The sequence below is a fragment of the Streptomyces sp. NBC_01669 genome (genome assembly GCF_026339735.1).
Lineage (GTDB): Bacteria > Actinomycetota > Actinomycetes > Streptomycetales > Streptomycetaceae > Streptomyces > Streptomyces yanii.
The window spans coordinates 744,034-801,704 of sequence record NZ_JAPEQG010000002.1; the positions used below are offsets into that span (position 1 = coordinate 744,034).

Annotated in this window: 44 protein-coding genes and 10 pseudogenes (1 of these 54 running past the window's edge); 28 read left to right on the top strand and 26 right to left on the bottom strand. The window is 67.7% G+C overall.

What is annotated here, in order from left to right; genetic code table 11:
- The 4 genes from OG972_RS44360 to OG972_RS44375 form a co-directional block, all read right to left on the bottom strand.
- Positions 1-269, bottom strand: partial view of an isocitrate lyase/phosphoenolpyruvate mutase family protein gene (locus OG972_RS44360; protein ID WP_266992214.1) — the 5' end (the start) only. 556 nt of this gene lie to the left of the window's left edge; 269 of the gene's 825 nt are visible here — the first part of the coding sequence; the start codon lies at positions 267-269; its stop codon lies off the left edge, out of view.
- A gap of 81 nt (positions 270-350) precedes the next feature.
- Positions 351-515, bottom strand: coding sequence for a hypothetical protein (locus tag OG972_RS44365; protein ID WP_266992215.1), 165 nt, complete (start codon positions 513-515; stop codon positions 351-353).
- A gap of 33 nt (positions 516-548) precedes the next feature.
- A complete protein-coding gene (locus OG972_RS44370; RefSeq protein WP_266992216.1) occupies positions 549-800 on the bottom strand; it encodes a hypothetical protein in 252 nt (83 codons plus the stop codon).
- A complete protein-coding gene (locus OG972_RS44375) occupies positions 797-1,351 on the bottom strand; it encodes a carboxymuconolactone decarboxylase family protein (RefSeq protein WP_266992217.1) in 555 nt (184 codons plus the stop codon). The genes OG972_RS44370 and OG972_RS44375 overlap by 4 nt, the downstream gene beginning before the upstream one ends.
- A 595-nt stretch (positions 1,352-1,946) precedes the next feature.
- Here OG972_RS44375 and OG972_RS44380 point away from each other — a divergent pair.
- The 3 genes from OG972_RS44380 (at position 1,947) to OG972_RS44390 (ending at position 3,245) form a co-directional block, all read left to right on the top strand.
- A complete protein-coding gene (locus OG972_RS44380) occupies positions 1,947-2,300 on the top strand; it encodes a Rid family hydrolase (protein ID WP_266992218.1) in 354 nt (117 codons plus the stop codon).
- Between the two features lie 23 nt (positions 2,301-2,323).
- Positions 2,324-2,941, top strand: a complete 618-nt coding sequence (locus OG972_RS44385; RefSeq protein ID WP_266992219.1) for a TetR/AcrR family transcriptional regulator — start codon at positions 2,324-2,326, stop codon at positions 2,939-2,941.
- 112 nt (positions 2,942-3,053) lie between these two features.
- Positions 3,054-3,245: an Ada metal-binding domain-containing protein gene (locus tag OG972_RS44390; protein ID WP_323135986.1), complete on the top strand. Its 192-nt coding sequence runs from the start codon at positions 3,054-3,056 to the stop codon at positions 3,243-3,245.
- Positions 3,246-3,718: 473 nt separating this feature from the next.
- Here the strand turns inward: OG972_RS44390 and OG972_RS44395 are convergent, their stop codons facing one another.
- Positions 3,719-4,303, bottom strand: a complete 585-nt coding sequence (locus OG972_RS44395; protein ID WP_266992220.1) for a sigma-70 family RNA polymerase sigma factor — start codon at positions 4,301-4,303, stop codon at positions 3,719-3,721.
- A 492-nt stretch (positions 4,304-4,795) separates the two neighbouring features.
- Between OG972_RS44395 and OG972_RS44400 the strand changes: the two are divergent.
- A pseudogene (locus tag OG972_RS44400) lies at positions 4,796-5,368 on the top strand (IS6 family transposase); the annotation flags it as partial.
- Here the strand turns inward: OG972_RS44400 and OG972_RS44405 are convergent.
- Positions 5,360-7,468 (bottom strand): annotated as a pseudogene (locus OG972_RS44405) (ISAzo13 family transposase). The pseudogenes OG972_RS44400 and OG972_RS44405 overlap by 9 nt on opposite strands.
- A gap of 8 nt (positions 7,469-7,476) precedes the next feature.
- Between OG972_RS44405 and OG972_RS44410 the strand changes: the two are divergent.
- A pseudogene (locus tag OG972_RS44410) lies at positions 7,477-7,683 on the top strand (IS6 family transposase); the annotation flags it as partial.
- A gap of 270 nt (positions 7,684-7,953) precedes the next feature.
- Here the strand turns inward: OG972_RS44410 and OG972_RS44415 are convergent.
- The 5 genes from OG972_RS44415 to OG972_RS44435 form a co-directional block, all read right to left on the bottom strand.
- Positions 7,954-8,358: a hypothetical protein gene (locus OG972_RS44415; RefSeq protein WP_266992221.1), complete on the bottom strand. Its 405-nt coding sequence runs from the start codon at positions 8,356-8,358 to the stop codon at positions 7,954-7,956.
- Between the two features lie 230 nt (positions 8,359-8,588).
- Positions 8,589-12,620 (bottom strand): carboxypeptidase regulatory-like domain-containing protein, encoded by a 4,032-nt coding sequence (locus OG972_RS44420; protein ID WP_266992222.1) that lies wholly within the window; start codon positions 12,618-12,620, stop codon positions 8,589-8,591.
- Between the two features lie 66 nt (positions 12,621-12,686).
- Positions 12,687-12,833 (bottom strand): hypothetical protein, encoded by a 147-nt coding sequence (locus OG972_RS44425; protein WP_266992223.1) that lies wholly within the window; start codon positions 12,831-12,833, stop codon positions 12,687-12,689.
- Positions 12,834-12,990: 157 nt separating this feature from the next.
- Positions 12,991-15,933: an AAA family ATPase gene (locus OG972_RS44430; RefSeq protein ID WP_266992224.1), complete on the bottom strand. Its 2,943-nt coding sequence runs from the start codon at positions 15,931-15,933 to the stop codon at positions 12,991-12,993.
- Between the two features lie 1,290 nt (positions 15,934-17,223).
- Complete coding sequence (locus tag OG972_RS44435; protein WP_266992225.1) at positions 17,224-17,529, bottom strand: DUF427 domain-containing protein; 306 nt, start codon at positions 17,527-17,529, stop codon at positions 17,224-17,226.
- 262 nt (positions 17,530-17,791) lie between these two features.
- Between OG972_RS44435 and OG972_RS44440 the strand changes: the two genes are divergently transcribed.
- Positions 17,792-18,697 (top strand): alpha/beta hydrolase, encoded by a 906-nt coding sequence (locus OG972_RS44440; protein WP_266992226.1) that lies wholly within the window; start codon positions 17,792-17,794, stop codon positions 18,695-18,697.
- A gap of 249 nt (positions 18,698-18,946) precedes the next feature.
- Here the strand turns inward: OG972_RS44440 and OG972_RS44445 are convergent, their stop codons facing one another.
- Both OG972_RS44445 and OG972_RS44450 read right to left on the bottom strand, forming a co-directional pair.
- The gene (locus OG972_RS44445; protein ID WP_266992228.1) at positions 18,947-20,212 is read right to left on the bottom strand and encodes an ISL3 family transposase; all 1,266 of its coding nucleotides are present in this window, start codon (positions 20,210-20,212) and stop codon (positions 18,947-18,949) included.
- A gap of 357 nt (positions 20,213-20,569) precedes the next feature.
- On the bottom strand, positions 20,570-20,752 hold the full coding sequence (locus tag OG972_RS44450; RefSeq protein ID WP_266992230.1) for an ATP-binding protein: 183 nt from the start codon (positions 20,750-20,752) through the stop codon (positions 20,570-20,572).
- A 113-nt stretch (positions 20,753-20,865) separates the two neighbouring features.
- Between OG972_RS44450 and OG972_RS44455 the strand changes: the two genes are divergently transcribed.
- Genes OG972_RS44455 through OG972_RS44470 form a run of 4 tightly spaced genes read left to right on the top strand, consistent with a single transcriptional unit; the run spans position 20,866 to position 24,421 of the window.
- On the top strand, positions 20,866-21,930 hold the full coding sequence (locus OG972_RS44455; protein ID WP_266992232.1) for a tyrosine-type recombinase/integrase: 1,065 nt from the start codon (positions 20,866-20,868) through the stop codon (positions 21,928-21,930).
- Positions 21,927-22,241 carry a helix-turn-helix transcriptional regulator gene (locus OG972_RS44460; RefSeq protein ID WP_266992234.1) on the top strand — a complete coding sequence of 105 codons (315 nt, stop codon included), beginning with the start codon at positions 21,927-21,929 and terminating at the stop codon, positions 22,239-22,241. Before OG972_RS44455 ends, OG972_RS44460 begins: the two co-directional genes overlap by 4 nt.
- Before the next feature lie 22 nt (positions 22,242-22,263).
- Positions 22,264-23,895, top strand: coding sequence for an integrase (locus tag OG972_RS44465; protein WP_266992236.1), 1,632 nt, complete (start codon positions 22,264-22,266; stop codon positions 23,893-23,895).
- A 13-nt stretch (positions 23,896-23,908) separates the two neighbouring features.
- Complete coding sequence (locus OG972_RS44470; RefSeq protein ID WP_266992238.1) at positions 23,909-24,421, top strand: hypothetical protein; 513 nt, start codon at positions 23,909-23,911, stop codon at positions 24,419-24,421.
- Here OG972_RS44470 and istB read toward each other — a convergent pair.
- Positions 24,375-25,088, bottom strand: coding sequence for an IS21-like element helper ATPase IstB (istB, locus tag OG972_RS44475; RefSeq protein ID WP_266992240.1), 714 nt, complete (start codon positions 25,086-25,088; stop codon positions 24,375-24,377). The two genes, OG972_RS44470 and istB, sit on opposite strands and share 47 nt — an antisense overlap.
- Positions 25,085-26,515 (bottom strand): IS21 family transposase, encoded by a 1,431-nt coding sequence (gene istA, locus OG972_RS44480; RefSeq protein WP_266992242.1) that lies wholly within the window; start codon positions 26,513-26,515, stop codon positions 25,085-25,087. Before istA ends, istB begins: the two co-directional genes overlap by 4 nt.
- Positions 26,516-26,692: 177 nt before the next feature.
- Between istA and OG972_RS44485 the strand changes: the two genes are divergently transcribed.
- Entirely contained in the window at positions 26,693-28,000 is a 1,308-nt protein-coding gene (locus OG972_RS44485) for an IS701 family transposase (RefSeq protein WP_266993002.1), read from the top strand.
- 55 nt (positions 28,001-28,055) lie between these two features.
- Here OG972_RS44485 and OG972_RS44490 read toward each other — a convergent pair whose 3' ends face one another.
- Genes OG972_RS44490 through OG972_RS44500 form a run of 3 tightly spaced genes read right to left on the bottom strand, consistent with a single transcriptional unit; the run spans position 28,056 to position 29,681 of the window.
- Positions 28,056-28,394, bottom strand: a complete 339-nt coding sequence (locus OG972_RS44490; protein WP_323135987.1) for a DUF6510 family protein — start codon at positions 28,392-28,394, stop codon at positions 28,056-28,058.
- Positions 28,366-29,112: a ferredoxin reductase gene (locus tag OG972_RS44495; RefSeq protein ID WP_266992246.1), complete on the bottom strand. Its 747-nt coding sequence runs from the start codon at positions 29,110-29,112 to the stop codon at positions 28,366-28,368. The genes OG972_RS44490 and OG972_RS44495 overlap by 29 nt, the downstream gene beginning before the upstream one ends.
- Positions 29,082-29,681: a sulfite oxidase-like oxidoreductase gene (locus OG972_RS44500; protein ID WP_266992248.1), complete on the bottom strand. Its 600-nt coding sequence runs from the start codon at positions 29,679-29,681 to the stop codon at positions 29,082-29,084. The genes OG972_RS44495 and OG972_RS44500 overlap by 31 nt, the downstream gene beginning before the upstream one ends.
- Positions 29,682-30,409: 728 nt before the next feature.
- Here OG972_RS44500 and OG972_RS44505 point away from each other — a divergent pair.
- Positions 30,410-31,141, top strand: a pseudogene (locus tag OG972_RS44505) (IS4 family transposase); the annotation flags it as partial.
- A 23-nt stretch (positions 31,142-31,164) separates the two neighbouring features.
- Here OG972_RS44505 and OG972_RS44510 read toward each other — a convergent pair.
- Positions 31,165-32,442 carry an ISL3 family transposase gene (locus tag OG972_RS44510; protein ID WP_266992250.1) on the bottom strand — a complete coding sequence of 426 codons (1,278 nt, stop codon included), beginning with the start codon at positions 32,440-32,442 and terminating at the stop codon, positions 31,165-31,167.
- Between the two features lie 129 nt (positions 32,443-32,571).
- Here OG972_RS44510 and OG972_RS44515 point away from each other — a divergent pair.
- Positions 32,572-33,045: pseudogene (locus tag OG972_RS44515) on the top strand (transposase); the annotation flags it as partial.
- 223 nt (positions 33,046-33,268) lie between these two features.
- Here the strand turns inward: OG972_RS44515 and OG972_RS44520 are convergent.
- Positions 33,269-34,924 (bottom strand): IS1182 family transposase, encoded by a 1,656-nt coding sequence (locus tag OG972_RS44520; protein WP_266978027.1) that lies wholly within the window; start codon positions 34,922-34,924, stop codon positions 33,269-33,271.
- Positions 34,925-35,066: 142 nt separating this feature from the next.
- Here OG972_RS44520 and OG972_RS44525 point away from each other — a divergent pair, with 142 nt between their 5' ends.
- The 4 genes from OG972_RS44525 (at position 35,067) to OG972_RS44540 (ending at position 38,324) form a co-directional block, all read left to right on the top strand.
- Entirely contained in the window at positions 35,067-35,348 is a 282-nt protein-coding gene (locus tag OG972_RS44525; protein ID WP_266992252.1) for a hypothetical protein, read from the top strand.
- Positions 35,349-35,525: 177 nt separating this feature from the next.
- The gene (locus tag OG972_RS44530; protein ID WP_266992254.1) at positions 35,526-37,223 is read left to right on the top strand and encodes an IS1182 family transposase; all 1,698 of its coding nucleotides are present in this window, start codon (positions 35,526-35,528) and stop codon (positions 37,221-37,223) included.
- Positions 37,224-37,329: 106 nt separating this feature from the next.
- On the top strand, positions 37,330-37,647 hold the full coding sequence (locus tag OG972_RS44535; protein ID WP_266992256.1) for a transposase: 318 nt from the start codon (positions 37,330-37,332) through the stop codon (positions 37,645-37,647).
- A gap of 5 nt (positions 37,648-37,652) precedes the next feature.
- Positions 37,653-38,324: an IS3 family transposase gene (locus tag OG972_RS44540; RefSeq protein WP_266993004.1), complete on the top strand. Its 672-nt coding sequence runs from the start codon at positions 37,653-37,655 to the stop codon at positions 38,322-38,324.
- On the opposite strand, the pseudogene OG972_RS44545 reads toward OG972_RS44540, so the two are convergent.
- Positions 38,272-39,665 (bottom strand): annotated as a pseudogene (locus tag OG972_RS44545) (IS30 family transposase). The gene OG972_RS44540 and the pseudogene OG972_RS44545 sit on opposite strands and share 53 nt — an antisense overlap.
- Before the next feature lie 92 nt (positions 39,666-39,757).
- On the opposite strand from OG972_RS44545, the pseudogene OG972_RS44550 reads away from it, so the two are divergent.
- Positions 39,758-40,018, top strand: a pseudogene (locus OG972_RS44550) (integrase core domain-containing protein); the annotation flags it as partial.
- Positions 40,019-40,042: 24 nt separating this feature from the next.
- Here the strand turns inward: OG972_RS44550 and OG972_RS44555 are convergent.
- Positions 40,043-40,336: pseudogene (locus tag OG972_RS44555) on the bottom strand (transposase); the annotation flags it as partial.
- A gap of 272 nt (positions 40,337-40,608) precedes the next feature.
- A complete protein-coding gene (locus tag OG972_RS44560; protein WP_266992258.1) occupies positions 40,609-41,172 on the bottom strand; it encodes a carboxymuconolactone decarboxylase in 564 nt (187 codons plus the stop codon).
- Between the two features lie 554 nt (positions 41,173-41,726).
- Here OG972_RS44560 and OG972_RS44565 point away from each other — a divergent pair.
- Together OG972_RS44565 and OG972_RS44570 are read left to right on the top strand one after the other, a co-directional pair.
- Positions 41,727-42,074 (top strand): GNAT family N-acetyltransferase, encoded by a 348-nt coding sequence (locus OG972_RS44565; protein ID WP_266992260.1) that lies wholly within the window; start codon positions 41,727-41,729, stop codon positions 42,072-42,074.
- 128 nt (positions 42,075-42,202) lie between these two features.
- Positions 42,203-44,089 (top strand): Na+/H+ antiporter NhaA, encoded by a 1,887-nt coding sequence (locus OG972_RS44570; protein WP_266992262.1) that lies wholly within the window; start codon positions 42,203-42,205, stop codon positions 44,087-44,089.
- Positions 44,090-44,098: 9 nt separating this feature from the next.
- Here the strand turns inward: OG972_RS44570 and OG972_RS44575 are convergent, their stop codons facing one another.
- A complete protein-coding gene (locus OG972_RS44575; protein WP_266992264.1) occupies positions 44,099-44,728 on the bottom strand; it encodes a TetR/AcrR family transcriptional regulator in 630 nt (209 codons plus the stop codon).
- Between the two features lie 1,610 nt (positions 44,729-46,338).
- Here OG972_RS44575 and OG972_RS44580 point away from each other — a divergent pair.
- Positions 46,339-46,908 (top strand): GNAT family N-acetyltransferase, encoded by a 570-nt coding sequence (locus OG972_RS44580; protein ID WP_266992266.1) that lies wholly within the window; start codon positions 46,339-46,341, stop codon positions 46,906-46,908.
- A 137-nt stretch (positions 46,909-47,045) separates the two neighbouring features.
- On the top strand, positions 47,046-47,585 hold the full coding sequence (locus tag OG972_RS44585; protein ID WP_266992268.1) for a glutamate-cysteine ligase family protein: 540 nt from the start codon (positions 47,046-47,048) through the stop codon (positions 47,583-47,585).
- 48 nt (positions 47,586-47,633) lie between these two features.
- On the opposite strand, the gene OG972_RS44590 is transcribed toward OG972_RS44585, so the two are convergent.
- Positions 47,634-49,214 carry an IS1182 family transposase gene (locus tag OG972_RS44590; RefSeq protein ID WP_266992270.1) on the bottom strand — a complete coding sequence of 527 codons (1,581 nt, stop codon included), beginning with the start codon at positions 49,212-49,214 and terminating at the stop codon, positions 47,634-47,636.
- 146 nt (positions 49,215-49,360) lie between these two features.
- Here OG972_RS44590 and OG972_RS44595 point away from each other — a divergent pair.
- From OG972_RS44595 to OG972_RS44620, 6 genes and pseudogenes are all read left to right on the top strand, one after another.
- Positions 49,361-50,355 (top strand): annotated as a pseudogene (locus OG972_RS44595) (IS5 family transposase).
- A 7-nt stretch (positions 50,356-50,362) separates the two neighbouring features.
- Positions 50,363-51,109, top strand: coding sequence for a glutamate-cysteine ligase family protein (locus OG972_RS44600; RefSeq protein WP_266993006.1), 747 nt, complete (start codon positions 50,363-50,365; stop codon positions 51,107-51,109).
- 122 nt (positions 51,110-51,231) lie between these two features.
- Positions 51,232-52,525, top strand: a pseudogene (gene egtB, locus OG972_RS44605) (ergothioneine biosynthesis protein EgtB).
- On the top strand, positions 52,525-53,286 hold the full coding sequence (gene egtC / locus OG972_RS44610; RefSeq protein WP_266992272.1) for an ergothioneine biosynthesis protein EgtC: 762 nt from the start codon (positions 52,525-52,527) through the stop codon (positions 53,284-53,286). Before egtB ends, egtC begins: the two are co-directional and overlap by 1 nt.
- A 628-nt stretch (positions 53,287-53,914) precedes the next feature.
- On the top strand, positions 53,915-54,460 hold the full coding sequence (locus OG972_RS44615; protein ID WP_266992274.1) for a carboxymuconolactone decarboxylase family protein: 546 nt from the start codon (positions 53,915-53,917) through the stop codon (positions 54,458-54,460).
- Between the two features lie 1,273 nt (positions 54,461-55,733).
- The gene (locus tag OG972_RS44620) at positions 55,734-56,075 is read left to right on the top strand and encodes a GNAT family N-acetyltransferase (protein WP_266992276.1); all 342 of its coding nucleotides are present in this window, start codon (positions 55,734-55,736) and stop codon (positions 56,073-56,075) included.
- Between the two features lie 380 nt (positions 56,076-56,455).
- On the opposite strand, the gene OG972_RS44625 is transcribed toward OG972_RS44620, so the two are convergent.
- Entirely contained in the window at positions 56,456-57,670 is a 1,215-nt protein-coding gene (locus tag OG972_RS44625) for a transposase (RefSeq protein ID WP_266992278.1), read from the bottom strand.
- Position 57,671 lies beyond the last annotated feature (1 nt).

Below are 57,671 nucleotides of genomic sequence, written 5' to 3' on the forward strand. Positions count from 1 at the left end.
TAACCGTCCTCGAAGTCTCCGTTGACGGGCAGCCCGGTGAGGCGGCCGAGCAGCCGCGCATGCTCAAGGTGCTCTTCGCGGGTGACTTCGTGACGCCCGTCGAGGCGGCCGAGCGTGGCGGCGATGGCCGCAGACGATGTCGCGATCGCCTCGAAGCCGGCATCGGCCAGCATCAGCGCCGAGAGGCCGTCCCATGCGTTCGGCATGACGAGGCCACCGTCGCGGGTGTGGAGCGCCATGAATTTCTCATAGAGTTCGGAGCCCGGCATGTCGAGCCTTTCCTGAATGATCGTTGAGTCAGTGAGGGGTTTGCCGGCTGGGTGCCGAGGCCGCGTCGAGGGTTCCGGCGATCAACCGGTGGGTGGGGTGTTGTTGGCGGCGGCGTGGAGCTTCTTAAAGCCGACCCAGCCCCAACAGACGAGATGACGCGCGATGAGTGGGTCGACGATGTCCGTGGACTCGACGAGGCGGGTCTGTTCGCCCGTCGGTGTCTGGCGCGGGTACTCCGAGGTCAACTGATGCCCGTCGGTGAGGTAGGTCCCGGTACGTCACCCAGTTCTCGAAGACCCCTTCGCGACGAAGAAGGCACGGATCGAATCGCGGCCCCGGACCACGGCAGAGCCCATGTCTCCCGACGAAAGCACTGCGGTGGGTGTTTCGATGACGCCGTCTGCCGCGTAGAGGTTGGCGATCTTGTCCGCGTCCTGGGCCAGCACGACTTCGTGCCGGGCGCGGAACACATGCTCGATCGCGCTCCCGCGTGCCGCGTCGGGCGCCGTCGGCTCCGGGTGCGGGCTCACTGGGCCACGGTCGTATCGACCGAGCCGACTGCGGGGATGTCGAGGTCGGTCTGGTTGACGTTGTTGATGAAGTTGGTGAGCAGGAATTGCACTGTAACCGCGACGATCGCCAGGATCTGCGGGTCGGTGTACCCGGCGCCTCGCACACCCGCGAGCTCGGCGTCGCTGACCTGCCCGCGGCTGTCGACCACCCGTTGCGCGAAGCGAGCGGCCGCGGCGCGTTTGGGATCGACCGAGCTCCCGGCGCGGCCGAGCTCGATGTCGTCGCCTGACATGCCGCCGAATTCGGTCGCGACGTAGGTGTGGATCGCCAGGCAGTAACTGCAGCCGTTGGCTTGCGACACGGCCAGCGCGATGCTGTGCCGGGTCTTCGCATCCAGAACCCGGCTCAAGGTGCCTTGCAGAGTCGTGACAACCTCGAGAACGGTCGGGTTCGACGCGATGGTCTTGAACATGTTCGGGACGAAGCCGAGCTGCGCACCAACGTTGTCGAGTATCCCCTGCGCGCCGGCGGGTACATCTTCTAGAGGGGGAACGTTCAGTCGTGACACAGCGAATCGACCTCCGGTCGGGGTGTGAGTAGTTGTCGTCGAGCCCAAGTCGGGCTCGTAGTGCTTCAGAGCTCCGCCGCAGGCCTTACCTGCGCTGGCCGCAACCTGGCCGGTGGCGTCGGTTGCGCCGGGCGCCTGGTGACCTGCATTGCGAGGGGTGACTCCGTCGGCGCCGAGTTCCGGATCTCTTCGCCACGGAACACGCATAAGAAGGACTATACAGACCACAAACTTCTACGCAACCCCTCCTCCAGGCAGGCCGAGTCGGCCACACTGAATGCAAGCGGGTCAATGTCGCATCGAATCAGTAAACTTGCAGGTCAGAGCCATATTAAGGCCACGCCGTGAGCCATTCGACCGGTCGGAACGAGGGAGTTTAAGCCGCCTCGAGCCAGGCCAGCTCGGGCCTGATCGATCGCTTGAATGGACTATTTAGACCAAACTTAGGTGAGGCTGGACTGAAACGAACGCAAGATCTCTCGGATCTGCCTGCGCCTCCACCTCGCGTCCATCTACGAGATGGTTTTCGCTGATATGACCGCCGCAACACCGTTCATCGACGCCAGGGTGTCGCGCCACATCGGCACCTACTCCGATGCGGTCGCGATCCCGGCCGGCGCCACGCAGGTCGTCCTGTCCGGCACCCCGGGATTTGCGGCCGGACCGAACCCGGCCGGAAGATTTCGCCGAGGAGGCCCGGCAAGCCTCGGACAACGTGTGCGAGGCGCTGCGGTGCGCGGGCGCCGAACTGAGCGACATCGTTCAGGTCCGGTCCTGGCTCACAGACCGCGACGACATCGACGCCAACGTGAAGGTTCGCAAGGACGTCATCTCTCACCGACCGGCCTATATGCTCGCAGTGGTGCCACAACTGATCCGGCCCAGTCTCCGCTTGGAGATCGAGGTCACCGCGGTTGTGACGCACTCCGCGGCCAAGCAGCACGAGTGAGTAACATGCCCGAGGGAGACACCGTGCCCGGAACCAGCGGTACACGCCGCACGCCACGCGGCCTGGAGACCCGTTCACGGATCGTTGATTCGGCAGCCAAGCTGTTCTATGTCAAGGGCGTCAACGCCACCACCCTCGATGACGTCCGGCTGGCCAGCAGCACCAGTAAGTCCCAGTTGTACAACCACTTCGAGGACAAACTCGTGCTGATCCACGCGGTGATCGACGTGCAGTCGAAGTTCGTCCTCGCCCGCGAGGAACAGCGCCTGCGCGGCGTGAAGACCCTCACCGGTCTGCGCCGCTGGCGTGACACCCTGGTACAGGCCAACTCGCTGCAGGACGGCTCGTACGGGTGCGCGCTGGGCGCGATGTCGGTTGAGCTGTCCGACAACGATGAGCAGTCCCGCCAAGCGCTCAACGCATCAATCGATGCCTGGCGGCGGATGCTCGTCGAAACGCTGACCCGGGTCCGCGTCCTCGGCATACTCGCCGAGGACGCGGACCCACAACGCTTGGGTACTGGTCTGCTGGCTGCCCTGCAGGGTGGTTACGTGCTTGCGCAGAACGCTCACAGCTCCGAGCCGATGGCCGTCGCGCTGGACATGGCCCTGGACCACATCGAATCCTTCGCTCGCAGCTGAGCCCACGTTCGCAGCTCCACGAGCGCGTTCGTTCCACGACACACTTCTCAGGCAGCCGCTGCCTCTTGAGGCCAGTTCGACATGCCTGCTCGACCCAAGAACACGGCGGACCATGCACACCGACTTCGGCACCTGCTATCAGGCCGTCACAGACAAGGACCGACGCTACGACGGCCAGTTCGTCACCGCGGTTCACACCACTGGCATCTATTGCCGGCCTTCCTGCCCGGCCCGGCTGCCACATGCCGAGAACGTGTCCTTCCACGTCGCTGCCGAGGCCCGGTGCATGCCTGTACACGTGTAGGCGAGCGAGGGGACCTATGCAGCCGCAGTTGGCTCATCGGCTCGTCGCGGCGGTCACATCAAGACGAAGACCTCGGACAGGGACCCTGCGAGCGCGTTTCCGTCGACATACCCGGCGTGGGTACCGTCCGCATCTGTGCCGCCGACCTCTACGGACCCCATATCAACCTCCACTGTCGCCGAAGCGCTCGGTACGTACTCGCTCAGGTGTATGTCCCAGGAGCACCAGGTAGGCAGCCGTCTTCTCGATGAACGCCGCCGTCCTTGTTAGTCCGGGGCGGCCCCTGTGGGCCCCTTCGGAGGTGAGCGCCCGGGGGGCGATTTCCTACCTCCGGCCCTTCGGGAAGGTGAGTTCTGGCGGCGCAGTCTCTCTCGTCCGCGCCGAGAGGACGACTGCCAAGCCCCCGGGACGTCTGCGGCTGCGGTGCGAGCCCCCTGGTCAGCACTGCCCGGGCCGACGTCGTCGCCGCTGCATCAGCCTGCAGCGCTGAGATGTCCGCTGGCTATCAGCTGAGCTCGCAGTTTCTTACGGGCGTCGAACATCGTCTTGTAGAGCGCGTTACGGTTCGTCTCCAGCTCACTGGCGAGCGTTTCCAGGGGGACCCCGTTGACGACGGCGGTGAAGACCTGCCGCTGGCGGGCGCTCAGTGCTGTCTCGACTGCGTCGCGCGCGGCTTCGACCAGCTCTCGCGCCTGCCAGTGGGTGACGGGGTCGATACCGGAGCGGTCGGGCACTTGCACCCATTCGTTCAAGTCGAACCGTGCATTTGAAACACGCCAGAAATGACGGCCCAGCTTGCTGGACACTTCAAGTACGACGAATCGGAACGCCCATGTGGTGAACTTGGCGTCGCCTCGAAATTCCTGGATTTTGTGCGTGATCCTCATCAGTGCGTCGGCGGCCGCCTGGTGGGCGAGATCGTTCAGCTCGGGCCCGGTAATTCGGTAACGAGGACCCCGGCGGAACACTTCGTCCATGGCGATCCGCACCAGCAGTTCGTACAGCTGCGTGCAGGCCTGCTCGTACTGCGGCCCTCGACCGCCCTCGAGCGCGTCCACCCAGGCGGCGGACTCCGGGTCGAGCTGCCCTCGGCCCGTGGCGGGCCCTGCTGCCGGGGCGCTGCCGCTGGTTCCGGCATGTCCATCCGGAGCCGAGCGGCACGTTTTTCTAACATCCGCAGAGTGCATGGTTCTCAATCCCCAGGTTATTCCGTACGGACAAGCCAATCACGAGACCATCTACAGGACGTCTACGCGGAGTCGCTGTTTTTCCTTTCGCCGTGCGCGCATCCTGGGATTTCACGGAAGGGGTTTCCGGCGTATTTCGACTAGGGACTCGCGCGCGGCGTGGGGCACGCTTTCCCGTACTGTCGCGACTGAACGTGCCCGAGATCGGCTGGTAGCGGTGGGACACAACTCGCTGGCAGATCGACGAGGACGACTCCGTCGTGTGGGCCGCCGGTGACCTCGCCGAGAGGCGCTGTCACGTTGACTGACCGGGTGGGATGATCTTCTGGTTGATCACGTTGGGAGGGGCCGTCCGTGGGGAGCATGTCGCCGTCGTACAGGGGTCACCGGTACCCGGTCGAGGTGATCTCCCATTGCGTGTGGTTGTACTTCCGGTTCCCGCTCAGCTTCCGCGAGGTCGAGGAGCTGATGCTCCAGCGAGGCGTCATCGCCTCCTACGAGACAGTGCGCCGCTGATGCGCCAAGTTCGGCCAGGCCTACGCGAACCGACTGCGCCGCCGCCGGCCCCGGCCCGGGGACAAGTGGCACCTGGACGAGATGTTCGTCAGGATCAACGGGGGGCTGAAGTATCTGTGGCGGGCCGTCGACCAGGACGGCAACGTCCTGGACATTCTCGTCCAGAACCGGCGGGACAAGGCCGCCGCCCGACGCTTCTTCCGCAGGCTGATGAAGAAGACCCGGTCGGTGCCGAGGGTGGTCGTCACGGACAAGCTCCGCTCCTACGGCGCGGCCCACCGCGAGGCGATGCCGTCGGCCGAGCACCGTTCGCACAAGGGACTGAACAACCGGGCCGAGAACAGCCACCAGCCCACCAGGCAACGCGAACGGGCGATGAAAGGCTTTCGTTCCGTCGGGGGCTGTAAAAAATCAACGTGGTGATTCGGCCTTCTGCGGAGCGTTTTCGGGTGGTGCCACGGAGGCGAGGAGGTCCGCTGCGGTGCGGAAGGGCGTGGCCGGTGTCGGGAGGTGGCCGTCTTCCTCCAGGAGGGGGCGGAGGTCACGGAAGATGGTGCCGATGGTCTGCGGGGTGACGTCGAACAGGTCAGCGAGTACCTGTCGGGTGCATACGGTGCGCTGGTGGAGGACTGCGATCAGGATGCGTTCCGCGTGGAGGATCTTCTGGTGGAAGGCGCCTCCGTTCGTCCCGGGCTGACGCGGCCCGCCGCGCCGCTGGTAGCGGCGCCGTTCCCGCAGGGCCGTATACCTCACCAGCAGCCGATCGGTCAGTTTCTGCAGGTCCTCGCGGCTCATGCCGGTCAGTGACGGGTCGGTCAGCACCGTGGAGATGTCCGACCGCCGGGGCGGGGTGGCGGAGCCAGTCCGTACGAAGGCGAGGACCTCCTGCGCCTGGGTGAAGTGCAAGGCGGTGGGGGTGATGGCGTAGTGGTGCTCGTCCAGCACAGGCCGGGTCTCCCTGATTGCCTGGCCGATCGCCGGCGGGGTGACCTGGAGGATCTCGGCCAGGACTTTCTGGGCGCACACCTGCCGCAGATGCAGGACGGTGATCAGGAGGCGGTCCCTGGCCGAGAGCAGGGACCGGCCGTGGGCTCCCGGTACCTGGCGGCGTTTCCCGCCGCGCTGCTGGTGGCGGAGTTCTTCGCGCCGTGCGGCCTGGGCGGGGGCCAGGCGCCGGGCCATCGCGTCCAGTTCTTCGTGGTTCATCCCGGTCAGGCGCGGGTCGGACAGCAGCTCAAGGTCCGCTGCCCGCTCCAGCAGCGGGGCCTTCCCGGGGGCCGCCGGGACGGTGGGCTTGTCCGCGGGGCGGATGGTGTAGTTCCAGGTGCCGCGCTCGGTGTGCGGCTCGAGGGGAAGTGCCTTCATGCGGTCGGTGCCGACCGTGACGCCGGTGGGATAGGCGCCGGTGTCCAGGGCGGCCTCGACCCGTAGCCCGGTGCGGGTCCGGGTTGAGGCGATGGTCTGGACGACGACTTCGTGGCTGGTCAGCGGCCGGCCGCGCCAGTTCATCGTGATGTGGGAGAACAGCCGATGCTCAATTTTATTCCATTTTGAAGCACCCGGCGGAAAGTGACACACCGTAATCTTCAGGCCCGTCTCGGCGGCCAGCGCGGCCAGTTCGGCCTTTTAGACCCGGCTGCGATAACCGTTGGAGCCACCCGCGTCCGCGGTGATCAGCAACCGGGTGGCCTGCGGGTAGTCGTCTCGTCCGCGAGCCTGCCACCAACGGCGGATGGACGCGACCGCGAAGGCGGCCGTGTCGTGGTCGCACCCGACGTTGACCCAGCCGGTATCGGCGGTGAGGTCGTAGACACCGTAGGGAATGGCCTGCTCGGCGTCGGGCCGGGCACAGAAGAAGAAGCTGTGGTCCTCCACCTTGACCGGCTCGCCCTTCGGGCGCCACTCACGGCCGGCGTTGGGCAGCTGGCCGAGCTTCTCCTTCTTCTTGGCATCCACGCTGATGACCGGCTCCCCGGCACCCTGGTGCTGCTTGACCTGCTCGTTGATGTAGCGGAACTGGGCGTCCCGGTCAGGGTGCTGCCTGCCCTCCAGAGTCTTGGCGTTGACCTGGAGACTGAAGCCGTTCTCCCGCAGCAGCCGGCCCACCGTGGGCGCCGAGACGGGATGCCCCTGCCCGGCGAGCTCCTCGGCCAGGTGCCGCAGCGACTTGGTCGTCCAGCGCAACGGCGATATGGGATCACCCCGCTCGTCCGGCTCGACCAGCGCCAGCAGAGCCGGAACGAGCCGCGGGTCCAGCTCCTCGGCACTCTTGCGCCCGCCACCACAGCGGCGAACCCTCCACCCGGGCAGCGGATCCTCGCCGCCCTCCAGCTCGAAGACCCCCTTCCGCACCGTCGTTTCGCTCACGCCCGCAGTGCGCGCGACGGCCCGGACCCCGCCATGGCCCAGCAGCCGGGCCTCGGTGGCCAGCGCCAGCCGCTGCTGCCGCTCATCCAGATGCGGAAACAACACCCCGAACCTCAGGGCGAGTTGATCACGAACCTCACTCGGTATGCGCATACCAGACCAACGCGCCAGAGCCCCCAAAGCAACGCGTTGATTCTTTACAAGCCCCCGGCGGGGCCCAGCGGTTCCTGTCCGCGTTCAGTGGCATCTCACCCCACTTCCGGCCCCACCGCCACCTGATGAGCGCCCCCGACCACCGAGCCGAGATGACCATCCGCTTCGCCATCTGGGACCAGATCACTGGCGCTGTCGGCCGGCCCACCACGGCCTGTACACAGGCCCGGACCGCGGGCCCACCATGCCCCGACACGCCGTCAGACACCCACACACCCGACAACGTGACAACGCCCTGCACCTGCCTCCAGAGGGGGCACCTCTCGATGTGCCCGCCGTCGACCTCCGCGTCTCTTCAACCGGCAGAAGCAGGCAGATCCAGGACGACAGCTGCCCGCTCCCCGTCCACAGGTCCGCGACCTGTGGGTCGTCCAGCACGGACTGGGTGAGCTCGTGCGCGGAGGGGTTGTCGTACTGCCCAGCGGTCAGCCGGGGGACTGCGCGTCGGGTCCAGGTACTCCTGGTGGTCGCCGGAGAACTGCCAGTCGATAAAGAGCGCGTATCCGTGGCCGTTGGTCGACGGGTCCAGGGTCAGCCCCCGCCGGCAGCGCCGCACTGGCGGCGTCGTCCGAGGTCCAGAACTCGACACCGATCACGTCACCGGCGTAGTGCCACGGCGGGGCGGAAACGATGTTGGCGGCCCCGCGCGGGCTGAGCGGCAGGCTGTATCCGAGCAGTTCCCCCGGCGGGACGAGGTCGTCCGTCCCGGCGGCCGTTTCCGGCGCCGGTGCCTGCTGCCCGCTCGCCCGCTCGTCCGCCAGCGCGGGGGCGGCCATCTCTGTGGTGGCGACGGACGCCAGTCCGCCGGCGAGCAGATGACGCCGGCGCATGTCTCCTGAGCCCAGGTGATGGTCTGTCACTTACTGTGTCTCGGACGGGAATTACCGGGGCGCGTGCGACCCGGTACGGGCACGCGTTGCGCTCAGTGAATCCCGCCACCGGTGACGAAACGCTGCCGGATCAGTGACGTGCGCCGGACTGCGACATGGGGACGCCCCCGGCCGGGGAGGGCCGGGAGCGTCCTGGTCACTGTGCTTCGGATGCCGGATTCGAGAGGCCGTCAGATTCCGGGGTCATGCTGGGACTCGGTTACGTGGAAGGTGACCGCAACCGGCTTGTAGACGTACGGGCTGTCGGTGGTGAGGTCAAGGTTGGCCCGGTAGTCACCGGGGTCGGGGAGCACGGTGGCGTCGGCGGAGATCAGCACATGCGCCGACTGACCCGGAGCGAGGACGATCGAGGTCTTGTTCTCCGAGAGCCAGGAGACCTGCTCGCCGCCGCACTGGGTGTAGCCCGGCAGGGTACTGGCCAAAGCCGTGCCCGTGGGGAAGAAGCTGAGCAACGTCGCCCCGCCGACCTCGTTGAGGCCGCAGCCGGTGCCGCTGGAACGGAAGGCCGGCGACGGGGCGTTGGGCAGGTTGCCCCATGTGTTGGTCACCGGGTCGTACTGCAGGGTCTCGTTGGTGATGCTGGCGTGCCCGCCTGGGAACACCACGCCGCCGGCGACCTGGAGCTCGCCGTTGGCACCGTTGGCCACACTGCCCCACAGCGCGTGCGGCAGGTCCGTGAGCCGGGTCCAGGCGTCGGTGTGCGGGTTGTAGGCGTACGTGCTGCTCAGCGCGACCGAGTCGCCCTCCGGGCTACGGGTGACACCGCCGGCACAGACGATCTCCTTGACCAGTCCGGCGCACGCGCTCCACTGCACGGCCACGGGGAAGTCGGCCACCCGCGTCCACCGGTCGTACTGCGGGGAGTAGCGGTAGACCACCGATTCCGGTGCGGTGCACCCTGCGGAGCAGCCGCCGATGACGTACAGCCGGCCGTCGAGCACGGCGGTGGTCGCGGAGCCCAGGGCCGTGGGCAGGTCGGCCTTTCGGGACCAGGTGTTCTTCGCGGCGTCGTAGGCGTAGGTCGCCTTGACGTCCAGCGCCTTGGTGCCGTCGGGGCTGAGGCCCCAGCCGCCGGTCTCGTACAGTGTGCCGTCGACGAAGGCGGCCGAGGAGGCCGACAGCGTCTGCGGCAGGTCGGCGATCCGGCTCCAGGCGGCGGTGGCCGGGTCGTACACGTAGGCGTGCGCCGATTCCCGGCCACGGAAAAGACTTTCCTCGCCGCCGAGCGAGTACGTCTTGCCCTGGTAGCTGGCGATGGCGTTGTCCATGATCTGTTCGGGGTAGTTGGGCAGGGACTGCCAACTGTCCGGGGTCGGGACCGTGCCGCCGGCCGGGTCCGGTGCCGGGTCCGTGTGGCCGCCCGCGCCCCCGGTGATCGGGCCGGTCGGGAAGGTGCCCTTCACATACTGTCGCGGGGCGCCCTTGCCGAGGGCCGGGTCCTTCCCATCGGGCGTGGTGTAGCCGGTGTTCTGCTCACCCAGGGTGATGTGCAGCGGGGCGTGCCCGGTGTTGGTGAGGGTGACCGTGCCGTTGGTCCTCCCGGAGTGGTCCCCTATCCGGCCGTTGAGCAGGGCCGTGTCCGGGGTGACCGTCAGCTGCCCGGCGCGCAGGGTGATGTCCTGGGTCGTGACCGCGTCCGCGGCGGTGGTGGCGGTGGTGGTCGCGGTGGTGTACCTGTTGGCCGCCGTGGTGTACGTGTGCTCGCCGGGGTCCTTGCGGAACATCCAGTAGAAGCCGTCGGACAGGTTCGGGTCGTCCGGGGTGGCCGCCGTGCCGACGGTGCTCTCGGCCGGGCCGACGGCGGTCACGGTCGCGCCGTCTATCGGTCGGCCGGTGTTGCCGTCGCGGACGGTGCCGGAGACCAGGCCGCCGGCGACCGGGCCGCAGGTTCCCACCGTGATGTTGTCCAGTTCCCAGATCGTCTGACCCTTGCCCGTGAAGTGGAACCGGACCTTGACGTCGTCGTGGCCGCGCGCGGCGGTCAGCGGGAGGGAGACGTGGCCCCGGACCTGGACGCCGCTGCCGCCCTTGTGCCACACCGATGCCCACGTCTCGCCGCCGTCGGTGCTGAGGGCGACATCCGCGGTGGTGTCGGCGTTCCCGAGGAACGCGGTGTCGAACTGCAGGCTCTCCTCGTTGTGCGTCAGGTCCATGGCGGGCGTGGTCAGTACCGCGTCCTCGGCCGCGCCGCCGTGGTCGAACGGGTCGGCCGCGGCGAAGTTTCCGGTGCCGCCGGTGAGGTTCCACTGCCCGGAGTCGAATTCCCAGGCGTGTCCGGAGGCGCCGTTGTCGGCGGCCGTCCAGTCGTGCTGGGAAGTTGTGCCGGACCAGTTCTCGAAGTCGGTCTGAGCCGGGTAGGCGTAGCCGGGCGCGCCGCACTGCTTCAGGTCGGCGCCGAGGCTCACGTCACGCCGCACGTCGGAGGTGCCGACGGAGACCCGCGCGGTGGTCGTCTCATAGCCCGGGTAGACCGGCGTCACGTGCAGGGTGTAGTCGGCCTGCTGCGGCAGTTCGACGGAGTAGGCGCCGGTCTTCGGGTCGGTGTAGAGAGGGCCGTCCGGGTAGCCGTCGACGGTGACCTTGGCGTACAGCGGCCAGCCGTGGCCCGACCCGTCGGTGATCTCTCCGGTGATCTTCTCGCTCGGCACCTTGGCCAGGGAGATGTCCAGGCTGCGGGTGCTGTTCAACGCGACGGTCACGTCCTCGGGGCTCGACGTGCCGTAACCGTACCCGCTCGCCGTCACACCGTAGGCGCCGGCCGCGGCCGACACATGGTAGGCGCCGGAGCTGTCTGTGCTGCCGTGGAAGGTGAGCCCGTTGTCCTTGCCGGTCAGCACGACGCTCGCCCCGGACAGCGGAGCGCCGGTGACTCGGTCGGTGACGTGGCCGATGACCGTGCCGTGCGGCGCCTGCTTCAGCGCCTCGACGCCGTTCGGAGTGCCGAGGCCGGTCGGCCCGTCCCATCCGGGGCCCGTGTCGCAGAGCACGGTGGCGCAGGTGCCGCTGCTGCCCCGGGTCACGTCGAAGAGGTGGTTGCCCTGGTCGGCATACGGGTACGTGACGGGGTGCGCGTCCTCGGCCGGGGTGCCGGCGAGGGCGTACATGGCCGCGACGAGCGGCGAGGCCAGGCTGGTGCCGCCGATCTGGAGCCAGCCGTTCTCGCCCAGGGTGTCGTACACGGCCAGGCCGCTGGCCGGGTCGGCGTCGGCGGCGATGTCCGCGGTGGCGCGCATGGCGCAGTCGGTCGCCAGATCCGTCTGGTACGCGGGCTGCGGTTCGTACAGCGAGCAGCCGCTGCCCGCCCTGTTCCAGGCCGCCTCGGTCCAGCCCCGGTCGGTCTCCGGGGCGCGGGTGAGCCTGGTGCCGCCGACCGCGACGACGTTGGGGTCGGAGGACGGCCACAGCACCGTTTCCGCGTCGTCACCGGAGGCGGCGGTGACGACGACGCCCGGGTGGTCGTAGTGCGTCATCCCCGTCTCTTCGGGAAACTCGCCGGGGACACCGTAGGAGTTGGACACGAACTTCGCGCCGAGCCGGACGGCGGTCTCGGCAGCCGCGCCGAGATCGTCGACGCTGCTGATGTCGGCCTGCACCAGCAGGATGTGGCACTTGGGGCACACCGAGGAGACCGCGTCGAGGTCGAGAGCGGTCTCCCCGGCCCAACCGGCGTCGTCCGCGGGGTAGTCGGTGCCGCCGCGTTGGTCGACCTTGCGGAAGCAGCCGTTCGCGGAGGTGCACTCCGGCATCCCGAACTGCTCCCGGTAGTGGGCGAGGTCTTCCTCCGCCTTGGAGTATCCGAAGGCGTCGACCAGGGCCACGGTCTGGCCCTCGCCGCCGTCGGGGAGCCGGTAGGCGTCCTGGATGTCCTTCGGCGTCAGCGAGGTGGGCACCGGTCCGTCGGTGTCCGCCATGACCCGGTGCTCGGAGTTGGTGGCGATCATCGCCTGGCAGCGCGCGCGGTTCCGGGAGGGATCGGGTGCGTTGCAGCCGGCGGGGGTGTAGGCGGGCAGGGAGGAGGCGAGTTGGGGCGGCACCGCCAGGTGGTCGGCGTCCGTCCGCTGCTGGGACGAGGCCTGGACCGTCGCGCTCTGTGCGGGAGAGGCCGCCAGGGCGGACGTCGGGCCGGCTATCAGCATGCCGAGGCCGAGACAGCCGGCCAGCAGCGCCGAGACAGGTGCGCTTGCGCGCCCATGTCTGAACATGGAGAGGAAGCCCTTTCGTAGGGTGGGATCGGGCCCTGTGCCGTAGGGGCGGTGGGCTGCGCCGAACTACAACGGCTCGTAGCCGCTGGGGCGTTCGCCTGCCGGCCCCAGGTCCGGTACGGGGTCCAGGGCGGGCAAAGGTTCGCCCGCGACGTCGGATTCGACGCAAACCGAGTCGTCGGGGATGGAACAGGGGCGCTCTGCAGTACTCATCCACACCAATCCTCGAGGGCCCGTTGGCAGGGCCGCGTCATCTGACAAACGCGAGTATCTACAAGCCGAACGCCCGTAGCAATTAGGCAGATGGCCTAAAGAACTGCGGAGACGGGGCGGTTGCGGTGGGCAAGTCGCCCCGAAACCGCCCCACCGGTCAGGTCTCCTCGGCCGTCGTCCCGGCCGTCGCCCGCTCCTGGGTGATCCGGACGGCCAGCGCCGTCCGCGTCGACACCTCGTGCTTGCGCATCGCCGAATTGAGCTGCGCTGCCACCGTCTTGGGAGAGCGCGACAGCGCGGCGGCGATCTCACGGTTGGTCAGGCCCTCGAGCATCAGCCCGACCACTTCCAGCTCGCGCGGCGACAGCTGGTCGCCGTATCCCCGTCGCCCGCCACGCCACACGACGCGGTGCGCCACGTCGCTCGCGCGCAGCCGACGCAGCACTCGTTCGGCGTCGCGCCCGGCGCCCAGCCTGCTGAACTCACTCCGCACGTACTCCAGTTCGCCACCGGTTTGTTCCCGTTGGCCGGCCGCCAGCAGACACTGCGCGCGATTCTCACGGCAGCGCAGCTCCTCGTAGGGCGCGGGCAGCGCCTGCCACGCACGCGCCGCCTTCTCCCACGCGGCGGCCGCCTCCGGGAACTCTTGCCGTCCGGCGTGAACCGCCGCCCGGCACATCAGCAGCGCCGCCGCCTGCCGCGGCCGGCGGCGGCCCCGCAGTCCCTCTTCGAACCCGGCGGTCAGCAGCTCCGCCTCCGCCTGTGCGCCCGTCCCGGCCAGTGCCGCGACCCGTGGCGGGACCACGTCCACGGCCCACAGCCACAGTCCCTTGCGGGCGAGGCGGGCCACCGGCTCCTCGGTCAGCGCGAGTGCCTCGTCCAGCGCGCCCGCGGTCAGCGCCAGTGCGGACAGGGCTCCGGACGCCTCGACCGCGATGTCGGTCAGTCCGCGGCGCACGCACTCGTCGCGTACCGCCCGCAGATCCGCCTCCACGGACGCCTGCCCCTGCCCGCGTGCGGCGCGCAGGCGGGCGTGCACCAGCCGGGCGTCCAGGCGGATCAGCGGCTCACCATCCACATCCAGCCATTCGGCGAGCCGGTCCTCAAGACCGTCCCAGCGCCCGGCGTACCAGTCCAGGTGGATCAGGGTGACGACCGCCAGGTCCTTCAGGCGCTGGTAGTCGTGGCGGCCGGCGATGTCCACGGCTGCCGTGAGCCGGCGACGTGCGTCCGCGTAGTGCCCGAACTTCATCACACTGTGGCCCGCGTTGAGCGCGCCGCGGGCAAGGTGCTGGGCGATCTGCGGATCCGACTCGTCGGTACCCAGTCCGTCGGCGAGCGCCACTCCCCGCTCCTCGCCCAGGTCCAGCAGGGCGGTCATCCGGTCGACCACCAAGGAGAGCCGCTCGACCGGCGTGACGGACGACTGCTCCAGGGCCTGCTCCGCGCGGTCCAGCCAGCCCAGATGCACCTGCACCGGCCAGGATGTGCCGACCGGCACGCCCAGCGCGGTCATCGCCCAGATCACCGGGTACGTCCGGTCGGTCAGCTCGGGGACCACCCGTTCCAGTTCGGCCGCCGCCGCCGCGTGCTCTCCGCTGTAGATGAACATCCTGGCGATCTGCGTCCTGAGTTCCGTGCGTTCCGGCCCGCCGAGGGGGCCGCCGTCCAGGAGAGCGCGCAGTGTGGCGGCGACTTCGTCGCGCCGGGAGTAGCCCGTGAAGGCGTGCAGCGGCATCTTCCGTACCAGCGGCGCTACGTCCGCTGCCGGACAACCGGGGTCGGTGATGAGTGCGTGCAGCGAGGTGACCGCTGCCAGATGGTCGCCCGACGCCAACGCGAGGTCGGCGGCCTGTTCGGCGTACTGTCGCCATCGGACGGTGTCGCCCGCCTCCCGGAAGTGGCGGGCGAGCCGGCCCACCGGTGGGCCGGCCTGCTCCGCCAGGACCTGCGCGGCCCGGCGATGCGTCCTGCGGCGTGCGGTGGCCGCCACCCTGTCGTAGACCGCCCTGGCCGCCAGCCGGTGCCGGAAGGCGACCCGGCCGGAGGCGTCCTCGGTCAGCAGGCTGCTGGACAGCGCCTCCTCCAGCCCCGCTGCCGCCCGCTGCTCCGGCAGTCCGGCGACAGCGGCCAGCACAGTGTCCTCCGCCGGGTCGGACAGGACGGCGGCGGCCAGCAGCATCTGCTGCGCATCGCGTCCCAGCCGTACGACGCGCTCGGCGACGGCGTCCCGGATCGTCGGCGGTACGACGATGTCGCCGAGCGTCCGCCGCACCCACTCACCGCCCTGGCGGACGACGTCCGTGCGGTCCCTGAGTAGCCGCACGCACTCCTCCAGGGCCAGTGGCACTCCCTCAGTGCGGTCGTGCAGGAACGCGACGAAGGCGTCGGAGACGTGTTCGTCGTCCAGCATGGACGAGACGAGTTCGGCCGTCGCCGGCACCGGCAGCCCGCCCAGGTGGAGCCGCACCAGGCCGCCCGCGGGCAGCCGCGACGACAGCCGCAGCAGCAACGAGTCAGCTTCCACGTCCTCCGGACGGTACGTCAGCACCAGGGTCAGCGGCATGGAGCTGCGGGACGCCAGCAGCATCAGGAAGTCCAGGGTGGTCTCGTCGGCCCAGTGCACGTCCTCCACGACCAGCACCTCGACCTCGAGGCCCGCCAGGAGCTCCGCTAGCGCGCTCAGCAGCCGGAACCTGGCCGCGCTGGCATCGGCCAGCGGCTCCGGCGGCGACGGCAGAATGTCCGCCCACTCCGGGAAGAGCGGACGCAGGGTGCCCGCCAGCGCCGAGAGCCGCAGGCCGGCGACAGAGGCGCTGCCGTGGCGCAGGGCCTCCACGACCGGGCCGAGGGTCAGCGCCTCGCGGAACGGTGGGCAGACGGCCGTCAGGAAACGCGGTCCGTGGATGTCCGAGGCCTTCAGCGCCTCCCGCACCAGGCGGCTCTTGCCGATCCCCGCCTCGCCCTCGACCAGGACAAGCGTCGCGGGGCCGGTCAACGCAGCGGTGAGCGAGGCCAGTTCGGCCCGCCGGCCGACGAACCGCGGACTGCCGGGGGGATCACCCGCGCCGGACCCGCCCGATCCCGCAGTTCGCTGCACCCGCTCGCCTTTCCCCAGGGCCACCTGACTCGCGAGACAAGCCATCTCGCCCGCCTCGACCTCGCCCTCACCGCCTGAACGAATTAACCACCAGGATCGGCAGACGGCAGAAAATTGAAGGCCCGTGCGGGCGCCGCGGACCGCCGACATCAATTTTCACCCGCGGTGCCCGCACTACTGCCGTCTCGCAGGGACGAGCGGCCTGCATGGGCATCGTGCTGACCGCAGACGTCGTGGCGGTCCTTGGGTTCCAGCCGGGGGGAGACGCCGGTACCCAAGGACTACTATCGATTCAAGCCGTAATGCGGTTCATCGTCAAGGACGATCTAGTCCTCTTGTGTTAGTAAGTGTGCGGATTCTCGACGGAGCTGTCGTCAATAAGGGCCTATATGGTCCTCTTTGATGGAGAGTGCCGCCAACGGCGCGTCACGCCACGCGTCGGCGCCGTCCGGAAGCCGGCAGAGCACGTGGAGAAGCTCTTCGAGCTGAAGGGCCAGCAGTGACTGACCTTCGAACCGAGTGGTGGACGTCGGCCCGGGATCCGGTCCCGGGCCTGGCCGGCTTGCAGTGCCTTGCCCCGCGGCTGCTTGCTCAGGCCGGGTGCCCCATTGCTCAAGGCCGGGGCGACCTCCCTGCAGCCGCCCTGTGCAGGCACTGCCGCACGAGGCAGCCGTAGGGGCCGGGACAGGGTCGCCTCGAGCGCGGAGCAAGAACCCGAGCCGGTAACGACCCGCTGAAGACTGCCGGAGGTGTGGGACACCGCCCTCTACGGAGCCATCGCCCACCTGCAGACCTTCGAGACATGCCGTCCGGCCGAGGATGCAGCGTCTGCCGAAGCAATGGCATGAGGTCCCGGGCAGGGACTGGGCCCGGAATGCGAACGGCCGCCCCTGGCGCGGAGGAGCCCGACGCAGCCGCGTCCATGCGGGACGCCGCACTTTCGGCGGGCCGAACCGACTGCCGCCAGCCCCGGTCCGGGCAACCAAGGCATTCGCCGGGCCAGGCTGGGCGGACTGCAGCCGTGGAGTTCCGGCGTAGCCGGACTGCTCGCTGCAGCGCGAGGCGCGCCCTGAGCCTCTGTGCCGGTCTCGAGCGGCTAAGCGTCTCAAGGACTGGAAAGACCACTATGGCAGGGCGTCGAGACAGCCGAAAGCCACGTCTTCGCCGACACTTCAGGCTTCGGAATCGGCAGGGCACCTCTGCGCGAAAGGGGTTTACAGGCATCACCGCACCGCCTTGCTGTCGTCGATGGCGTGGGCAGTCGAAATGGAGAGCGGCGCCACGTCGTCGTCAGCCTCTCTCGACGGTCACCACCGGGCTGAAGGCCACGAAGCCTTCGAAGTCGCTGCCGACGCGCTGCACCGCGCTGTCGAGGGGAGTCGGGCAGCTCCAGGCGGCATCGGCCGCGGCCTTGCCATCGACAGCGGCATCAAAGTACTGGCAGCGCCCCTTCCAGGGGCAGACATAGGGCGACTGGCTCTCGGACAGGACACCGCGCGTCACGGCGCTCGGAGGGAAGTAGGCGTTTCCCTCGATGATCACGACCTCGTCGTCGGGGGCCTCGGCAAGCACATGGCCTTGAAGGGATGCTTTCACTGCTGCTTGCTCTCCCCATCGAGCCCGTCACCGGCGTACGTCCTGTGGGCGGATACTTTCGGGCGCCGGGTGCGGGCCTTCGTGGGCGATGCCGCCGCCTCCGGGCCTTGGCGTCACTGATGGTGTTCCGCACCGCCCTGTGCAGAAGTCGCCTTCGGAAACAATAATGGACTATATAGTCCCTGTAGGGAACTGGAGCGAGTTGCTCAGCTGCGCGTAGCACTGCGCGGCACGAGCGGCCGAAGGACGGAGAGCATGCGGCATGGCTGACTTCGAGGCAGTGGAGTTCTCGACCTTCGACGGCGTGACGCTACGAGGAGACTTCTTCCGCACCGACGGCCACAACCGGCCCGCCGTGGTCCTGGTCCCAGGGCTCGGCATGCTCAAGGAACACGTCGGCGGCAGCATCGCCGCCGCCCTGCGTGACGCCGGCTACTCGGTCTTCGCCTACGACCACCGGGGGTACGGTTCGAGCGACGGCGCGCCACGCCAGCAGACTGACCCACTGCAACAGTCCGAAGACCTCCACGACGCCGTCAGCGCCGCCGCCAGGCTGCCCGGAGTCGACGCCTCACGCATGGCCGTCCTGGGCATCGGGCACGGAGGCGGTGCCGCGCTGATGGCCGCAGCCTGCGACCCGCGCGTGAAAACAGTGATAGTCAGCGATCCCTTCATCTCCGGCCGCCTTGACGCCCCCCTGTACCCGCCGACACAGCTCCTCAGAGCCTGGCGTGAACGTGAAGACGTCACTGCCTGCGGCCCTAGGCAGCCCCTCTACCTGCAGTGCTGGCCCGAGAACTACGAACAGGCCCACACCATCGGCCGCGACAGTCCGCTGATGCGCGGGAACGCGTCCCTGGACCTGTTCCGCGCGCTCCGCGCCGACGCGCACGAGCTACGGCTCTCATGGGAGAACAAGATCACTCTGCAGTCGCTGTCCCGCCTGGCCAGATCCGAGCCACGCGACCACGTCCCACGCGTCACCTGTCCCCTGCTCTACCTCGTCGAGATGAACGGGCCGAGCGTCGTCCACAAGCAGATCGTCTCCACCGCAGGCGGCTACGCCGAGCTCAACTTCACCCAGAGCTCGTATCTCCTCCGCGACCACACCGCCGGCTTCCACGACGCGCTGCACAAGCAAGTGGACTTCCTGCGCCACCACCTGTGAACCCCGCTCGCCGTCACGCACGGCACGCTCGCCCCAGGCGGGAAACGACAGCAAGATGAGCACCGAGACACGGCCCGCACGCAGACCCGCAGGGCTAGGTGCCCTCTCCGCCGAGACGCCGCCGCGCAAGCAGATCAGCCCTGCGCCTGCGGCAGAGACCCTGGCAGACTGCGACCCCGTCGTCGCCCGGCTCCACGCCCTCTACGGCCCGCCCCAGCTCAAAAACGGCTCTCCTGCCGTATGTGTGGGTCATCGGGTTGCGAGTTGACGGCCGGGGAGGGTGGGTTTGTCTCCTGCGAGGGTGAGCATGACGAGGGCGATGATGGCGTCGGCGGAGTGGAAGCCGAAGCCGCGGCGGATGATCAGGCGGGTCTTGGTGTTCGTGGATTCGATCAGCCCGTTACTCATCCCCGTGATCAACGCGGCCCGGATGGCGTCGTAGTGCCGGACGATTCGGCGTTGGAGACCGACGAAGGCATCGATGCGGCAGCGTCGGGCCCAGCCGATCCATCGGTCCAGTGCCGTGAGGGCCGCGGTGGGACGGGTCTTGGCCAGGGTGAACATCATCCGCAGGGCCTCCTTGAGGCGCCAGGCGCGGTGCAGGCGGGGGTCGGTGGCTTGGATCCAGGCGAGTTTGGCGATCTGCCGGTCGGTGAGGTTGGCCTCGTTCTTCCACAGCGCGAAGCGGGAGTCCTTCAACGCCCGGGCCCGTTCGCGGTCGTCGGCTTCGCGGCGGGCGCGGTTCCAGGAGGCCCGGCGCTCGGTGTCCAGGGCGTCGGTGGCCCAGGCGACGATGTGAAAGGGGTCCATGACACGCACGGCGCAGGGGACGCGTTCGGCGAGGACGTCGGCGATCCAGCTCGCACCGTCGGCGCTGATGTGGGTGAGCCGCGGGGCGCGTTGATCTCCCAGGGTGTCGAAGAAGCGGTGCAGGACGTCCTTGCCGTGGCCGTCGGCCATCCACACCACCTTCGCGGTGTCGTGGTCGACCACCACGGTCATGTACTTCTGACCCTTGCGGTAAGGGATCTCGTCGATCCCGATCCGGCGCAGACCGGACAGCCGGTCACGATCGCGGTCGCGGTCGGTGACGTGCCGCTCGACGATGGCCCCGACCGTCCGCCACGAGGTCCGCATCAGCGCGGCCGTCGCGGACTTGGAACATTCGGCAGCCATCCAGGCCGTCTGCTGGTCGAAGCCTCGGGTGTGTCCCGCACCGTGCCTCGCCCAGGGCATCGATGTCACCGTCGGCCCGTGCACCCGGCAGTCCACCCGGGGCGCGTCGGCCTCCAGGAACACCTTCACCACCCCGTGGTCCAGATCCCGCCGGCGGCGCCGGCCCCGCCCGGCGTCGTACCGGACCGCGGGTCTGCGACAGATCCCGCATCGCTGCCGACGTCGCGCGTCGGACCGTACCGACACGATCACACACTGTTCGGACCCGTCCCAGCGGACACCCTCGACCACGGTGTTTTCGACCGTCAGGGTCCGCTTCCATATGCTGAAGGTAGACACGCCGTTTCCTTGCAAGATCAAGCTTGTGACTAGACACCTCAAGCCTTGCAGGAAGCGGCGTGTTTCATGTATCACCGCAGGTCACAGCACCCACACATACGGCAGGAGAGCCTCAAAAACCCGACCACCACGCCGTTCGCTAGCAGTGGTTTGTTGACGGCGGGTCAGGGCCGTAGTAGGCCGGTAGCAGAGGAACGTCGCCTCGCCGCCTGGGGGCTTGTGATGACCCGTCGTCTGCCGTGTCCGCCCGCACCGGGCCCGCTGGAAGCTTACGCCGCACGCTTCGATGACCTGTTGTCGAGGTTCAGGGTCACGTGTCCAGGTAGGTACGGGCTCATGTGTCCACCTGGTTGACCGTCAGGCGACGCTGGAGGCTTCTTCGAGGGCGGCGAGGCGATTCTTCAGCCGGTAGCTGGGGCCGTTGATGGAGATGGCGTCGCAGTGGTGGAGGAGACGGTCGAGGATGGCGGTGGCCAGCACTTCGTCACCGAACACCTGTCCCCATTCAACTGGGGCTGGCACTTGTTCCGTGAGAGACATCGGCCCTGCGACCTGCCCGTTTCAGGGGTCTGGGCGTCTCTTTGATTGTCTCGCTGACAGCACGGTTTTGTAGGCGGTACCTTCATTCGTCAGGTGCGAGGAAGGTGTGGCCGATGGTGGAGTCGCGTCTGCGGGTGATCGAGGGCCGGACGGTCCCCGACGTGCCCGTTGCCTGGGATCCGTGGGAGTTCCAGGCGCTGTGCGTGGAGGCGTTCGTGGCGTCCTGGCAGGCCCGGGGCTTCAGCCCGGTGACGGTCGACAACGACATCGGCTTGCTGGAACGGACGTTGAAAGCGCTCGGCCGACCGGCGTGGGACGTGACGCCGGAGGACGTCGACCGCGTGGTCGGCGGTCTGGCCGTCGACGGGCGGGCACTGTCCACTCGCCGCGGTTACGTCCAGATCTTCAAGGGCTTCCACCGGTTCCTCCAAGCCCGAAAGGCCGCCGAGATCGAGGCCGCGTTCGGGGTCCGGCTGGTCTGCCCGGTGGACGAGTTCAACGCCTCCCGACACGTCGGCGACGACTCTCCAGCCCTGCTGCCGCCACCGACCCCGGAGCGGGTCGAGGAGTTCTTCGACTTCCTCAAGGCCCGCATCGCCACCGCCCGCAAATACGCCCCCGCCGCCCGCGACTACGCGCTGTTCCGGACGCTCTATCACGCTGGCCTTCGCTCGGAGGAGGCATCCCGCCTGGACTGCCCGGACGTCCACTTCACCCGCGGCCCGTTCGGCAAACTGCATGTGCGCTTCGGCAAAGGAGCCCACACCTCCGGGCCTCGCCCACGTTGGGTGCCCATGCTCGACCACCTGGACCTGATCCTGCACTGGTTCCTCGACGACGTCCGCGGCAAGTTCCCCGACTCGCCCGCGCTGTTCGCCGACGAGTCCGGCGGCCACCTCCACCAGGGCACCGTCCGCAACCGGCTGCGTTACCTGATGGAACTCGAAGGCCGCCCGGCCGCCGACCGGTTCAGCCCGCATGCCCTGCGGCGGGCCTGCGCGACGCACAACTACGAACGCGGAGTGGACCTGGTGGCCATCCAACAGCTGCTCGGTCACTGGACCGTCAGTTCGACCATGAGATACGTCCGGCCCTCGGCCACGTTCATCGAGGACGCCTACCGACGCGCCGTGACCAGCACACTCGGCGAGCTCGCCGGAGAGGACCCCACGCCGTGAACATCAAGTGGAAGCTACGGATGGCCGCCGCCCAGCGCGAGGTCTGGACCGGCGCCCAGCTGCGGCGGCTCCTGGCCGACAAGGCCGGGCTGGAGCTGTCGTCCGCATCGGTGTCGGCCCTGTTCACCAAGGAACCCTCCCAGGTGAAGATGTCCACCTTGGCCGCGTTGTGCACCGCGCTGGAGTGCACCCCCAACGACCTGATCGAGGTCGACACCACCCCCGTCGAACGCCCCGCCACCCCCGTCCCACCAGCAGCAGAGCTGCCCCGGGCCGCCTCGGCCCGCGGCCGGTCCATGCCACCGATCTGACACAACGGAACGTGGACGGACCATGAGCAAGAAGCAGCGGGACTGCGTCGACTGCGGGGCGCCGGTCGGGATCATCAACCGGCAGCACTGCTGCCGCTGCACCGCCCGGATGAAGGACGAAGCCGCCCACGCGGCCTGTCCCGGATGCGGGAAGCCCCGCGTCCTGCAGGCCGACACCGGACGGTGCATCACCTGCTCGCGGACCTGTACCACCTGCGGCCGCCCGGTGCGATCGCCGGCCACCACCAGTTGCGGGTCCTGCCGGCGTGAAGCCGAGCGAGTTGCCCCCAAGCGGACCTGCCCGCGCTGCCGACGGCCCGGTTTCCTGCGGCCCGGCACCGGATGGTGTGGCCACTGCTCGCGCGTCCGGCAGACCAAACAACCACCACGGCCGTGCGCCGGGTGCGGCCAGGTACGGCGCCATGCCGGGCTGGGACTGTGCTCGGCCTGCTGGCAGAAACACCCCGACCGCCCGTTCATCGCCGCCGAGAACCTGGCCGCACGGCTCGACGGCCCGCCGCCGTGGCTGGGCGACTTCGCCGGTCACCTCGCCACCCGACACTGCCCAAGCCGTGCCTGCACGATGATCAGCACGCTGGGCCGCCTGCTGCAGGACGACCACCCCAACCACCCACAGGCCCTCCTGGACCGCGCCCGCCGGCCCGGCCGCTCGATGGGTTCCCTCGCCCGCGCGCTGGAGGACTTCTTCACCCACCGCGGTCTGGCCCTGCCCACCGACCACGCGGACCGGCTCGCGGCCGGACGCCGCCGACGCCGCATCGAAGCCGCCCCACCACCACTGCGACCGCAGGTCCAGACGTTCGCCGAATCCCTGCTGCGGGCACGTGAACGCGCCCTGCGAGCCGGCACCCTGCCCCGCACCGACACCACCATCGACGCAGCCTTGGCCATCGTCCGCGACCTCGCGATCTTCCTGACCGGCCAGCGCGGCAAGCAGGACTGGGCCCTGGCCGACGTCCACGACGTCGAAGCGTTCCTGGCAAAGATGCCCAAGGCCCGCCAGCGCCGACTAATCGTGTTGCGGCAGTTCTTCCGCTTCGCCCGCTCCCGTAAAGTCCTGCTCGTCGACCCCACCCGGGGAGTACAGGCGAAAGGGCCGTCCGGATTCAGCGGCACCACCGTCGCCGTCGGCCAACAGCGCGAACTCTTCCGCCGCTGGACCACCGCCACCGACGCGCACCCCCACGAAGCTCTGCTCGGCATCCTGGCCCTCCTGCACGCGGCCTCCAGCCGAGAGGTCCGGCTCCTGCGCGTGGACGACGTCGATCCGACCGACCGCACCGTCCGTCTGGGCAAGCGCCCGCATCCGGTGCCGCTGGACCCGGCCAGCTGGTCGGTTCTGCAACGATGCCTGGCCCACCGCGAGAACCAGCACACCGACAACCCCCACGTGGTGGTCACCCGGATCACCAAGACCGGGCGGGCGCCGGCGTCGACCGCCTATATCAGCCACGTCCTGGACCCTTGTGGCACCCCACCCAGGACCCTGCGATGCACCCGCCTCGCCGACCTGGTGAACGTCCTCGACCCCAAACTCGTCGCCGCCGCCCTCGGCATGGAACCCGAAGGCGTCATGATCTATCTCGCCGACCACGTCGACCGGACACGGCTCCCCGACATCCCGACAGCCTGACGGAGAAAAATCTATGAGCACTCCACCATCCGACGACGAGCTCTGGCAGGCATTCGTCGAGGCCAAGCGGGAAATGCACCGCCGTCAAGCCGACTTCTATCAAAAGGCCCGCGACAGGCCCGGGACCCTCAAAGCCGCTCTGACCGCAGAAGCAGGACCATGGCAGCAGGGCGCCGCCCTCGACTTCCTCGCGGCACTCCCAGATGACATCCCCGGACTCCTCGGCGACCTTGTCGGCCTCTCCCTGTCTCACGGGTGGGCTCTGGCCGCCCGGCAGGCCATCGACCGTATCCCGCACGACGACCTGGTACCTCTGCTCGGACCGCTCATTTTGGAGCGACTCGGCTCGGCCGACGATGACGAGTACCGGCGCCTCGCCGAACTCCTCGCCCATATCGAAGCCTGGGAGCTACTCGGCCAACTCGTGGGCCGCGCACTGGACACCGATGACTCCGACACACACGAAGTAGCCGAAGACTTCACGAAGTCGTACGGCCCGATGTGGCTCTCCAAGCCCAACCCGTGAGGTTTCGGCGCCGCCTGGCACAGGTTCGCCGGAACATGTGCGCTTTAGAGAAGGATTCGTTCGAGGTCAGGATGATGGATCCCTTCTCGTAGCGCTTGGAGACGACCTGGAAGACCAGGTTCGCCTCGGCGCGTTCGAGGGGCTGATAGCCGACCTCATCCACCACCAGGACGTTCGGGCGGAGGTAGGTGCGAAGGGTCCCGGCGAGCCGGCCGATGGCATCTGCGCCCTTCAGCTTGCGGACCATGTCATCGAGGGTGGTGAAGTAGACGGAGAACCCGGCCCGGCAGGCGGCGACCGCGAGGGCGACCGCGATATGTGTCTTGCCTACTCCCGGCGGCCCCAGAAGGGCGGCGTTGCCCTTGCCCTCGATGAAGGAGAGCGTGGCCAGATCCTTGATCTTGCGGGGGTCGAGTTCCGGCTGGAACGAGAAGTCGTACTGGTCCAGCGTCTTGTGATGCGGAAGCTTGGACAGGCGGAGTGAACTGCGGAAACGTCGCTCGTCGCGCATGGCCGCCTCTTCTTCCAGGGCGAGATCGAGGAAGTCGAGGTAGCCCAACTTCCCCTCCTCGGCCCGGCGGGTGAAGACGTCGAGCTGGCTGGGCAGGTGGGTGAGGCCGAGCCGGGTGGCAGTGGTGCGGATACGCGTGGTGACCAGCTCGTTCAACGGTGATCCTTGATCGTTGTGGGGGTGAAGGGGCTGGTGCCGGCGAGCTGGTCGTAGACGGACAGGGGCCGGCGTTCGACCTCGACCTGTGCGGCGGCGGAGCGGGTGAGCAGGGCCTGGAGCGGGCCGGCGGCCGCCGGGGCCGGGCGGCGGAGCGGGATGACGTTGCTGTCGTTCGCCTCGGCGTCGCCGCTGATGGTCACCGCGCGGGTATGGCCGTCCGGCAGGCCCTCCCAGTGGGCTTCGTCGACGACGCGCTGTCCTCGGCCGAGGGCCCGCGGGTGGGCGGCAAGCAGGCTCTGGCCAGCTGTTTCGGGGGCGGTGGAATGCAGGAAGACCATGTCGGATCCGGCGCGAATCTCGACCAGTTGCCGGTGGCGGACCTGACGGGCGGGCACGGAGTACAGGTTTCCTTCGAAGGCGACCAGACAGTCCTTGCCGACGTGCCGAAGGTGGCGTCGGGTGACCAGGTAGGGAGTCTGTGGCATGGGCCGCAGGGCAGCCTGATCGCGGGCGGCCCGCACCCCGATGACCTCGCCGTGGGTGGCATGGGTGCGGGCTCTGCGCAGGGGCACCCAGGCGGTGAACGCGGCGTCCATCTCCTCCAGCGAAGAGAACGCCCGCCCGGCCAGGACGTGATCACGCACGATCGCCACCTGCCGTTCGACCCGGCCCTTCCCAGTGGGTCGGTAGGCGGCCAGGACGTCGATGTCGAAGTCGTAGTGCCCGGCGAAGGCGACCGCTTCGGGGTGCAGCGGCACCGCCTTGCCCGGCGCGACATGACGGCGGACCACGGTCTTGGTCCGGTCGTAGACGATCGCCGCCGGGACACCGCCGAAATGCTCGAACGCCCGGCGGTGGCACGCGAAGAATGACCCGAGATCCTGGCTGGTGGTGAAGCAGCAGAACGGATCACGGGAGTACGACAGCGTCATGTGGAAGGAATAGACCTTTTCGATGCCGACGTGCGCGAGGATCTTGCCCTCGTCGCCCCAGTCCACCTGGGCCTGGGCCCCTGGGATGACCTCGAAGCGGCGGTGCAGCCGGCGCAGTTCGTCCGTCCCGACGCCCAGCTCGGCCGCGATGCGAGGCCGGGCCTCTTGCAGATAGAGCTTGACGCGCTGGTAGTTGCCGGCGAAGCCATACTGCTCGACCAGACGCTCATGCACCACCGTGCCCTTGATCAGCAGTTCTGCTCGCAGCATCGCGTCGATCAGGGGCGCCACCTCGGTAACCACCCGCGCCTGCGTTCCCTGGCGGCTGCTGCCCCGCGGCGGGCCCGGCGGAGCCTGCGAGGAGAGGTACTTGCGCACGGTCTGCCGGTGCAGACCCGTCTCCCGGGCGATCTCCGAGACGCTCATCGCACCAGACGCATGCAGAGCGCGAAAACGCCGCAACTCCGCCCAGCGTTCCTCATTCAAGATCACTAGCAGTGGCCTCCGTGCACCCCAACCGGTCGCACGACAGCCTGCCGATCAACAGCCCAAACCAGCCCCCGACACGCTACGAGCCGGACACGTTAGCTCGTACGTGGGTGGACAGATGAGGTTGTACGCCGACACCTGTTCTCCACACTGGCACAGCGCCGTGGGTTCCGCGAGTACCTGACCGGGCTGCTGCTGCCGCGGGACCGCAACAAGACGCTGACCTGCCTGGCAGGCACCGAACCCGTCGTCGGGGCCCAGCACCCCTCGGTGCAGCGGCTGCAGTTCTTCTTGTCCGAGTCGATGTGGGACCACGAGCGGGTCAACGCCCGCCGGGTCGAACTGCTGCTGGCCGACCCCGCGACCGCGCCGCACCCGGGCGGGGTGCTGGTGATCGACGACTCGGGCGACCGCAAGGACGGCAAGGCGACTGCGCACATCGGACGGCAGTGGCTGGGCCGACTGGGCAAGACCGACAACGGCATCGTGACGGTGACCACCTGCTGGGCTGACGAGAACCTCTACTACCCGCTGCACGCGGTGCCCTACAGCCCCGCCCATCACTTCCCCAAGGGAAAGAGCGACCCCGGCTTCCGCACGAAGTTGCAGATCGCCGCCGAACTCGCCCGCACCGCCAAGGCCACCGGGGTGGCCTTCCGGGCCGTGGCCGCCGACTGCGCCTACGGCGACCAGGACGGCTTCCGCAGACAACTCGACAAGGCGGGACTGCCGTTCGTCATGGCCCTCAAACCGAGCCACGGTACCTGGGCCTACGGCAAGGACGCTTACACCCCCGCCGACGCCGCCCGCGCCCTGACCTGGACGAACCCCAAGCATCCCGGCGACTGGACCGCCATCGAGCGAACCTTCCGCGACGGGCACAAAGAGACCTGGTGGGCCGCCGACGCCCATCTCGGCTGGTGGGGCCCCGACGGAAACGTCCGCCTGGTCGTGGCGACCGCAGACCCGGCCACCCTGCCCGCGAAGGCCACCTGGTACCTGGCCACCGATCTGCCCCGACCCGGCAGCCTCCGGGAGGCCGACAGTCCCGAACCCGCCGCTGACCTGCACGAAGTCGTCCGGATCTACGGCATCCGGCACTGGATCGAGCAGAACTACAAGCAGGTCAAGGACGAACTCGGGTGGGCCGACTTCCAGGTCCGCTCCGACACCGCCATCCGCCGCCACCAGACGCTGGTCACCTGCGCGTTCTCGTTCTGCTGGGACGCCTGGTTCAGTCCGCCACCCAAGGTTTCGCCCGGCACAGCACCACCGGAGCCGCCCGAAGAACCGGGCCGGCCCGAGAGGGGGACCAACCAGACCCCACCAGCCCCACACGGCCAGCTGGCCCAAGGCAATACGCGCCGTCAGGGCCTGGCTCGACCCCTGGACCAGCCTCCAACGATGCTGGCGAGCCTGGACGAATGCACCCCCACCACCGGAACTCCAAGCCCTGATCAACGCCGTCGGCGCAGGCCACCCGCTTGACCTCTACTCCCCGGCTTAACAAACCACCGCTAGCAGGACGTAGTGCCCCGCACGCTCACTCCTCCCCCAGAGGGATCGCCAGCGACGCGGCGCCGCTCATGTCGAGCCAGGCAACGCCCTTTGCACGCACGACACGCAGCACGACCTGACCACACTGCTGGCAGCGCGCGACAAGGCCTGGAGCGTGCCCATACACGTGCAGACAGGCGAGCGGCGCCGTGCATCCACAGTGCGCGCATCGGCTCGTCGCGGCAGTCACGTCGACGACGAAGATCTCGGAGAGGGGCCCCGCCAGCGCATTTCCATCGATGTACCCATCGGGGGCGCTGGCCGCATTCGGATCGTTGGTCTCCGCAAGCACCATCTCAACCTCCGAAGCGTTCGGTGCGGACACGTTCTGGGGCGTGCCCGAGGAGCACCAAGTAGGCAGTTGCCTTCTCAACGAAGCCTGTGGGCCCGCAGACGTAGCAGGTTGGCCCAAAGTCAGGGGGCCAGCCGTTGCGGACCAGGTCATGGGGGGCGACACGCCCTGGCGGCCGCGGCGCATCCGGTGGGGCTTGCCGGGTGTAGAGGTATGAGATGTCCAGTCCCGGCGATCCCTCACGGAGCTCGGAGCGATACAGCAGCTCGTCCGGGCCCCGCACGGAGTACAGAAGCCGAAAGGGGGCTCTGCTGCCGGCCATTTCGCGTGCGCGAATCATGCACATCAGCGGTACAAGCCCCGAGCCGCCCGCAACCAGAAGGATCGGCTCTGTTTGATCCTGTCCCCAGACAAACCAGCCGCCGACGGGGCCTCGCAGTTCTAGTTGGTCGCCAGGTTTCAGTTCATCCACCAAGTAGGGCGACACCTCACCATCAGGCAGGCGCTGGACCGTAAGCTCGAGGCGCTGACCATCGGAGGCAGACGCGATCGAATAGCTACGTTGGGTGCTGTAGCCGTCTTCTGCAGTCAATCGCACGTCAACGTGCTGGCCAGCCAGGTGCCCCGGCCAGTCAGGTACGTCCAGCACCACTGTGACTGCTGTGGGCGACTCGACACGCCGGCCCGTCACCTCAGCAACCCGCCAGCAAAGCCGGTCGCCTAGTCTCCCTGGTACCGCTGTTCTCGCCATGGGTCTCCGTAGTTGTGGTAGCCGACGGTTTCCCAAAAGCCAGGCGTGTCACTCTCCAGCAGTTCGATCCCGCGCACCCACTTGGCAGACTTCCACAGGTACAGGTGGGGTACGAGCAGCCGGGCCGGCCCACCATGTTCGGGTGCGAGGTCGTCACCGTCGTAGCTGTAGGTGATCCACGCCTTGCCATCGAGCAGATCCGCGAGCGGGACGTTTGTGGTGTAGCCCCCGTAAGAGGTAACGAGGGCGTACTCGGCGGCTGTCTCCACATCTGCGAGCAGAACGTCCAGTGATACTCCCCGCCACTCGGTGCCGAACTTCGACCACTTGGTCACACAGTGCAGGTCGACTGTCGGAGATTCCGACGGAAGCGCCATCAAGGCGGCCCAGTCCCATGTATGCCGTCGTCCGTCCTCAGTGGTTACAGAGAGCTCCCAGCTGCTCTTCTCTACGTGAGGCGTGGGCCCGGCGGACAACACCGGGAAGCCATTGGTCTCGTACTGCCCAGGTGGCAGTTTCGTGCCTTCGGACGGCCTCCGCCCGTGAAATCCGCGCGAGATAATCGTCATGCTGGTCGTCCCTGTTTGTCGGTTCTCGTACAGTCGTTGCGACGGCTTTCCGATTAGCGTCTGCAGGAAGCTTTCTCTTACCCCCATGTCACCGGGCGGGCGAGGCACTCTCAGCGCCAGAGACAGTCGGACACGCCTGGAGAGTGGCCGCGAGCCCTAGTAGTCATGCATGCGCTCAGCTAGCGGGGAGGGGCGCCTGCACTCAACGCTACCTGGGTATCCAGGCAGGCGCCGCCGCTACCGTCCCTCGGAGTGGCTACTCGCCGCGTCTAGTAACACCGTGTCCTGCGAGTGAGCGAGTGAGCGAGTGGTGGTCGGTGGCTCCGGGCCCGGTTGAGTCGGCCTGAAGCGCGGTTCCGATGTTGCCACCGGCCCGTTTCTCCAGGCCGCTCTCCGAACCCGGCGTACCCGTCTCCGAGTACCGGGCTCTCCACAGTTCCTCTCGTCGGGCTGGTTGTCAGGCTGTGGGCCAGGGGCTGGGGATCGTGTCGCCCCGGTAGCGGTACCGGGTGATCGCCGGTGTCCGCGCCAGGTTGATCAGTTCGACCCCGTCCGCGGTGATCGGCAACCATGATCCGTGAGGGCCAAGGAGCCAGCTGCGAACGTCCTTCCACGACCAGCGGTGCATCGTCTTGAGCCCCTCTCTGTCAGCCTTGGGTGAGACATCCCGTTCTGCGGGGTTAGCCTCAATACCGTTCAGTTAAGAGCTTCTGGGTTATTGTGGGTGGATGCCGCGTTCTGGTTGGGTGAAGCCGTCTTCTGATGTCCGCTTGTCGGATTTGGTGTCTGTGGGGTTGCTGACGCGGGTGTTTCCCGCGGATGTGGTTGACGCGGTGATCGAGGAGGCGGGGCGTACTGAGCGGCGTCACCGGTCCTTGCCCGCGCGGGTGATGGCGTACTTCTCGATGGGGATGGCGCTGTATTCGGATGGCTCCTACGAGGATGTGTTCGCGCAGCTCACGGATGGGCTGTCGTGGGCGTCGGGGTGGTCGGAGTCGTTCACGCCGCCCTCGAAGTCGGCGATCTTCCAGGCCAGGGCTCGTCTGGGGTTCGAGCCGGTGCGGGATCTCTTCGCGCGGGTTGCGCGTCCGCTGGCGGGGCCGGACACGCCGGGGTCGTGGCTGGCCGGGCGTCGTCTGGTGGCGATCGACGGGACGTGCCTGGACGTGGCAGACACGGCAGCCAACGCAGAATTCTTCGGGCGGCCGGCTTCCAGCCGGGGGGAGCAGTCCGCGTTTCCGCAGGCCCGCCTGGTGGCATTGGCGGAATGCGGCACCCATGCCGTCTTCGACGCTGCCACCGGCCCGTGCAGCGTGTCGGAGATCGAGTTGTCCCGGCAGCTCGTCGATCGGCTGGAGCTGGGCCAACTGGTCCTGGCCGACCGGGGCTTCTACGGGTTCCGTCTGTGGCAGCAGGCCGCCGCCACGGGCGCGGATCTTCTCTGGCGAGTGAAAACGGGCTCTCCTGTCGCTTCCGTGGGTGGTCAGTTCGTGAGTTGACGGCCTGGTAGCTGGGGTCGGTGGCCGCCGAGGCTGAGCATCGCGAGGGCGATGAGGGACTTGGGGTCCTTGAAGCCGAAGGCGATGCGGGTGATCAGTCGGATTTTGGTGTTCATGGACTCGACCAGGCCGTTGCTCAGCCCGTGCTCGGCGGCGGCGGTGATGGCGTCGAAGTGTCTGACGATGCTGCGCTGCAGCTCGACGAAGGCGGCTATTCGTGAGCGGCGGGCCCAGAGCACCCAGTCCCACAGCGCCTCGGTGGTGTCGGGGCCCTGTTTGAGGGCGGTGCGCAGACCTTCCTTGAGCAAGTACGCCCGGTGGAGCAGCGGGTGAGCCTTGGCGATGAAGAGCAGTTGGGCCCGCTGCCCGGCCGTGAGGTCCTCGGGGTTCTTCCACAGCGCGAAGCGGGCCTTCTTCAGGGACTTCGAGCCTCGGGTGGATCTGCCCTTGCCTCCGCGCTCGGCGTTCCACACCTGACGGCGCACGACGTCCAGGGCGTCGGTGGTCCACTGAACGACGTGAAACGGGTCCATCACCCGTACCGCCTGCGGGCAGCGCTCGGCGACCACCGTGGAGATCCAGTCGGCCGCATCCGCGGACACGTGGGTGAGCTTCGTGGCGCGCTCGTTCCCCAGGGCGTCGAAGAACTTACGCAGGGTGGCCTTGTCCCGGCCGGCCTCAGCCCAGACCAGACGCCCGGAGTCGTGATCCACCACGACGGTCAGGTACTTGTGGCGCTTCTTGTAGCTGATCTCGTCAATACCGATCCGTCGTAGCCCGGCGAACAGGTCCACCGACTTCTCGACGTCCGCCCAGACCCGGGCGACGATGTTGCCCACCGTGCGCCAACCGGTCCGCATGAGCTGGGTGACGGACGTCTTGGAACAGCAGGTCGCCAGCCAGGCCACCTGCGCGTCGAACGCCAGGGTATGTCCGGCGCCGTGCCTCGCCCAGGGAACCGAGGCGACGACTATGCCGTGCTCGGGGCAGGAGACCCGGGGCGCGTCGGCCTCGAGGAATGCCTGGATGACGCCCAGGTCCAGGGCCCGCCAGCGGCGGCGTCCCTCACCAGCGTCGTACTTCGCCACCTTGCGCCGACAGATCCCGCACCGCTCCCTGTGGCCCTTCGCCGGTCGGACATGCGCCACGATCACCAGCTCACCCCGGACACCGCCCTCGGGGTCTGCCTCCTCGGCCTCGACCTGCTCGATCAGCGTCTTTTCGACACCGAGCAACCGAACCCATATCCTCTTACTTTGCACGCCGTATCCAGGTTTATTCGTTTCGTACCTTCAGCAGTCGAAACGTACCCCGGGTACGGCGTGTTCTGCGTATCAGCCCTGGTCAACGACCCACGGAAGCGACAGGAGAGCCTGAAAACGAACCTGCGGCCCCGGCATCTGGAAACCCTGGCCGATGGGTCCTGGCTGGCCCGGATCGTCCCGACGTCGGGCACGAACCGGGCCACGACGGAGCCGCTCACAGTCAGAGTGATCGACTACACGGTCGATGACGGCCGGGACAACCCCGAGGAATACCGGCTGCTGACCACGATCCTCGACCCGGCCGACGTCGGCGCCGAGGACCTCGCAGCCGTCTATGCCCAACGATGGGAGATCGAGACAACCTTCGACGAACTGAAGACCCATCAACGCGGGCCCCGCGCGGTACTGCGCTCGAAAGCCCCCGACCTTGTCCAGCAAGAAATCTGGGGACACCTGTGCTGCCACTACGCCATCCGCACCCTGATGGCCGACACCGCCGCGCACACCGGCCAGGACCCCGACAGAGTCTCCTTCGTCAAAGCCCTCCGCATCGCCCGCCGTTCAGTCGCGCAGGGCGCATTTTCCCCCTCCGGGCACTGACACGGCCGACGCAGCATGGCGTCACGCCATCCGATGGCTCACCCAACACCTCAACCCACCCCGCCGAAAACGCTCACACCCGCGAGTCGTCAAACGCAAGGTCCTGAAATGGGCCGCGAAACGCTCCCACCACGCACACTGGCCCCAGCCCAAACACAGCCCCCACATCACCATCCGAAACCACTAACTGAACGGTATGACTCTGTTGGTGATCTTGTGGGGGTCAGGTGACGGCGGTGCAGAGGGCGTGGAAGTGGCTGGGTGCTCGCCGGGGGCGCGCAGGGTCGGCGATCCAGTCGGTGATGCGGGTGACGTTGCAGGCCAGGCCGGTCAGTACGTGCTGGACGTGCGTCTTTGGCAGGCCTCGGTAGCGGGTCCGGCGCAGGCCGCAGGTGCGGACGTTCTGGGAGAGGGTGGCTTCGATGCCGGCGCGGATCGCGTATCGGCGCTGCCAGTCTTCGGTGTGCTGGTCGAGGCGGTTGCGCTGCTGGATCTCGTGCAGTTCGCGGGTGGGCAGCAGCGCGAGCGAGCGCGGACCACTGACCGCCTTGGTGCACTGGGGGCGGACGGGGCAGGCCAGGCAGGTGGCCTTGTCGAACTTGACCTGGATGTAGTTGTGGCCGCTGATGTGCAGGGGACGCCACTCGCGGCTGACGGTGCCCTGGGGGCAGGTGGCCTGGCAGCGGTCCCAGTCGATGGCGAAGGCGGCCTTGTCGAAGCCGGCCCCGCTTTTGGCCTGGTGGCTGTGGTCGGGCACGACCGGGCCGAGCAGGGTGATGCTGTGCACCCGGTGAGCGCGTTCAATCTGCGCGGGGCTGATGTAGGCGGCGTCGACCGCGTGCTCGGCCGGGATGAGGCCGACCTGGGCCAGATCGTCGTGGATCTGGGCGGTGAGTTCGCCGTCCTGGACCGGGGCGATCGTGGTGGCCACGTGCACGACCACCTCCGGCAGGTCTGACGTGCACGTCTCGGTGAAGTGAGTGCGGTAGCCGGACCAGGCGGTGTCACGTTTGACGCAGTAGTGCGCGTCGGTGTCGTACGGGGAGTCGAACCGCAGCGATGCCGGAGGCAGCGCGTGGCCGTCGCGCCAGCGCAGCCGCCCGCGGGTATCCCAGAAGTAGTGGTGCACCCAGACCTGGCGCAGGATTTCCACCTGTGCCAACGCCCGGAGCCGGGGAGGGGCGTCGGCCGCCCACGCGGCGGCCAGGACCTTGTGTCCGTCCCGGCCGAAGGTCTCGGCCAGGGCGGTGACCCCGGCCTTCCCGCCGGGCACCTTGCCGATCTCGATCTTGCGCCCGTAGCGCTTGTCCCACTCCGGCTCGACCAGCGGCAGCAGCCAGTCCGGGTCCGCCTGGGCGAGCTGCTCGAGGGCGGCCCGCAGGCTCTCGCCGACCAGCTCCAGCCGGCTGAGCGTGCGCACCGCCGCGAGCACATGGGTCGCATCCGTGCGTTGCCGACCGCCGGATTTAAGCAGTCCGGCCTCGGTCAGCCGATGCAGCATCACCTGCAGCAGCCGGTCGGCCGCGTCGTCCTGGGCCAGCCTGGCCCGGAACTCGCACAGCACCGAGTGGTCGAAGCCGGGATCGTCCAACTCCAGGCCCAGGGCGTACTTCCAGTCGATCCTGGTGCGGACCGCGTTCGCGGCCGCGCGGTCCGACAGGTTCTCCGCGAACTGCAGCACCGACACCAGCGCCAACTGCCCCGGCGACAAGCCCGGCCGCCCGTCCTTCGGATACAGGTCCGCGAACTCATTATCCTCGAACACCACATCCAACCGGTCCCGCATCAGCATCGCCGGCGTGCCCTTCGGACACGCCGCCCACGCCGTCAACACCGTCCGCGTCGGAATCCGCTGGTAACTCCTGGCCTGTATGGACATCTCCGGCCCTCTCCCTGGAACCACCCCGCCCAACTCCAGCGAACCGCCGAACAGACGACCTGTCAGCATCCCTCACAAGATCACCAACAGAGTCGCGGTATTGGGGTTAGCCTGAGAGGACACGACAGGAGAACCGTCCCTTATGCCCAGTACAGAGCCCGTCGGGTCCGACCCGGCACCGAGGCCGAAGCGCCGTACCTTCACCTCGGAGTACAAAATGCGGATCGTCGCCGAGTACGACGCCGCGCCCAGGAACGAGAAGGGAGCGGTCCTGCGCCGGGAACGGCTCTACCACTCGCACGTCAAGGAGTGGCGGGCCACCCGAGATGCCGGGGCCCTGGAAAACCTGGTCGACCGCCGGACCAGCCCGGCCCGGGCGAAGAAGTCCGCCGCGGAGGTGGAGAACGAAAAGCTGCGGCAGTAGGTGGAGCGGTTGCAGAAGGACCTGGCACGGAACAAGGCCGCACTCGAGGTGAGGGGAAAAGCCTCCGAGCTCTTGGCTTGACTCTGTCGGTGATCTTGGTGTTTCCCAGTGCGCGAGCATGATCGGCGGGCATGCTCAGTGCTGTTTCGAAGGCCGATACAGCTGCCGAGGTGTCCGTTGTCGCTCCATCCCCGCTCCGGTGAGCAAGTCCCGCCTCTGACCGCGCAGATCGCACGGGCAAGCAATCCGACCGGTACGACGGCGATGTGGGTCAGAGACCGGCTGGACGGGTTGTGGTGCGACGAGGACTTCGCCGGCTGGTATCCGCGCGACGGGCGTCCCGGGCTCTCGCCTGCCCAACTGGCCACCGTCTGTGTGCTGCAGTTCCTGCTTGGTCTGTCGGACCGGCAGGCAGCGGAAGCGGTCCGCTGCCGCATCGATTTCAAGTACGCCATGGCCATGGAGCTGGACGATCCCGGCTTCCACCACAGCGTGCTGGCTGACTTCCGCGAGCGCGTCGCGCAGGACGACCGCGCCGACCGACTCCTGGATCTGGTGCTCGCCCGTCTGAAGGAGGCCGGCCTCGTGGGCGAGCGCACCACGCAGCGCACCGACTCCACCCACGTCCTGGCCGCGGTGCGCGACCTGACCCGGCTGGAACTGGTCACCGAGGCGGTCCGTGCCGCGCTTGAAGAAGTGGCCCGCACGGCTGGGCATCTGCTGATCGGCCTGGTCGACGAGGACTGGGGGCGCCGCTATGGCCGCCCGGTCCGCCTGGGCAAGAACCCCACCCGGCCCAAGACCAGGATCCTCGCCGCCGGCAACGACGCCTGCCGACTGCTGGAGCGACTCCACCGGGACGGGTCCGCCTACCGGCCCGGCCCACAAGCCGAGGCCCTACGGCAGATCGTGGTGCAGCACTACTACCGCGACACGGCAGGCCGCCTGCACTGGCGCACCACCGACGACGACGGGCTACCGCCCTCCTCCTCGGCGATCGTCTCTCCCTACGACATCACGGCGCGCTACGTGCGGCATGGACACATCATCCGCTGGAAGGGCTTCGCCGCCCATCTCACCGAGACGTGTGCCTCTGACAGCGTCAACGTGATCACGGACGTGGCCACCACGTCGGCCGCCACCAACGACAGCCAGGCCCTGCCCGGCATCCACACCCGCCTGGCTCGTCGCGGGCTGCTGCCCGCCGAGCACCTGGTCGACGGCGGCTACACCTCCCTGGTCCACCTGGAACGAGCCGACCGCGAACACCAGGTCACCGTCACCGGGCCGCTACCGGGCAACCCCACCCGCCAGCACCGCAGGAACGAGGACTTCGACCGGGACGACTTCCACATCGACTTCGACCGCCGACAAGTCACCTGCCCCCAGGGCCAGGTCAGCGCGGGCTGGCACGGCCCCTACCCGACCTCCTCGCCCACCGCGGCGCCCCTGATCGTGGCACGGTTCACCAAGAGCCAGTGCCAGCCCTGTCCGGACCGCCCCCGATGCACCAGCTCCCGCGAGAACGCCCGCAACGTGGGCTTTCCCCCGCGAGAACTCCGCGACCTGCAAGTCCGCGTCCGCACCGAGCAGCAGACACCCGAATGGAAGGCCCGCTACGCAGTCCGCTCCGGCGTGGAGGGCACCATCAACGAGTTCGCCCACGGACACGGCATGCGCCGCTGCCGCTACCGAGGACAGCCGAAAGCCCACCTGCAACACGTACTCACAGCCATCGCCGTGAACATCGAACGACTCAGCACTCGGTCAGTGACCCAGGAAACCCCTTCACCGAGACCGCCGACCGCCTTCCAGACCTTCCTGGACCAGCAGGGAATTCCCCGATCGAAGTCCTGGCGCACCCTCGGCACCTAACCTCGACCATCCAAGATCACCGACAGAGTCAAGCCAAGAGCTCGTGTGCTTTTGAACCGTTCCGGGTTTGATCGAGACTCGACCTTTTGGAAGGATCGAGTCCGTTATGGCAAAGCAATACCCGAAGGAGCTCAAGGAGCGGGCCGTGCGTCTGGTCCTGGAGACTCGTGAGCAGTACAAGACCGAGTCCGCGGCGATCCGATCGATCGGGGCGAAGCTCGACATCGGGCCGGAGTCCCTGCGGAACTGGGTGCGTCAGGCCGAGGTCGACGCCGGTGCTCGGACCGGGACCACGACGGAGGAATCCGCCCAGCTCAAGGCCCTCAAGAAGGAGGTCGCCGAGCTGAAGCGGGCGAACGAGATCTTGAAGGCTGCGGCCAGTTTCTTCGCGGCCGAGCTCGACCGGCCACACACACGCTCGTAGCGTTCATCGACGAGCACCGGGACCGCTTCGGCGGAGTCGAGCCGATCTGCAGGACGCTCACCGAGCACGACTGCAGCATCCACCCGTCCACCTACTACGCGCACAAGAAGCGTCTGCCATCGGCCCGTGCCCTGCGGGACGCGGAACTGGCACCGCTGATCATCAAGATCTACCGGGACAACTACAGCGTCTACGGAGCCCGCAAGATCTGGGCCGAACTCAAAAGACAAGGTCATCAGGTGGCCCGGTGCACCGTGGAGCGCCTGATGAGAGCCGAGGGCCTCACGGGAGCGGTGCGCGGCAAGAAAATCGTCACCACAGTGGCGGACAAGGAAGCCGAGCGGGCCCCGGACCGGCTGGGCCGGCAGTTCGTGGCGACCGCCCCGAACCGCGTGTGGGTCGCTGACTTCACCTACGTGGCCACCTGGTCTGGCACCGTCTATGTCGCGTTCGTCGTGGACACTTTTTCCCGCCGGATCGTCGGCTGGTCCGCCGCGACGAACAAGCAGACACCGCTCGTGCTGTCCGCACTCGAAATGGGCCTATGGCAACGCGACCGCGCCAATACCCCAGTAATTCCACGGGAGTTGATTCATCACTCCGATGCCGGCTCGCAGCCCGGGTTCAAGGAGTCGTCGCAACACTTCCGTTTTGTGTTGATAGTAGATGACTGTTGAGAGTCTCGGAGGGTGTCCTCCAGCCCAGGGTTTTGCGGGGGCGGCCGTTGAGGGCAGCTGCGACGGCAGCGAGATCCTCGCGGGTGTGTCTGCTGAGGTCGGTGCCCTTCGGGAAGTACTGCCGTAGCAGCCCGTTGGTGTTCTCGTTCGTGCCGCGCTGCCAGGGGCTGTGCGGGTCGGCGAAGTAGATCTCCAGGCCGGTGTCGATGCGGAGTTCGGCGTGCTGCGCCATTTCCGAACCCTGGTCCCAGGTAAGGGACTTGCGTAGTTGGGCGGGTAGGCGGGTGATCGCTTCCGTCAGGGCGTCGCGTACGGCTGCGGCTCCGTGGCCGGCCAGTGGGGGGCCGTTCTTGGCCCGTGTGCCGTCGTGGCCGGGCATGGGCGGTAGGTGCAGCAGCATCGTGAACCTGCTGGTGCGTTCGACCAGGGTGCCGATCGCGGAGCTGTTGAGGCCGATGATGAGGTCGCCCTCCCAGTGGCCGGGGACCGCCCGGTCCTCCGCCTCGGCCGGCCGCTGACTGATCAGCACGTCCTCGGTGACGAACTTCTTCCCCGGCCGGAGGTGCGAGCCCGGGGCACCCGCAGCGCACGGCCGGTGCGCAGGCAGGCGACCAGCTCGCGCTTGAGTGCTCCGCGGCCCTGGATGTAGAGGGCCTGGTAGATCGCCTCGTGAGAGATGCGCATGGACTCATCATCGGGGAAGTCGACCTTGAGCCGGTGGGAGATCTGCTGCGGACTCCACGAGTTGACCCAACGGCGGTCCTGGCGCCTCGGCTTGTTCCGTCCCTTCCACGGCGGTGCCGCAGGTCCCGGCGCCGGCATGCCGTCCGGGCGGTGGATCTCTCCGGCCAGGCGGTCCTGGACGTACTCGTGCAGCCGCTCGCTGCAGGCAAGTTTGGACGGCTTCGGCCGCCGCGCGGCCAGCTCGGCCTTCCACTGCGCGATCGACGCCCGGTAGGCGAGTTGTCCGCTGCGGGTGGCCGCATTGCGCCGCAGTTCCCGCGAAACAGTGGACGGGTGCCTGCCCAGCCGACGGGCGATCTCTCGGACCCCGGTGTTCTGAGCCTTCAGCACAGCGATCTCCTCGCGCTCTGCAAAGGAGAGATACCTGCCCGACACCGGGCCCAGCTCGATCGACGGCATACCGCCACGTTCCCGGAACCATCGCGAGCCGACCGGCCCCGACACGCCGCACGCGATCGCCGCGTCCTCGCTGGTCAGCCCGTCAGCGATCTTCTTCCAGAAGGCACGCTCCACATCCCGGCGGACCGGTGGCCTGCCCGGAGACCGCATCGCCGGGCGCCCCGTCACCGCCGTCGTCCACCCTGCCGGTCGCCCCATCGGACACCTCCATGATCGAGGTGTTGCGACGACCGGTTGAATCCACCCAGTACACCAGTTTCCGTCTCGCCACTCACCTGGCATCCGAGCAGATCGCCGCGTCCATCGGCACCGTCGGCGACGCCCTCGACAACGCTCTGATGGAATCGGCCATCGGCCTGTACAAAACCGAGCTCATCAAGCCCCAGCGGCCTTGGAAAGCCCTCGGTGACGTCGAGTTGGCCACAGCCGAGTGGGTCGACTGGTACAACCACAGCCGACTTCACGGTGAGATAGGCCACGTCCCGCCCGCCGAATATGAGGCCGTCCACTACCAGCAGCAGCAAAATCCGCAGGTCACAGCCACAATCTAGAGTCTCTACCGAACCCGGAACGGTTCATTTTCCCAGGATGGCCAGCGCCCTCTGGGACTTGGCCAGCTCGGCGGCCAGCTTCTCGTTCTCTGCCCGCAGCCGCTCGGCCTCCTTCTCGGCTGCGCTCTTGCCCGTCGGTCCGGACGGCTTGGCGGTCAGCGCATCCAGCGCGCCGGCGTCCCGGGCGGTCCGCCAGTCGATGATGTGCGAGTGGTACAGCCCCTCCCGGCGCAGCAGCGCGCCCTTCGCGCCCGGTTCGGTCAGCCGCTCGTACTCCTCCACGATCCGAAGCTTGTACTCCGGGGTGAAGGACCGCCGCTTCGGCCCGCCCGCGCGGGGACCGCGCTTCTTCTTGCCCACGACCTCATCATCGGCCACACCGGCCTCAAGGTCGGCACTGCTCAGCGTCACGTTCGAAAGATCCTGTTCTCGCCCCGCTAACAACAGAAGACTCGATTGTCCTCATGTCTCACGAGAGTCTGACAGGGAGGGCCCAAGGCAGACCCCTGGTGGGCAGTGGCATGCACGAACCCCTGCATCGTTGCAGAGACAACGAGCCGAGGTCAGGCCTCGAGGAATCGAGGCCGGACTCACGATTGCCGCAGCTCTTCCGCCCCGGCCGGCACGTCGTACGTCACCAGCGTGAGCGCGATCGTGCAGTGGTAGCCGATAAGGGCCAGCACGTCTGCGACGCCTTCATCGCCAATCAGACCGACAGCCTGGGAGAAAAGGTGGTCGGAGACGCCGCGCGACGCCAACAGCGTCGCAGCCAGGCTGTAGACGACCTGCTGACGCTCGTCGTCGAACCGCGTCGGAGCGCCAGAGACCATGGCCGCCACCGCTTCCGGTGACAAGCCCGCCTCGACAGCGAACTTCTCGTGGACCCGCGTCGGGAACGACGCCATCCACTTGGCGCAGACCAGAACGATCACGATCTCCCGCTCTGCCGGCGTCAGACATGAGCCGCCGGCGTTGAAGTAGGTGCCGATCGGGTTCAGCAGCCGAGCGACTCGCGGGTTACTCAAAAGGAACTTGTACGGTGCAGGGACCATGCCACGTGACGTGACGATGTTGTCCAAGGCCCCTCGCTCGTCGCTGCTCATCTCGTCGAGCGGCAGCTCTCGGTAACGCCCGAATGTCGGCTTCCTGTCCATGACTTCCTCTCATAGTCCCGAGGTTGCCGGCGCAACGGCACAGGATTGGTTCATCTCATCGGTTTCAGCGCGGCAAGCCTGCGCGGCCGGTGCAGTTTCACGGGCAAAGAGTGCCGGTGCTGGCCTCCGGGAGGGCGGCAGGGAGCGTCGTCTTTGACTCAACCACAAGTGGACCTAATCGTCCACTTAATCGGAAGTGTCGATGCTTCGGCCCGCATGCGCCAAATGACTGCCAGGCCGGCCCGGCGGCACCTCGCACCGGGAGCGGAAGGGCGTAAACGGCTTAACCGGAGTCGGGCGGGTCACAGCTGGCGCGACATGCCTGCTAGCGAGCGGTGTGGGAGGTGAGTCTCGCGCGGACCTCGGGGGGCGCATACACCAGGCGGGGTGCTGCGCGGCTCTTACTGGACTAATCCGTCCAGTCAAACTAGGGTGAGCAGTGCGAACAGGCCTGCCTTCCGGCGATTGGAGAATGCACCCCGCCAGAGTGGCCGCCGAGCACCTTTTCACCAGCTTTCCCGCAACGAGGCTCGCAGCACGCCGGAGGGTGTGAGATGTCTGACGTACTGTTTTCGAATACAGAATCGGCTGTGACGGTCAGCGACAACACGGAAGAGCGCCGCTACGAGATTTCCGTGGCGGGCGAGGCGGCCGGACACATGGGCTACCGAGAGATCGGAAGTCGGCGCGTCCTCATGCACACCGTCATCTACGAAGCGTTTCGAGGGCAAGGTCTATCCAAAGTCTTCATTCGGAACATTTTGGACTCTCTGCGCATTCACGGAAATACGGCTTCAAATTACTGCCCGGCCGTCGACAAGTTCATCCACGAGCATCCCGAATACATCAACCTGGTCGACGTGAAACACCCAGGCATCTGGGTGGCTGACACCTCGAGCTGATCCGACGGCTACCGCATCTCATGAATCCTCCTCGCCATCGCGACCATCACGCCCACCGCAGCCGGGCAGTGAAGAGGACGTCGGCCGCGCTGCCGCACTGGACGGCGCGAACAGTCCGCAGTGTCCGCATGCACACGCCGCTCCGCGATTTCCTGCGTACGGAGACCGGGAGCGCATCCGTGCTCCTCGCGGCCGCCGTCGCGGCGCTGGCCTGGGCGAACGCAGCACCCAGTAGCTACGAAGGCTTCTGGCACACCGAGCTCGCCATGCGCTTCGGCGCTCACGGACTGTCTCTCGATCTGCGGGAATGGGTGAACAGCGGCCTGATGACGCTGTTCTTCTTCGTCGTGGGCCTCGAGGCACGCCGGGAATTCGACATGGGCGAGCTGCGCGAGCGCAGGCGAGCCACCCTCCCCGCGGTCGTCGGCCTCGCCGGCATGGCTGTCCCCGTCCTGGTCTATGTGGCCTGCAACGCCGGGCACGCGTCGGCGCATGGATGGGGCGTTGCCATGTCGACCGACACCGCATTCGCCCTCGGCATGCTGGCGCTTATCGGGAAACGGCTACCGGCAGGCCTGAGAATCTTCATCTTGACCATCTCCGTAGTCGACGACTTCGTCGCCCTCGCTGTCATCGCCGTGGTCTACAGCGGACACATCGAGCAGTCCTACCTGTGGCCCGCCCTCGCTTGCTTCACCGGCATGCTCGCCCTTCACCGCACCGGCGCCAAGCGTCCGGTCTTCGTTGCAGTAGCCGCAGCCGCAGCCGCAGCCGCGTGGCTCATGCTGCGCAAATCCGGCGTCGAACCCGTCATTGTGGGTCTCGCCTTGGGGCTCCTCACGTCCGCCTACCCGGCGAATCGGGACGCCCTGGAGCGGGCCAGCGGGCTCTTCCAGGCCTTCCGTGAGCAGCCCACGCCCGAGCTCGCACGCGATGCGCGCATCGGCGTCGCGTCGGCCATCTCGCCGAACGCCCGGTTGCAGCGCCTGTATCACCCGTGGACCAGCTACGGGATCGTCCCACTGTTCGCCCTGGCCAACTCAGGCCTGACCATCAGCACGGACGAAGCGAGCACAGCGTTCACCTCGCCCATCACGCTGGGCATCATCGCCGCCTATGTCCTGGGCAAACCGGCGGGCGTGATCGGGACGTCCTGGCTCATATCCCGGCTCCGCGGCGGGAGCCTTCGCCCCGCTGTCGGGTGGGGCGCCCTCGCGGCGGGCGGGGCGATCACCGGGGTCGGTTTCACGGTCTCGCTCCTGATCGCGACCCTCGCCTTCTCCGGGCGGGACCTCACTCAGGCGAAGATCGGCGTTCTCAGCGCGGTCGTCCTCTCCGTCGTCACGACGTGGCTGATCGCCTGGACCCTGGGCCTCCTCCCGGAACAGGCCCGCATCCGGTCTCTGCTGGGAAGCGCGGAATCCATCGTGGACCTGGTTCCCCCGGTCAACGACCGGCGCGACCATGTCCGCGGCCCCGTCGACGCTCCCGTCACCGTGGTCGAGTTCGGCGACTTCGAATGCCCCTACTGCGGTCGGGCAGAGCCGGTGATGAGAGATCTTCTCGCCCACGCGGGCGACGTCCGCTACGTCTGGCGGCATCTCCCACTCACCGACGTGCACCCCCATGCCCAGCTCGCCGCAGAGGCCGCGCAGGCCGCCGGCGACCAGGGAGCGTTCTGGGAGATGCACGACGCCCTGCTCGCTCACCAAGGCGCCCTGGCGACCGACGACGTTACCCGGTACGCCGAGGAGATCGGCCTCGATATAGACCGCTTCCACACCGGCCTGAGCAGCCTGGCCGGCGCGACACGCATCGCGGAGGACGTGGAGTCCGCGGACCGAAGCGGCGTATCGGGAACGCCGGCCTTCTTCATCAACGGACGGCGGCACGATGGCGCATACGACATCGAGAGCCTGACTGCCGCCGTCAAGACGGCGCGGCTTCGAGTGAGCCTGCAGCAGACAGCCCGCAGGCGGCTCTTCACCGGCGTGCGCGGCGGTGAACCGGGCTGAGGGCCCGGTTCAGGCCACGACGTACGAACGCACGTGGTCCAGGGCCATCTGCATGGAGACGCGCATCGGTTCGACGTCCTGAGCGGTCTGGGCCAGCAGATAACCACCCTGGAGGGCGGCCATGACGGCGGTGGCGAGCTGGTCAGGGTCTGCTTCCTCGCGCAACGTCCCGTTTTCCTGCATGCGCCGCAGGCCCGCCGAAATGAACTGCTCCCACTCCGCGAACGTCTCCGCCAACTTGCCCCTCGACGTGGGATCCTGCGCGGCCCGCGCGCTGACGAGTGAGCCGAGCGCGCACCCGTAGGCCCCGTTCTGCAGGGAGTTGAGGTGGATAATCGTGTCGGTCCATCGCTCAAGCGCACGAATGGAATTCATCCGTTCCAGCAGTTGGCGATCACGATTCAGGATTTGATCGGCTCGCAGATCGATGACGCTGTGGACGAGCTGGTCTTTGTCCGCAAAGTGACGGTAAAGCTGGGATTTGCTCGTCCCGCTTGTCGCTCTCACATCGTCGAGCGTGACCGAGTCGACGCCCCGCACGTAGAAGAGCTCGGCAGCGGCCTGAACAATACGGTTTCGGGTGACGGCACCGCGCGCAGTCAGGCGTCGCTCCTGTGAAAGGGCAGCATCTACGGACATGTGGTCGATATTACTACGGTCGATCACCGCGTTCCCGGAGGAGCTGGAGGGGGCGGCAGGGACGGCTGGCGCGCTCCCGGACGCGTCAGCAGAATGCTTCCCGCCGGTCGGTAGATCGGACCCGCGGGGCCCGTTCTCGGCTGGTACACGTGTTTCATCTGCCATCGTGGACCATCTCCGCTTCTCGCTGGATACGACGCCACAGCAGGTAGCGCCCTACTCCAGCCCGGCTTCCCTCACGCTGACGTGCTGTCCTACCAGGATGCAACGGTCCGCTGTGGGCACGATCGAGTCCAGACGCTGACGACGACTTTCAAGAGTCGCCCTTCTAGGACTATATAGTCCTCTTGATTTCTTGATGGCGGAAGAGGGCAGCAGCGCGGAATGAATTACGAATAAATTCCCGCGCTTATCAGTGACGACGATCTGCGCCGCGTCCCTCCCGGTGAGCGGCAGCGCGGAGCTCGCCGCCCGTCATCCTCCGCAGCATGAACGAGGACCTCTGTCGGCGGCCTACCGGAGACTGAACGCCTTTCGTACCCGACCCCGGCATCGAACTGCTGATCGCGGCGATGCCGGGCAGCCGGGCTTCCGGGCCGCTGGCGACACTTGATCGGGCTCGCTCTACCGGCTGAACCGCAAGGAGCACCGGCACAGCCTGCCGGCGGCGGCTTCCTCCGCATCCGCACCGCCGTCGTGGCGGCCGGCAATCCACGGCAGTTCGGGCAGCACGCGGCAGACCTGTTTGGGGCGTGGGGCCCGCACTGTGTGCCGGATGGGGCGTACAGGCGCATCACCGGCGCGACGGGGGATCGATGCGCCCGCACTCCTGCGGGCCCGCCCCGGACACCGAGGCGTGGGCCGATTCGCAGCCCGGCCCGCGCATTGCGCACCGAAGGAGCGGCTCCAGACCGCCCACCGACGACCCGAAGCCCGAGTGGGCCCGGGCAAGGGACTGTGGAAGGAGGGGATGCCCGCGCCCGTCGGCTGCGCGGAGGCATCCTCGGTGCGGGCGAATCCCTTCAAGAGTCCCGCCGGGCGCATGAGCCAAGGCCCCTCCGGCCGTATGCGAGCCGTCACCACGAGGCTCCCTCGCTGCACTGTTCGTCCGGCCGAGGACGGCGCCTCGACGAGCGCGGCGTGCAGTAGAAGATATACGGCATATCTCGATCGTGCAGCGGGGGCCGCCAGTCCAAGGTGCCGTCCGATCGTTGCCAAGCCCCTGTGAACAGGGATGATGTCGCGAAAGGACTTGACGGTCCTCTTTCTGTTTGACAGGCTGACCGCCGTGCAACGAGCGGCTTCTCTCAGCACACCGTGATCCTTGGCGCGAAGACCCGGGGCCCCAGGCGACGCCTGTCACGCCGCGAGGAAAAGCACAGGCCACGATCCGAGATCGGAAACCGCGCGAACACCGGACGGCACGAGCTGACGGCGTCGGTGGAGGACTTCCGACTCGAACATCGGGTCAAGGACTCATGATTCGAGCCGTTCAACCTTGCGCACGCTCCAAGCGGTTCCCACTCCGCCGTTCTCGGTGAACGTCTGAGAGGCGATTGCCCCACCAGATGGCCTTACTGATTGCACGCTGAAACAGGCGGTGAACCACGATGACCCAAACGGCAGAAGTCACGATCGAGAGCAATCAGATCCTCACGCCCCGCTTGCGGCTGAGGAAATGGCACCTCGACGATGCGGCTGCCGCAGTGGCGGTTTACGGTTCCGACGAAGTCACACGATGGCTGGCGCCGGCAATGAACACCGTCCCCACCGCGGCACAGATGAAGTCGCTCCTCAGCTGCTGGAAGGCGAACTGCGACGCCCTGCAATACCCGGCCGGCCGCTGGGCGATCGAACTCCGCGAGAGCGGAGACGTGATCGGAGGCGCCGCTTTGCTCCCGCTGCCGCCCTACGGCGAAGATCTGGGAGTCGACTGGCAGCTCGCGCCGCAGGCCTGGGGCATGGGCCTGGCGTCAGAAGCCGGCCACGCCGTCGCCCACTACGCCTTCAGCTCAGGCGCCGCCGATGAGGTTTTCGCCGTTGTGCGCCGCAAGAACGCACGGGGATGCTCCACGGCGAAACGCGTGGGGATGGAGTGGGTCGGAGAGACAGAGAAGTACTACAACCTTCGCCTCCAGGTCTACCGCCTCCGCAAGGGCGACCTCGACATCCCCACATAATCAGCTGGCACCTGCACGAGAAGACAAACGGTCGATCGGCCGTCAACACCCGTGCGCGCAAAAGACCGCCACGGCTCCAGCCAGTTTGGATGTCGACCCTGTGACGTCCGCTCTTACCCAACAAAGGTGGTTCACGCATGTCCCTTGGGGAGGACGAAGCAGAGGCGCACGTCTACGAAGCGGGCTTCAACAGAAAGCCGTCCGCACAAGTGGGCGTGGAAATGGAGTGGTTGATAGTCGATCCCCGGGACGCGCGACAGCACATACCTGCCGACCGTACGTCTCAGATTTACGAAAGCCTACGGGCCTCGAACGCGCTCCCGGGAGGCAGCAAGGTCACACGAGAGCCCGGCGGGCAGATCGAGCTCAGCTCCCAGCCCTTCCGCACTCTCGCCGAGTGCGTGGAGGCACTGGCCACCGATCTCGACCGACTGCGCGAAGCGACCTCCGACGCAGGTGTCGCGCTGCTGGGCTGCGGAGTCGACCCTTACAGAGAGCCGCCACGACTGCTCGATCAGCCGCGTTACCGGGCCATGGAGGCCTTCTTCGACCGCGGGGGCCCCTGGGGTCGGATCATGATGCGACGTTCGGCGTCCCTGCAGTTCAACCTGGACTCCGGCGATGACACGCACGGAACCTCGGGCTACAAGTTCCGCTGGGAACTAGAAGACTCATGAAGATCTTGGTGAGGGCTGTCCGGCCGTCAGGCCGGGCGGCCCCTTTGGTCATGCGCTGGCCGGGGCGAGGTGCCAGGTGCCGCTGGTGTGGGTGAGTCCGAGGTTGATCAGTCGGCGGAGGTTGAGGGCGGCGGCTCGGGTGTGGAGCCAGGCGTCGTTCTTGAGGGTGCCGCGGTAGCGGAGTTTGCGGTTGCCGTGGTGGACGAGCCAGGCGACGGTGCGTTCGACCGGGGGTCTCCAGCGGCGGTAGTCGGCCTGCCAGGCGGGGTCGGTGGCAGCCTGGTGGCGGGCGGCTGCTTGGAGGTCGTGGTGCGGGCGGATGGTCAAGATGCGTCCGGCCTTGGCTTTGGTGCACCGCTGGCGTAAGGGGCATCCGGTGCACAGATCCTTGAAGGTGGCCTTGCGTTGGTGGTGTCGGCCACCGGGCTCGGACAGGCTGACGGTGTGTCCGGCGGGGCAGGTCACGGTGGCGGCGGTGGTGTTGATGGTGAAGTCGTCGAGGGTGAAGCCGCCGGGGACGGCCGGCCGCAGCGGGGCGGGTTTGAGGAAGAGTTGGTGCCCGGCCTCGTGGAGGGCCTGGCGGGCGTCGCCGGTGGAGTAGGCGGTGTCGCCGAAGGCGTCCACCGGGGTGTCCTCGTCGGCGAGCAGGTCCAGGCCGACGGCCGCCTCGTGGTGCTCGGGCTCGGCGCCGGGCCGCAGGGCAACGGCGGTGTATAAGCCGGTCTCGGGCTCGATGGCCAAGTGGGCCTTGAAGCCGTCCTGCTGGTGGCTGCGGGTCTTGTGGACGTGCCGGGCTTCCGGATCGACGGTGGAGACCATCCGGCCTGGGGCGGTGCCCCGCGTAATGCGCCAGCGGCCGTCGCGGCCGTCGGATTCATCGGCGGGCTCGACGTCCTGGCCGGCGACCAGGGCCAGGATGCCCACCGCGTTCGCGGCTTTCTCGCCGAGTTGTTGGTCGGGCAGGTGGCCCAGTAGCCGCAGCGCGTCCGTGACCAGCGCGTCGACCAGATCGGCGCGGGCCTGTTCATCGTTCCAGGCAATCTTCGGTTTGCCCGGGTCGGTGTAGTCGTGGGCGGTGCACTGGGCGGCCGCGACCGTTTCGGCACCGGGAACCTCGCGGATCACCGCCCGGACGGCGGCGATGAGCTGGGTGACCGTGTCCTGGGTGGCGACCGCGTCGTCCAGCACGGTGGAGTCCAGCGCCCGGCGGTGCTTGCCCTTCAGGACCCCGGTTGCCTTCACCACCTCACGCACGGCCTCGAACACCCGGTTCGGCCGGGCGGAACGGGCCAGTCGGCGGCGGAAGTAGGCCAGCAGCGACGGATCGAACGCCATGTCGTGCAGGCCCAGACCGCACGCGGCCTTCCACCGCAGGTCGCACCGCAGTTCCTGGACCGTCTCAAAGTCCGACAGCCCGTGCAGGGCCTGCAGCGTGATTACGGCGGCCAGGATCTGTGGCGGCATACTGGGCCGCCCGTTCGCCGACGGATACATGTCCGCGAACATCTCAGCCGGAAACAGCCGACCCCGATGCTCGGCCAAGAACGCGAACACGCTCCCAGCCGGAATCAGACCCCGACACGTCTCCCACACGTCCGGCCCGACGCTCTCGCCGATCCACTCGCCCATCGCCACAAGACGAGTCTGGCCCTGCCGTGTGCGCGGCAGGGCCAGAACCCAAGATCTTCATGAGTCTTCTAGGGCGTGTTCCAGGTTCAGATCACTGTTGGGTCAAATCGCTCCGCCGGAGTGGCTCGGGGCGGTAGACATCCGGGGTGACGCGAGGCGATCTGACGGATGCAGAGTGGGAGTTGTTCGAGCCGCACCTGCCGCTCGGCGTGAGCGGACCGATCCCTGACCTGCGTAAACAGTTGAACGCGGTGATGTGGAGGTTCCGGACCGGGAGCCCGTGGCGCGACATCCCCGAACGCTACGGGTCCTGGTCCACCGTCTACGGCCGCTTCCAGAAGTGGGCCCTTGCGGGCACCTTCGAGACGCTGATGGAGCGGATGATCGCCGAGGCGGCCCGGCGAGGACAGGCCGATCTGGACCTGGTCAGCGTCGATTCCACCGTCGCACGCGCGCATCACCACGCGGCCGGCATGGCCGTCGACCCCGAGCTCCTGGAGGAACTGGTGAAAGCCGCCGAGGAGGAAAAGGGGCTCCAGCAAAGGGACAATCCGCCCAGGTGACGGTCGAAGGCGACCCGGTCGAGGAAGCGTTACGTGCCGAACGACGACGGATACGCCGCCGCCACAAGGCCCGCCTGAAAGCTGCCGCGTTGGGGCGCTCGCGGGGCGGGCTGACGGTCAAGACGCACCTGGCCACCGACCGGCGGTGCCGCCCGCTGTCGTTCGTGGTGACGCCGGGACAGGCGGCCGACAGTCCGCGTTTCGCCGCAGTCCTCGGCCGAGTCAGGATCCGTGGGCCGGTCGGTCGGCCCCGCACCCGCCCCGGGGCCGTCGCCGCCGACAAGGCGTATTCCTCCCGCGCGAACCGCTCCTACCTGCGTAAACGCCGGATCCAGGCGGTGATCCCGGAGAAGAAGGACCAGGCCGCCCACCGCAAGAAGCGAGGCTCGAAGGGCGGCCGCCCCCTCTCTCACGACGCCGAGCTTTACAAGGAGAGGAACACCGTCGAGCGCGGCATCAACAAGATCAAGGAATGGCGAGGGCTGGCCACCCGCTACGACAAGACTCCTACCAGCTACCTCGCCGGACTCCACCTACGCGGATCGATCATCTGGCTCCGGAGTCTCCGCCCCACATGATCCGAACCTGGAACACGCCCTAGCCCACCGGTTGGGGCCGGTTCTGGTTGCCGCCTTCGCCAACTCACCCGTGCTCACCGGCCGGCCGACGGGATGGCTCTCCACCCGGCAGGCGGTCTGGTCACACATGGACGCCGGCCGCACGCGCGAGCCGCGCTACCAAGCCGACCCGGCAGCGGCCTGGTCCTGCTATGCGCTCGACGCGAACGTGCTGGCCATTCCGGGCGCCGAAGACACCGACTGGACAGCCCCAGCCGACCTCACCTTCCGCGAGTGGATCCGCGGCCGTGCCCCCAGCTTGCGCCGCCCCACCCTGGCAGATCTCGACTACCACCTGACCACGCTCTTCCCGCCGATCCGCCCGCGCGGCTGGCTGGAGCTGCGCATGACCGACGCACAGAACGGCGACGACTGGGTGATACCCGCCCTCCTGACGGCCACCTTGCTCAACGACGCCCAGGCCGCTGACGCCGCGGCGGCGGCCACCGAGATCCTGTGCCAAGACGCCCAGCCCGTCCCCACTCACGAAGTCTGGACGCGGGCAGCCCGATGCGGACTGGCCGACCCTGACCTGGCCAAGGCCGCCATCGCTTGCTTCACCGCAGCCGAAAGCGCCCTCGTGCGCAGCAACACACCCCCCAAGCTGCTGAAGGCCTTCACCGACTTCGCGGAGCGATACACCGTGCGCGGACAATCTCCGGCCCACGACCGGCTGGAGGAATGGCGGCACGCCGAGACTGAAGACAGGACATGACACAACACCCTCCAACCACCGGCCCGTCCGACTCCTCCAGCGTGCCGCCTTCCACCACAGACTCGACCCCCGACGACACGGCGGACGCCACCCAACACCCGTCGGCTGTTGCACGCAACGCGCTGGACGAAGCCCGCCAACGCACCCTGGCGCTGGTCGACGCCGTGCCCGACGAAGACCTCGTAGCACAGCACTCACGCCTGATGTCGCCCCTGGTCTGGGACCTCGCGCACATCGCCAACCAAGAAGACCTCTGGATTGTTCGGCAAGCCGGCCACCGCCCCGGCCTGCGCCCAGACCTGGACCCGCTCTACGACGCCTTTCAGCACCCGCGGGCCGACCGTCCCTCTCTGCCACTGCTCTGCCCGAGCGAGGCGCGCCAATACGCCGCCGTCGTACGAGAGGAGACATGGGCCGTGCTCGCCGAGGCGGACACGACCCCGGCGAGCCCCGACCCGCTGCTGGCCGACGCGTTCGTGTTCGGCATGCTCGCCCAGCACGAGCAGCAGCACGCCGAGACAATGCTGGCCACCCACCAACTCCGCAAAGGCCCGCCCGTCCTGGCCGCCCCGACCCCGCCCGCCGCAACGGGCCCACACCGCCTGCCGCGAGATGTCTACATCCCACCGGGCGCCTTCGTCATGGGCACGAGCACCGCCCCTTGGGCCCTCGACAACGAGCGACCCCACCACACCGTGGACGTGCCCGGCTACTGGCTCGACACGACACCCGTCACCAACGGCGCCTACCAGGAATTCATCGAGGCCGGTGGCTACCAAGATCCCCGCTGGTGGACCCGCGAGGGATGGCAACACGTGCAGAAGGCGAAACTCCAGGCGCCTCTGTTCTGGTTCCGAGACGCCGGACAGTGGACCCGCCGCCGCTTCGGGCACATCGAGCCCGTGTCCGCGAATGAGCCGGTCATGCACGTGTGCTGGTACGAGGCCAACGCCGACGCGCGATGGACCGGCCGCCGCCTTCCCACCGAGCAGGAATGGGAAAAGGCCGCCCGCTACGACCCGGAACACCGACCGCTCACGGCGCTATCCCTGGGGCGATACTGACCCGGATCCTCAGCGCGCCAACCTAGGCCAGCGCCACCTGCAGCCCGCGGCCGCAGGGAGCTATGCGGCAGGAGAGGCTCCGAGCAGGGCACGTCAGCTCATCGGAGACGTCTGGGAGTGGACGTCTTCCGACTTCACCCCCTATCCGGGATTCACCTCCTTCCCCTACAAGGAGTACTCCGAGGTCTTCTTCGGCCCCGGCTACAAAGTGCTCCGAGGCGGGGCCTTCTCCGTCTCGCCGGTCGTCGCCCGCACCACCTTCCGCAACTGGGACTACCCCATCCGGCGGCAGATCTTCGCGGGCTTCCGCACCGCCCGTGACGCCACACCCCAGGAGAAGAGGGACGACTGATGTGCCGCCACCTCGCCTACCTGGGCCCGACGGCGCCCCTGGCTCAGCTGCTCATCCATCCCGCGCACAGCCTGTACGAGCAGTCGTTCCGGCCCTACCGTCAGCGGCACGGAACCGTCAACGCCGACGGTTTCGGCGTTGGCTGGCACCCGGCCGGCCACGATCCTTGGACAACCCACCACGCACCGGTACCTGCCAGACGCTACCGTCGGGCGATACCGATCTGGGCCGACGACAACTTCGCGGAGATAGCCGAAACCATACGCAGCCACTCCATACTCGCGGCCGTGAGGTCCGCCACCGCCGACACCTCGCATGAGGAGTCCGCGGCCGCGCCGTTCCACCGCGAGCAGTGGCTGTTCAGCCACAACGGAGCCGTCCCGGACTGGCGACACCTGCTCGCTGACCTAGGCGAGACCGAGCACCTGGTTCTCGACGCGCGCTCCGACTCCGCACTGCTGTGGGCGCTGGCCGCGAAGCGGCTGTCCACCGGCAGAGAGCTGCCCTCACACGTCCTGCTCGAACTCTTGCGCGAGATAGCCGCAATACGCCCCACCGCGCGTCTGAATCTGCTGCTCTCGGACGGCCAGGCCATCACCGCCACGGCCTGGGGGGACACTCTGTGGTACCGGCAACGACCAGACTCGGTCATCGTCGCCTCAGAACCGGACGAGGATACGGGCGAGTGGAGCGAAGTCCCCGACCGGTCGCTGCTCGTCGCCACCCCGGACAAGGCGGACGTCACCCTGATTAGCCGGTGACGGCACCCGACGCCACCGTGTCCGGAAGGCCTCGGCACGCGTGAGAACAGCGTTTTGACCCCCGGCCGACCAGTCCGCCGGGGGTCGAGACGTTGCCGCGTAGAAAGTGGCTCTCCCCACTCCCCCGATAACCGGTCCAGGCGTGCACCGGCGCCGGAGCAACACGACGAGACGGATCGTCGTACTGAGCGCCTCGCTCACCGCCGTAGCCACCGCGGATGACGGATCGAGAGCACCAGGCCAGGTCCGAAAAGTATGCGCCGACCCTTCGGCCGACTCGTGGCATGCCGGTCCCACTCCGCCCTGGCTCGAGCCTCTTGCCACTCCGATCGGCGTGTCCCAGGCCTGAGCCCTGCGCACTCGCTCCGAGCACCGTCTGTGGCCTGTGGAAGTCATACGAAGCGGGCTGGCCACGGAGCTCCTCTCCTTCAACTAGAGATGGACCTGTAAGACCTTTTCTAGAGAGAGGTGATGCACTGAACTGCTCATTTAAAAGAAAGATGGCAGTTAACTGGACTATCTAGTCCTCAATATGTCACCATGAGTCAGCCAGGGAACGCCGTGAGCGGTTCGCCGCCAGCCGGCTCCTGACACTCGCCTACTGACCGTTGCAAGCAAGGAGACATCCGTGTCCCGCATCGAGATCCCGCAGAGCATCGACGAGGCCCCGGTCGCGTCCCAGCCAGTCCTCGAGGACGTCAATAGGCGGTTGGGCATGCTGCCCAACGTCTTCCGGCTGCTGTCGAACAGCCCGACTGTTCTCAAGGGGGTCGTCGACCTCCAGAACACGCTGAGCCGAGTGCTGGACGCCAACACCCGGCACGCCCTGGCCATGGGGGTCACTGAGATCAACGGCTGCAACTACTGCCGCACCGCGCACAGCTTCGTGGCGGCGAACGTCAGCAAGCTGTCGCTCGATGAGATCCACCTCAACCAGGCGGGCGACTCCAGCGATCCCAAGCGTGCGGCGGCCGTCAAGTTCGGCCGAAAGGTCACTGAGCTGCGGGGCAAGGTCAGCGACGAGGACCTCCAGGAGGTGCGGGCCGCCGGCTACACAGACGCCGAGGTCCTGGAGATCGTCGCGTTCTCCGTGCAGACCCTCATGACGAACTTCATCAACAACCTGGCTGACACAGATGTCGACTTTCCGTCGGTGGAGCCGACCGCATCGTAGGTACCCTCGGCTGCGCACCCGCCAGCCTCACTACGTCCGCGGGCATCAGTGGGCGTCGAGTCAGGCCAGCAGCATGCTGATCGTCGGAGTGAAGTTGACTGAAGTGAAAACACTCGAGCCGGCAACTGCCGAAAGAGTGGTTCGTTCGTCGTCGACCGTGCGAGTCGGCTGACCGTCAAGGTCGAAGTGCCCGTACGGCTGGCGAGTACCGATATCGCTGCTTCTTGAGGACGAGCTATGCATCGCGTGCCTCCCAGAGCAGACCGTGACTCGGTCACTGCTTAGTGGCACCGGTCCCTTCGGAGAGCCCCGGGCCTTCCCCCGTGATGGTGGACACGCGTACCCCCACCCCTCAGTGCAAGCATCACGTCTCGCCGCAGCCCCTCTAGCCGCGGCATCGACGGCCGAACGCACTGACGGACCCTTGCAGTCGCCTCGCCCTTCCCCAGAGGTGATCGCCCCGGAGGGCATGCTCGGCCCGCTGGCCGGCCTCCTCATCGAGCGCCTCCGCGTCAGCGGCGATGTGGCGGCGGCCAAGTTCGAAACCACCTCTCCCATCGACAATCCGGCCCGAGAAGCGGAGTCAAAGGCGTCTTCTTCCGCTGGCTGCGCCAAGAACGCCCGGACCTCGTCGCCGCCTACACACGGCTCTACAGCTCCGGCTCGCAGACGCCGGAACAGTGCAGGGAGTGGCTGAGCAACCAGATACGCCCGAGCGTCGCTCAATACGGTCTACCCGACCCCGGACCTGACATCGAGGACAAATTCGCACTGAACGGTCGAACCGCAACCGTTCAGAATCCCGGAGATCTAACGCTCTTCTGAGCCGTTCCTCGAACGCCTACCGGGCGCCAGCGGCACAAGAGTCTGAGCCGCGAGATGACCGAACCGCATCTGAGGCGAGAATGAGCACGCCACACCGTCTTCGCAGCCGATACACCGCGCGACAGGGCAGGCAATCAGTTCATGACACACTGCGCCCTCACCTCACGCGGCGGGGCAAGACCGAAGCGGCGGACGGCGCCCTCGCCTCACAACTAGGCCTTCAGGTGGCGCACGCCGGCGGCCCAGGCCCTCTCGCCAAGAAGCGACTCCGCAGATCACTGAGGAGTCAGCGACTGCGTGAGCCGGCGCATCGAGCACCTTGGCGGCAGAGAACGGGAATGCGGTGCGCGGACATCGCGTTACCTCCATGCGGACGATATGGTCCATTTGCTCTCCATCGGAGTCGCTCCGTCGTCCGGACGGAGCCCGTACAGATACAGGAACAACAATGGCCGAGAAGCTGTGGGCAGACGCGAGCGACTCGATCGCCGTCTTCCGGGACGACGAAAGCCGGTACTACGAGGTTCAAGAGAACGGCGAGTACGCAGGGTTGCTCGCTTACGAGTGCAAGGGCAATCACTACAGCTTGACGCACACGTTCGTCCAAGAGGGCCATCGCGGCCGCGGCCTGGGGACCGCGTTGATCCGAGAAACGCTCTCCGATCTCAAAAACAAGGGTGCGACCGTCACCAACTGGTGCCCGGTCGTGGACCGCTTCGTTGAGGGCCACCGCGAGTTTCATGAAGTAGTCGACCGCGGATCCCACACCACTGACGAGGCCCGCGGCTGAGACGATCAACATCGTCCCAACCGAGGTGGCGCAAGCAGATCTGCCCGGGCAGCTCGCGCACCTGTCCGGTGCTGCGGCAAAATCTCGCCGATGTCGCCGAGGCTCCCTCCTTCCTTAGGAACCATGCACGTGGCGGTCGTGAGCAGTTCGACCTCGACCGGCCTCACGACCTGTTGAGGCACCAGGAGCTCGAAAAGGGCATCGACTTGGGCATGGAGCAGCGGTCCAGCCGACAGGCCGCTCGCGGACGAAGCGGCCGGGCGGGGATACCTGCGCCCGACACCCGCGAATGACAGCTCATTGCACCGCTCCTCCGCTGGGCAGGTCCGAGCTGTTCAGACGTGTGACTCCTCCCCGTCCTGAAGGGGCGGGGCTTCTCGCTATGCCGGGTTGGCGTTGCGACGGACCAGCCCGGCCCGGAGGACGTTGAGTGCTCCGACTGTGTCGGCGTGCGCGGTGTGGCCGCAGGCCTGGCAGTGGAACGTCTCCTGTGTGGGCCGGTTCCCCTTCGCGGTGTGCCCGCACGCGGGGCACCGCCGGGAGGTGTTGCGGGGGTCTACGGCGATCACTTCCCGTCCGGCGCTTTCAGCCTTGGCGTGCAGGATCGTCAGGAACACCCCCCAACCGGCATCGTTGATCGAACGGTTCAGCCCGGCCTTGACCGCGGCCCCGTTGGGCAGGAAGACGCCCGGCCGGCCGGGGTCCGGTCTCGCTGCGGGCGCCTTGCTCATGTTGCGGATCTTAAGATCTTCGTGCGCGATGAAGTCGTGCGCGCGGACCAGGCCCAGGGCGGTCTTGTGCGCGTGGTCCAAGCGCTGGCGCCGCACCTTGCGGTGCAGGGCAGCGACCTTGTCCACGGCACGCCGGTGGTTGCGGGTACGGTTCTTCGCCTTGCGTCGCGGGAACCGGGACAGGGCCTGCTGTGCAGCCTGAAGCTTCGCAGCGGCCTTGCGGGCATGGCGTGGGTTGGGGATGTGTATGCCGTTCGAATCGGTGAGATACGAGGCTATGCCCAGGTCGATGCCGACCGTGCTGCCCGTTGCCGGGAGCGGTTCGGGCTGGTCCTGTTCGGCGGTCAGCACGACGAACCACGTGCGGCCCTCACGCTTGACCGAGACGGTCTTGACCTTGCCGGCCACGGGCCGGTGCTGGTTGACCTTGACATGCCCGACGCCCTGGAAGCGGACGCGGGTCACGGGGTCGTGCGGGGTGGCATCCCACCGGACCCCGTCGCCGTCCTTGGGGAAGTCCACCGTGTCGAAACGGCCCACTCCACGAAAGCGCGGATAGCCCGGAGCCTCCCCGGACTTGATCCGGCGGAAGAACGCGGCGAACGCCTTGTCCAGACGGCGCAAGGTGGCCTGCTGCGAGGAGAACGACCAGCGCCCCTGACGCTCCGGATCGAACGCCCGGATGTCCTTCAGCTGCGCCGACTGCTGCCCGTACCGGACCGTGGTCCTCGAGACATGCCGGTAGGCATCCCTTCGTTCCTGTAACGCCCCGTTGTAGAGGGAGCAGTGATCGCGCAGCATCTCGCCGAGCGCGACCGCCTGCCGGGCGGCGGGCCGCATCAGAAACTTGTACGCACGAATCATC

Coding starts and splice junctions, on each gene's coding strand:
- OG972_RS44570 (WP_266992262.1), top strand. CDS start 42,203: ATGCACACGCCGCTCCGCGATTTCCTGCGTACGGAGACCGGGAGCGCA.
- OG972_RS44560 (WP_266992258.1), bottom strand. CDS start 41,172: ATGGACAGGAAGCCGACATTCGGGCGTTACCGAGAGCTGCCGCTCGAC.
- OG972_RS44525 (WP_266992252.1), top strand. CDS start 35,067: ATGCCCAGTACAGAGCCCGTCGGGTCCGACCCGGCACCGAGGCCGAAG.
- OG972_RS44455 (WP_266992232.1), top strand. CDS start 20,866: ATGGTGGAGTCGCGTCTGCGGGTGATCGAGGGCCGGACGGTCCCCGAC.
- OG972_RS44500 (WP_266992248.1), bottom strand. CDS start 29,681: ATGACGATTATCTCGCGCGGATTTCACGGGCGGAGGCCGTCCGAAGGC.
- OG972_RS44440 (WP_266992226.1), top strand. CDS start 17,792: ATGGCTGACTTCGAGGCAGTGGAGTTCTCGACCTTCGACGGCGTGACG.
- OG972_RS44470 (WP_266992238.1), top strand. CDS start 23,909: ATGAGCACTCCACCATCCGACGACGAGCTCTGGCAGGCATTCGTCGAG.
- OG972_RS44590 (WP_266992270.1), bottom strand. CDS start 49,214: ATGGGCGAGTGGATCGGCGAGAGCGTCGGGCCGGACGTGTGGGAGACG.
- OG972_RS44565 (WP_266992260.1), top strand. CDS start 41,727: ATGTCTGACGTACTGTTTTCGAATACAGAATCGGCTGTGACGGTCAGC.
- OG972_RS44415 (WP_266992221.1), bottom strand. CDS start 8,358: ATGCGCCGGCGTCATCTGCTCGCCGGCGGACTGGCGTCCGTCGCCACC.
- OG972_RS44425 (WP_266992223.1), bottom strand. CDS start 12,833: ATGAGTACTGCAGAGCGCCCCTGTTCCATCCCCGACGACTCGGTTTGC.
- OG972_RS44495 (WP_266992246.1), bottom strand. CDS start 29,112: ATGGCGAGAACAGCGGTACCAGGGAGACTAGGCGACCGGCTTTGCTGG.
- OG972_RS44620 (WP_266992276.1), top strand. CDS start 55,734: ATGGCCGAGAAGCTGTGGGCAGACGCGAGCGACTCGATCGCCGTCTTC.
- OG972_RS44535 (WP_266992256.1), top strand. CDS start 37,330: ATGGCAAAGCAATACCCGAAGGAGCTCAAGGAGCGGGCCGTGCGTCTG.
- OG972_RS44580 (WP_266992266.1), top strand. CDS start 46,339: ATGACCCAAACGGCAGAAGTCACGATCGAGAGCAATCAGATCCTCACG.
- OG972_RS44575 (WP_266992264.1), bottom strand. CDS start 44,728: ATGTCCGTAGATGCTGCCCTTTCACAGGAGCGACGCCTGACTGCGCGC.
- OG972_RS44585 (WP_266992268.1), top strand. CDS start 47,046: ATGTCCCTTGGGGAGGACGAAGCAGAGGCGCACGTCTACGAAGCGGGC.
- egtC (WP_266992272.1), top strand. CDS start 52,525: ATGTGCCGCCACCTCGCCTACCTGGGCCCGACGGCGCCCCTGGCTCAG.
- OG972_RS44390 (WP_323135986.1), top strand. CDS start 3,054: ATGCACACCGACTTCGGCACCTGCTATCAGGCCGTCACAGACAAGGAC.
- OG972_RS44520 (WP_266978027.1), bottom strand. CDS start 34,924: ATGTCCATACAGGCCAGGAGTTACCAGCGGATTCCGACGCGGACGGTG.
- OG972_RS44420 (WP_266992222.1), bottom strand. CDS start 12,620: ATGTTCAGACATGGGCGCGCAAGCGCACCTGTCTCGGCGCTGCTGGCC.
- OG972_RS44450 (WP_266992230.1), bottom strand. CDS start 20,752: ATGTCTCTCACGGAACAAGTGCCAGCCCCAGTTGAATGGGGACAGGTG.
- OG972_RS44380 (WP_266992218.1), top strand. CDS start 1,947: ATGCGGTCGCGATCCCGGCCGGCGCCACGCAGGTCGTCCTGTCCGGCA.
- OG972_RS44625 (WP_266992278.1), bottom strand. CDS start 57,670: ATGATTCGTGCGTACAAGTTTCTGATGCGGCCCGCCGCCCGGCAGGCG.
- OG972_RS44465 (WP_266992236.1), top strand. CDS start 22,264: ATGAGCAAGAAGCAGCGGGACTGCGTCGACTGCGGGGCGCCGGTCGGG.